The sequence below is a fragment of the Stenotrophomonas sp. Sm6012 genome (assembly GCF_030985895.1).
GTDB lineage: Bacteria > Pseudomonadota > Gammaproteobacteria > Xanthomonadales > Xanthomonadaceae > Stenotrophomonas > Stenotrophomonas forensis.
The window spans coordinates 1-57671 of the sequence record NZ_JAPTFX010000005.1 but is presented as its reverse complement, the minus strand read 5'-3'; the positions used below and the strand labels follow the sequence as shown (position 1 = coordinate 57671).

At 65.3% G+C, this 57671-nt stretch carries 50 protein-coding genes (1 of these 50 running past the window's edge); 15 read left to right on the top strand and 35 right to left on the bottom strand.

Annotated elements, in window-relative coordinates:
• The 5 genes from O0J73_RS02030 to O0J73_RS02010 all read left to right on the top strand — a co-directional run.
• On the top strand, positions 1 to 36 hold the final stretch of the coding sequence (locus O0J73_RS02030) for a type II secretion system F family protein (RefSeq protein ID WP_308307896.1). Its footprint begins 900 nt before the window's first position; only the last 36 of its 936 coding nucleotides appear in the window; its start codon lies beyond the left edge, outside the window; the stop codon is at positions 34 to 36.
• Positions 36 to 917: a Flp pilus assembly protein TadD gene (locus O0J73_RS02025; protein WP_197564219.1), complete on the top strand. Its 882-nt coding sequence runs from the start codon at positions 36 to 38 to the stop codon at positions 915 to 917. Before O0J73_RS02030 ends, O0J73_RS02025 begins: the two co-directional genes overlap by 1 nt.
• The gene (locus tag O0J73_RS02020) at positions 914 to 1384 is read left to right on the top strand and encodes a DUF3613 domain-containing protein (RefSeq protein WP_006450822.1); all 471 of its coding nucleotides are present in this window, start codon (positions 914 to 916) and stop codon (positions 1382 to 1384) included. The genes O0J73_RS02025 and O0J73_RS02020 overlap by 4 nt, the downstream gene beginning before the upstream one ends.
• An 8-nt stretch (positions 1385 to 1392) precedes the next feature.
• On the top strand, positions 1393 to 3546 hold the full coding sequence (locus O0J73_RS02015) for a TadG family pilus assembly protein (protein WP_197564218.1): 2154 nt from the start codon (positions 1393 to 1395) through the stop codon (positions 3544 to 3546).
• Positions 3547 to 3645: 99 nt separating this feature from the next.
• Positions 3646 to 4359, top strand: coding sequence for a DUF2968 domain-containing protein (locus O0J73_RS02010; protein ID WP_040007538.1), 714 nt, complete (start codon positions 3646 to 3648; stop codon positions 4357 to 4359).
• 66 nt (positions 4360 to 4425) lie between these two features.
• On the opposite strand, the gene O0J73_RS02005 is transcribed toward O0J73_RS02010, so the two are convergent.
• Entirely contained in the window at positions 4426 to 4812 is a 387-nt protein-coding gene (locus tag O0J73_RS02005; RefSeq protein ID WP_308307895.1) for a hypothetical protein, read from the bottom strand.
• Positions 4813 to 4998: 186 nt separating this feature from the next.
• Between O0J73_RS02005 and O0J73_RS02000 the strand changes: the two genes are divergently transcribed.
• A complete protein-coding gene (locus tag O0J73_RS02000; RefSeq protein WP_197564216.1) occupies positions 4999 to 5823 on the top strand; it encodes an alpha/beta hydrolase in 825 nt (274 codons plus the stop codon).
• Between the two features lie 86 nt (positions 5824 to 5909).
• On the opposite strand, the gene O0J73_RS01995 is transcribed toward O0J73_RS02000, so the two are convergent.
• The 7 genes from O0J73_RS01995 to O0J73_RS01965 form a co-directional block, all read right to left on the bottom strand.
• Positions 5910 to 7559, bottom strand: a complete 1650-nt coding sequence (locus O0J73_RS01995; protein WP_308307894.1) for an MFS transporter — start codon at positions 7557 to 7559, stop codon at positions 5910 to 5912.
• On the bottom strand, positions 7553 to 8836 hold the full coding sequence (locus O0J73_RS01990) for an alginate export family protein (protein WP_308307893.1): 1284 nt from the start codon (positions 8834 to 8836) through the stop codon (positions 7553 to 7555). The genes O0J73_RS01995 and O0J73_RS01990 overlap by 7 nt, the downstream gene beginning before the upstream one ends.
• Positions 8815 to 10662: an amidohydrolase gene (locus O0J73_RS01985; protein ID WP_308307901.1), complete on the bottom strand. Its 1848-nt coding sequence runs from the start codon at positions 10660 to 10662 to the stop codon at positions 8815 to 8817. Before O0J73_RS01985 ends, O0J73_RS01990 begins: the two co-directional genes overlap by 22 nt.
• Before the next feature lie 119 nt (positions 10663 to 10781).
• Positions 10782 to 11207, bottom strand: a complete 426-nt coding sequence (locus O0J73_RS01980; protein WP_006450894.1) for a DoxX family protein — start codon at positions 11205 to 11207, stop codon at positions 10782 to 10784.
• A gap of 2 nt (positions 11208 to 11209) precedes the next feature.
• Positions 11210 to 11866, bottom strand: a complete 657-nt coding sequence (locus tag O0J73_RS01975) for a hydrolase (protein ID WP_308307892.1) — start codon at positions 11864 to 11866, stop codon at positions 11210 to 11212.
• Entirely contained in the window at positions 11863 to 12279 is a 417-nt protein-coding gene (locus O0J73_RS01970) for an AraC family transcriptional regulator (RefSeq protein WP_049458411.1), read from the bottom strand. The genes O0J73_RS01975 and O0J73_RS01970 overlap by 4 nt, the downstream gene beginning before the upstream one ends.
• A 76-nt stretch (positions 12280 to 12355) precedes the next feature.
• Positions 12356 to 12688 (bottom strand): hypothetical protein, encoded by a 333-nt coding sequence (locus tag O0J73_RS01965; protein ID WP_197564887.1) that lies wholly within the window; start codon positions 12686 to 12688, stop codon positions 12356 to 12358.
• A gap of 96 nt (positions 12689 to 12784) precedes the next feature.
• On the opposite strand from O0J73_RS01965, the gene O0J73_RS01960 reads away from it, so the two are divergent.
• Positions 12785 to 15814, top strand: a complete 3030-nt coding sequence (locus O0J73_RS01960) for a triple tyrosine motif-containing protein (protein WP_308307891.1) — start codon at positions 12785 to 12787, stop codon at positions 15812 to 15814.
• The gene (locus tag O0J73_RS01955) at positions 15807 to 16460 is read left to right on the top strand and encodes a response regulator transcription factor (protein ID WP_006450899.1); all 654 of its coding nucleotides are present in this window, start codon (positions 15807 to 15809) and stop codon (positions 16458 to 16460) included. Before O0J73_RS01960 ends, O0J73_RS01955 begins: the two co-directional genes overlap by 8 nt.
• A gap of 133 nt (positions 16461 to 16593) precedes the next feature.
• Here O0J73_RS01955 and O0J73_RS01950 read toward each other — a convergent pair whose 3' ends face one another.
• Positions 16594 to 18051: an amidohydrolase family protein gene (locus tag O0J73_RS01950; protein WP_308307890.1), complete on the bottom strand. Its 1458-nt coding sequence runs from the start codon at positions 18049 to 18051 to the stop codon at positions 16594 to 16596.
• Between the two features lie 51 nt (positions 18052 to 18102).
• On the bottom strand, positions 18103 to 18804 hold the full coding sequence (locus tag O0J73_RS01945; RefSeq protein ID WP_006450914.1) for an ankyrin repeat domain-containing protein: 702 nt from the start codon (positions 18802 to 18804) through the stop codon (positions 18103 to 18105).
• 122 nt (positions 18805 to 18926) lie between these two features.
• Here O0J73_RS01945 and O0J73_RS01940 point away from each other — a divergent pair, with 122 nt between their 5' ends.
• Positions 18927 to 19808, top strand: a complete 882-nt coding sequence (locus tag O0J73_RS01940) for a LysR substrate-binding domain-containing protein (protein ID WP_308307889.1) — start codon at positions 18927 to 18929, stop codon at positions 19806 to 19808.
• Between the two features lie 132 nt (positions 19809 to 19940).
• Positions 19941 to 20378, top strand: a complete 438-nt coding sequence (locus tag O0J73_RS01935) for a DUF3806 domain-containing protein (protein ID WP_308307888.1) — start codon at positions 19941 to 19943, stop codon at positions 20376 to 20378.
• Positions 20379 to 20422: 44 nt separating this feature from the next.
• On the opposite strand, the gene O0J73_RS01930 is transcribed toward O0J73_RS01935, so the two are convergent.
• The gene (locus O0J73_RS01930; RefSeq protein WP_308307887.1) at positions 20423 to 21583 is read right to left on the bottom strand and encodes an amidohydrolase family protein; all 1161 of its coding nucleotides are present in this window, start codon (positions 21581 to 21583) and stop codon (positions 20423 to 20425) included.
• 185 nt (positions 21584 to 21768) lie between these two features.
• Here O0J73_RS01930 and O0J73_RS01925 point away from each other — a divergent pair, with 185 nt between their 5' ends.
• A complete protein-coding gene (locus tag O0J73_RS01925) occupies positions 21769 to 22413 on the top strand; it encodes a hypothetical protein (protein WP_308307886.1) in 645 nt (214 codons plus the stop codon).
• A gap of 82 nt (positions 22414 to 22495) precedes the next feature.
• Here the strand turns inward: O0J73_RS01925 and O0J73_RS01920 are convergent, their stop codons facing one another.
• The gene (locus tag O0J73_RS01920) at positions 22496 to 25222 is read right to left on the bottom strand and encodes a TonB-dependent receptor (RefSeq protein WP_197564056.1); all 2727 of its coding nucleotides are present in this window, start codon (positions 25220 to 25222) and stop codon (positions 22496 to 22498) included.
• A 211-nt stretch (positions 25223 to 25433) separates the two neighbouring features.
• Between O0J73_RS01920 and O0J73_RS01915 the strand changes: the two genes are divergently transcribed.
• Positions 25434 to 26033 (top strand): GNAT family protein, encoded by a 600-nt coding sequence (locus tag O0J73_RS01915; RefSeq protein WP_197564057.1) that lies wholly within the window; start codon positions 25434 to 25436, stop codon positions 26031 to 26033.
• Here O0J73_RS01915 and O0J73_RS01910 read toward each other — a convergent pair.
• The 9 genes from O0J73_RS01910 to O0J73_RS01870 form a co-directional block, all read right to left on the bottom strand.
• Positions 26030 to 26803: a CDP-diacylglycerol diphosphatase gene (locus O0J73_RS01910; RefSeq protein WP_308307900.1), complete on the bottom strand. Its 774-nt coding sequence runs from the start codon at positions 26801 to 26803 to the stop codon at positions 26030 to 26032. The two genes, O0J73_RS01915 and O0J73_RS01910, sit on opposite strands and share 4 nt — an antisense overlap.
• Before the next feature lie 172 nt (positions 26804 to 26975).
• Positions 26976 to 27593: a decarboxylase gene (locus O0J73_RS01905; protein WP_197564058.1), complete on the bottom strand. Its 618-nt coding sequence runs from the start codon at positions 27591 to 27593 to the stop codon at positions 26976 to 26978.
• Between the two features lie 133 nt (positions 27594 to 27726).
• Positions 27727 to 28320, bottom strand: a complete 594-nt coding sequence (locus O0J73_RS01900) for a hypothetical protein (RefSeq protein WP_308307885.1) — start codon at positions 28318 to 28320, stop codon at positions 27727 to 27729.
• Positions 28321 to 28329: 9 nt separating this feature from the next.
• Positions 28330 to 30162, bottom strand: a complete 1833-nt coding sequence (locus tag O0J73_RS01895; RefSeq protein ID WP_308307884.1) for a DUF2235 domain-containing protein — start codon at positions 30160 to 30162, stop codon at positions 28330 to 28332.
• Between the two features lie 85 nt (positions 30163 to 30247).
• The gene (locus tag O0J73_RS01890) at positions 30248 to 30739 is read right to left on the bottom strand and encodes a DUF3304 domain-containing protein (protein ID WP_308307883.1); all 492 of its coding nucleotides are present in this window, start codon (positions 30737 to 30739) and stop codon (positions 30248 to 30250) included.
• A 112-nt stretch (positions 30740 to 30851) separates the two neighbouring features.
• Positions 30852 to 31403, bottom strand: coding sequence for a DUF3304 domain-containing protein (locus O0J73_RS01885; RefSeq protein WP_308307882.1), 552 nt, complete (start codon positions 31401 to 31403; stop codon positions 30852 to 30854).
• A 59-nt stretch (positions 31404 to 31462) separates the two neighbouring features.
• Positions 31463 to 31942 (bottom strand): DUF3304 domain-containing protein, encoded by a 480-nt coding sequence (locus O0J73_RS01880; protein WP_006451067.1) that lies wholly within the window; start codon positions 31940 to 31942, stop codon positions 31463 to 31465.
• A 10-nt stretch (positions 31943 to 31952) separates the two neighbouring features.
• The gene (locus O0J73_RS01875) at positions 31953 to 32834 is read right to left on the bottom strand and encodes a DUF4123 domain-containing protein (RefSeq protein ID WP_197564060.1); all 882 of its coding nucleotides are present in this window, start codon (positions 32832 to 32834) and stop codon (positions 31953 to 31955) included.
• Entirely contained in the window at positions 32834 to 35617 is a 2784-nt protein-coding gene (locus O0J73_RS01870; RefSeq protein WP_308307881.1) for a type VI secretion system Vgr family protein, read from the bottom strand. Before O0J73_RS01870 ends, O0J73_RS01875 begins: the two co-directional genes overlap by 1 nt.
• 234 nt (positions 35618 to 35851) lie before the next feature.
• Between O0J73_RS01870 and tssA the strand changes: the two genes are divergently transcribed.
• Positions 35852 to 36910, top strand: a complete 1059-nt coding sequence (gene tssA, locus O0J73_RS01865) for a type VI secretion system protein TssA (protein WP_308307880.1) — start codon at positions 35852 to 35854, stop codon at positions 36908 to 36910.
• Positions 36911 to 36955: 45 nt separating this feature from the next.
• Here the strand turns inward: tssA and O0J73_RS01860 are convergent, their stop codons facing one another.
• The 6 genes from O0J73_RS01860 to O0J73_RS01835 form a co-directional block, all read right to left on the bottom strand.
• On the bottom strand, positions 36956 to 37735 hold the full coding sequence (locus O0J73_RS01860) for an OmpA family protein (protein WP_308307879.1): 780 nt from the start codon (positions 37733 to 37735) through the stop codon (positions 36956 to 36958).
• 2 nt (positions 37736 to 37737) lie between these two features.
• Positions 37738 to 38721, bottom strand: a complete 984-nt coding sequence (tagF, locus tag O0J73_RS01855; RefSeq protein ID WP_006451227.1) for a type VI secretion system-associated protein TagF — start codon at positions 38719 to 38721, stop codon at positions 37738 to 37740.
• A complete protein-coding gene (gene tssM / locus O0J73_RS01850) occupies positions 38718 to 42425 on the bottom strand; it encodes a type VI secretion system membrane subunit TssM (protein WP_308307878.1) in 3708 nt (1235 codons plus the stop codon). Before tssM ends, tagF begins: the two co-directional genes overlap by 4 nt.
• Before the next feature lie 15 nt (positions 42426 to 42440).
• A complete protein-coding gene (locus O0J73_RS01845) occupies positions 42441 to 43877 on the bottom strand; it encodes a hypothetical protein (protein ID WP_006451291.1) in 1437 nt (478 codons plus the stop codon).
• Between the two features lie 42 nt (positions 43878 to 43919).
• Entirely contained in the window at positions 43920 to 44180 is a 261-nt protein-coding gene (locus O0J73_RS01840) for a PAAR domain-containing protein (RefSeq protein ID WP_006451293.1), read from the bottom strand.
• A 102-nt stretch (positions 44181 to 44282) separates the two neighbouring features.
• Entirely contained in the window at positions 44283 to 45164 is an 882-nt protein-coding gene (locus O0J73_RS01835; protein ID WP_239510805.1) for a M15 family metallopeptidase, read from the bottom strand.
• Positions 45165 to 45361: 197 nt separating this feature from the next.
• On the opposite strand from O0J73_RS01835, the gene O0J73_RS01830 reads away from it, so the two are divergent.
• Positions 45362 to 46123 (top strand): hypothetical protein, encoded by a 762-nt coding sequence (locus O0J73_RS01830; RefSeq protein ID WP_308307877.1) that lies wholly within the window; start codon positions 45362 to 45364, stop codon positions 46121 to 46123.
• Between the two features lie 285 nt (positions 46124 to 46408).
• On the opposite strand, the gene O0J73_RS01825 is transcribed toward O0J73_RS01830, so the two are convergent.
• The 3 genes from O0J73_RS01825 to O0J73_RS01815 all read right to left on the bottom strand — a co-directional run bounded on the left by O0J73_RS01825 (position 46409) and on the right by O0J73_RS01815 (position 49454).
• Positions 46409 to 47317 (bottom strand): hypothetical protein, encoded by a 909-nt coding sequence (locus tag O0J73_RS01825; protein ID WP_308307876.1) that lies wholly within the window; start codon positions 47315 to 47317, stop codon positions 46409 to 46411.
• 131 nt (positions 47318 to 47448) lie between these two features.
• Positions 47449 to 48495, bottom strand: a complete 1047-nt coding sequence (locus O0J73_RS01820) for a DUF6708 domain-containing protein (protein ID WP_308307875.1) — start codon at positions 48493 to 48495, stop codon at positions 47449 to 47451.
• Positions 48496 to 48503: 8 nt separating this feature from the next.
• A complete protein-coding gene (locus O0J73_RS01815; RefSeq protein ID WP_308307874.1) occupies positions 48504 to 49454 on the bottom strand; it encodes a DUF6708 domain-containing protein in 951 nt (316 codons plus the stop codon).
• Between the two features lie 320 nt (positions 49455 to 49774).
• Between O0J73_RS01815 and O0J73_RS01810 the strand changes: the two genes are divergently transcribed.
• Positions 49775 to 49966 (top strand): hypothetical protein, encoded by a 192-nt coding sequence (locus tag O0J73_RS01810; protein ID WP_308307873.1) that lies wholly within the window; start codon positions 49775 to 49777, stop codon positions 49964 to 49966.
• Between the two features lie 7 nt (positions 49967 to 49973).
• On the opposite strand, the gene O0J73_RS01805 is transcribed toward O0J73_RS01810, so the two are convergent.
• The 5 genes from O0J73_RS01805 to O0J73_RS01785 form a co-directional block, all read right to left on the bottom strand.
• Positions 49974 to 50774 (bottom strand): DUF6708 domain-containing protein, encoded by an 801-nt coding sequence (locus O0J73_RS01805; RefSeq protein ID WP_308307872.1) that lies wholly within the window; start codon positions 50772 to 50774, stop codon positions 49974 to 49976.
• Between the two features lie 650 nt (positions 50775 to 51424).
• Entirely contained in the window at positions 51425 to 52558 is a 1134-nt protein-coding gene (locus O0J73_RS01800) for a hypothetical protein (protein ID WP_308307871.1), read from the bottom strand.
• 354 nt (positions 52559 to 52912) lie between these two features.
• Complete coding sequence (locus tag O0J73_RS01795; RefSeq protein WP_308307870.1) at positions 52913 to 53962, bottom strand: DUF6708 domain-containing protein; 1050 nt, start codon at positions 53960 to 53962, stop codon at positions 52913 to 52915.
• A 3-nt stretch (positions 53963 to 53965) separates the two neighbouring features.
• Complete coding sequence (locus O0J73_RS01790; protein ID WP_308307869.1) at positions 53966 to 56707, bottom strand: T6SS effector BTH_I2691 family protein; 2742 nt, start codon at positions 56705 to 56707, stop codon at positions 53966 to 53968.
• A complete protein-coding gene (locus O0J73_RS01785; protein ID WP_308307868.1) occupies positions 56700 to 57551 on the bottom strand; it encodes a DUF4123 domain-containing protein in 852 nt (283 codons plus the stop codon). The genes O0J73_RS01790 and O0J73_RS01785 overlap by 8 nt, the downstream gene beginning before the upstream one ends.
• Positions 57552 to 57671: the final 120 nt, after the last annotated feature.

Genomic DNA, 57671 nt, shown 5'->3' with positions numbered 1-57671 from the left:
CTGGCCGCCACCATGTCCTCGATGGGAACGACCTGATGCCCGCCCTTCGCACCGCCTGCCTGCTGTTCGCCCTTGCCGCCGTCGCCAGTGGCTGCGCGTCGACCACGCCGAAGTACCTGCGCGCGCCCAGCCTGGCCGCGCCCGAACCGGCACCACAGGACAGCCGCAACGCCTACCTGGAACTGATCGCGCGCATGCAGCAGCAGGGCGCCTGGTATGCCTCGCTGGCCCACGTCGATGCATTCCGCCAGCGCTACGGTGATCGCCCGGCGCTGCGGCTGCTGCAGGCCGACGCCCTGCGCGAAACCGGGCAGACCGACGCTGCCATCGCGCTCTACCGCGAACTGTCCACGGGGCCGCAGGCGGCCGCCGCCGCACATGGGCTGGGCCTGATCGCCGCGCATCGCGATGACGACGCCGGCAGCGAGCAGTCTCTGGCCCGGGCCACCCAACTGGAACCGCTGAACACCGACTACCTCGGCGATCTGGGCTACGCGCGGCTGCGTGCAGGACAGTTCGACCAGGCCCGTGAGCCGCTGGCAAAGGCGCTCGAGCTGTCACCCGGCAATGCCAAGGCGACGGCCAACCTTGCACTGTGGGCGGTGCTGCGTGGGGACACCGCCACGGCCGAGCGCCTGGCCCAGCAGGCCAACCTCAACGAAGACAGCCGCCGCGGCATCCAGCAGCAGGTCGAGCAGATCCGCGCACGCCTGCAGCAGCGCCAGGCTGCAGCAGCGGCACGCGAGGTGGCAGCCCCCCGCGCGGTTGCCGGCTCGCCGGCCCGCCCGCAGGCCGCGGCCCGGCTGGCCGCCGAAGCGCGACGCGACGCTCGCGATGAGCGGAATCCGCAGCGCCTGCCACCTTCGATGCTCGAACGCTTCAGCACCCCAGACCAGCCCACCGGGAACACGCCATGATCAAGCCACACCTGACCCGTCGCCTGTTGCCCGCGCTGAGCGGCCTGCTGCTGGCGACAGCTGCCCAGGCACAGCAACAGCCGCTGACCGGGCAGATGCTCGGCGGCGCCCGTCCCGCTGCAACCGCAGCACAACCGCTGCAGTCCGAAACGCTGGCAACGGTCGACGTGTCCGCGCCCGAGGCACGTGTACCCGTACCGGCACCCGCCCCTCCCCCTGCCTACCACGTCGCCAGCACAGCGGCCGCACCTGCGCCAGCAGTACGCCGCAGCGAGATCGGCGACGCCACGCGCAGCCTGTTCCAGCTGCAGGCCTCGGGGCAGCAGGCCGGCCCGCGCCTGCCGATCCTCGGCGACCAGGCCACCCTGAGCTACGCACGCTACCTGAAGAGCTTCCAGCACGAGATTCCCGATTTCTTTGAAACCGATGTCGGCAAGTCCAAGGGAACATCCTCATCCGGACGTTGAGGTAGGCCATGAAACGCCCACGCCAGTTCAGCTTCAACCGCCCCCGCGGAGGCATGTCGGTCACCATGATGCTGGTCATGCTGGCGCTGCTGGCCATGCTCGGGCTGGTCGAGATCGGCTACCTGTTCTGGGCCAAGCGCGATGCGCAGAAGGTCGCCGACCTGGCGGCACTGGCCGGCGCCCAGCGCCTGGAACTGTGCACGTCGGACAACAGCGACAACAGTGCGGCGCGGCAGAGCGCGCTGACCCAGAACCGGTTTGCCGGCAGCCTGCAGATCAGGTGCGGGAACTGGAGCGCGACACGCGGCACGGCCAATCGTTTCCAGGGGACTGTGGATGCCGCCAATCCACGCAATGCCGTGCAGGTCATCGCGCAGCGCAGCGTGCTGCCCTTCTTCGGGCAGAACACCAGCTTGCCGACCGTCAGCGTGCAGGCGGTGGCGCGCCGCTCCGAGCCCACTGCGGTGTTCGCCGTCGGCTCGCAGCTGCTGCGGACCCGCGGCGATTCGCTGCTGATGTCGACCCTGCGCCTGATCGGCCTGGATGTCACCAACGCCACCGTGCTTTCCTATGACGGCCTGGCGCAGGCCAACGTCACACCCTCCGGCCTGCTGAAGGCGCTCAACATTCCAGTCAGCGCCAACCTCAGCGTGGCGGACTTCAACCGCCTGCTGGCAGTCAACAAGATCTCGCTGGCGCAGCTGGTCGACGCCACCGCCACGGTGGTCGGCCGCGATACCACCGTCGGCGTGCAGCTGCGTGCCCTGTCGGACCTGGTCGCCACCCGGCTGGACATCACCAAGCTCAACATCGCGCTGGGCAGCGAATCCGGCGGCGGTGGCCTGTTCGCCGAAGTCATTTCTCCGGACGGTACCGCCGGCAGCGCGCTGGAATCGAAGATCAGCGTCCTCAACCTGATCAGCACCGCCATTTCCATCGCCAATGAGGGCAATGGCATCGCGATCGGCGGCCTCAACCTGCTGGGCATCAACGTGCAGGCCGGGGTGGTCGAACCGCCGTCGATCGCCATCGGTGGCGTCGGGTCGCGCGCCTACAACGCGCAGGTCCGGCTGATGGCCGATGTCGACAGCAACAACCTGTTTGCGCTCGGCCCACTGCTGCAGCTGCTGGGTACGCGCCTGCATCTGCCCGTACACGTCGATGTCGCCAACGCAATGGGAACGCTGACCGGCATCCAATGCGGCGGCACCTCGCCCCAGGCCACCATCCAGGTCGATTCCTCGGTGCTGCGCGCCTGCGTCGGCAACGTCGATCCCGCACAGCGGTTCTCCAAGAACAATGTCTGTGACAACACCCTGCAGAAGGAACAGCTGCTGACACTGCTGGGCCAGCCCTTGATCAACGACAAGATCACCCTGCCCGCGTTGACCAGTTCGCAGAACCTGACCCTGGCTGCCGGCGAAAGCGGCTCCACCCAGATCAATCCGCTGGCGCTGGGCAATGCCGTTTCCGATCTGGTCAACGAGTTGCTGCGGGTCCTGTCTGGCATGCTCAGCTCACCCAAGCAGGGCATGAGCGCGAACGACACCGCCAAGGCGCTGGCCGACCGCTACCTGCAGGCCACGTTCCCGCCCAACACGCGCTATGACGTCAACAAGCTGATTCCGCTGCTGCGCGATGGCGACCCCAGCCGGCAGCTGGCGCCGCTGAACAGCTGGAATGTGCCCGGCGGCCTGCCCTACGCATGCGGCCTGCTGAACCTGGTCACCTGCCACAAGGACGGGCCGGTCTGGGATGCGTTCAAGGTCACCGTCACCGGCCAGGGCCTGGGCGTGCTCGACGGGCTGCTCGGCTCACTGGTCGGCGGCCTGCTGATCAACCGCTGCGACAGCCTGCTCGGCAACCTGATCGACTACAACGGCTGCGTGCGCAACAACCTGGCGTCGTACATCCAGACCGCGCCGGCCGGCTTCCTCGATGGTGCCGGTGGAACCGGCGTCACCAACCCCGATGGCAGCGTCAGCTGCAGCGGGCTGCTATGCACGCTGCTGAAGCCGATCCTGGCCGCGCTGCGCCCGGTCCTCAACAGCGTTGGCACCCTGCTGACCAACCTGCTGGCCAGTGTGCTGGGGCTGGAACTGGGCCGGACCGATGTCAACGTGCAATCGATCCAGTGCAGCGCCGCGCAGCTGGTCTATTGACCCGTGACGGGCGCCCTTGGCGGCGCCCGCGCCCATGCTAGACTCCCGGCGGGGAACCACCTTCATCTCAACCCACACTCATCCGTGGATGGTCTAGACATGCGAGAAACTTCAGGGGGCGCGGTCTTCGCCCGTCAGGCGCGCGGCGCGGCAATGCTGGCCGTGGCCATGATGCTGGTGGCACCGGCGGCGATGGCCGCCCGTGGCGACCGCGAAGCAGCCGCAGAGCCGGCCGCGCGCACCGCACCGGTAGTGCGCAACACCGTGGACGAACTCAAGCAGCTGATGGATTCGCGCCAGCTGACCGAGCTGCGCACCACCTACAACGGCAACTACGGTGCCAGCCTGCTGTTCAACGCCAACACCCTGACGTATTACGTCGCCCTGTTCCAGGAAAAGAACTTCTGGCGGGTGATCAAGACCGATGCCGTGGACAACGCCGAGCGCGTCTACCGCACGTTTGCGCAGCAGTCCGAACAGCTGGCCCAGGTCTATATCGACACCACCCGGCTGGAAGCCGGCAAGCGCTACACCGAGCGCCTGGTGGCCTACAACGAGGAGCGCCTGCGCACCCTGCAACAGGAAATGGAACAGCAGCAGGCGCAGTCGGCCCAGGTCAGCGCGGCCCTGCAGCAGGCCCAGCAGCAGGCAGTCAGCCTGAGCACCGACGTGCAGAGCACCAACAGCCAGCTGGACGCGCTGCAGCGCCGCATCCAGATCCTGCAGGCCGAACAGGGCAACCCGGAGCTGAGCCTGCCCAAGCCGGACAGCGTGCCCTCGCCGGCACCGGCGGCGGCCAGCGACGGTCGCTGAGCCCGCGCTTCCAGCGTCTCCGCACAACGGCGCCCATGGGCGCCGTTGTCGTTTTCAGCACGAAAATCAGCGACACGCGTCGTGCACCGCGTCATCCAGCTGCCGGCGCTGTACGAAGTCCAGGCGCCTGGCCCTGGCCAACGCCTTCCCGCGTTGCTGCCGCGCACGCTCACAGGCGCGGGGATCGGCGCTGATCGGGATCAGCGCAGCCCGCGCGCGCCCGCGGCGTGACGCCCGCCGGCGGGCCGGCGCGGGTGTGGCCGCGGCAGGCCCAGGGCCACGCGACAATGACTGTTCCGCCGGAACCTCCCAGCGCCATTCCGCACGTCCCTGGCAGGGCGTCTGCTGATAGACCGGATGGGATCCCTCCACGCACTTGTAGACTTGGGTCTGCGCGTGAACGGCGCCTGCCAGCAGCAGACACAACAACGGGCAGCACTGCACTCTCGGCATCACAGGTTCCTCGATGGGACTGCCGCCATCGTCAGCCGGCCATCTGCTCGCTGCCAGAGCGATACACGTCACAGCCCCGGCAATCCAGCACAGGCGTGCAAGGCATTCGACAGCCGTTGCGCTGTACTGCGGGAGGCACCGGCAGGCCTGCAGGTGCCTTTCCTCCCTTCCGCCAAGGAACCTGCAATGAGCAATTACGTCACCGTCGCCGATGGCGCCCGCATCTTCTACAAGGACTGGGGCAGCGGCCAGCCGGTCGTGTTCGCCCACGGTTGGCCGCTGTCTTCCGATGCCTGGGACCCGCAGATGCTGTTCATGGGGCAGAACGGCTATCGCGTGATTGCCCATGACCGTCGCAGCCACGGCCGCTCCAGCCAGACCTGGGACGGCAACAACATGGATACCTACGCCGACGACCTGGCCGCGGTGATCGACGCGCTGGACCTGAAGGACGCGATCCTGGTCGGCCATTCCACCGGCGGCGGCGAAGTGGCCCACTACATCGGCCGCCACGGCAGCAGGCGCGTCGCCAAGGTGGTGCTGGTCGGCGCCGTGCCGCCGTTGATGCTGAAGACCGCCGGCAACCCGGCCGGCACTTCGCTTGAGGTCTTCGACGGCATCCGCAAGGGCACCGGCGGCGACCGCTCGCAGTTCTTCAAGGACCTGGCCACGCCGTTCTTCGGCGCCAACCGCGATGGCAACAGCGTCACCCAGGGCATGCGTGATTCGTTCTGGCTGCAGGGCATGCTCGGCGGCGTCAAGGGCCAGTACGACTGCATCCACGAATTCTCGGAAGTGGACTACACCGGTGACCTGAAGAAGATCGACGTGCCTGCGCTGGTCGTGCATGGCGATGATGACCAGATCGTACCGTTCGATGCTTCGGCCAAACTGTCCTCGCAGATCATCAGCGACGCCGTACTGAAGGTGTATGCCGGTGCCCCGCACGGTCTGACGGTCACCCACGCCGACGCGTTCAACGCCGACCTGCTGGCGTTCGCACGCAAATGATATGCGGCGGGGGGGTGGGCCGGCAACTTTTCCATCCGGATCCAAAGCACGTGCAGCCGGCCAGCGGCCGGCTCTACCAGAGCAGGTCAGATATCGCTGTGGTGGTGCGGAACGGCGGCCTTGGGTAGCGGGTCCTGGCCCCCCACGAAGTGACGTACCACCGGTGCCCGTTCGCCGCGATGCAGTTCGCGCAACACCTCCTGGATCGCCTTGTCATCGGCGGTGATGCGTTCGTGCTGGCGCAGATGCTCCAGCCACGACGGGGTCACGAAATACTCCAGGTGGATGCCCGGCGTCGCCACGTCCTCAACCACGCCCCAGACCACGGCGCCATCACGGCGACGGATCGTTCCCAGCGCGCGCATCTGCGCCTGGAATGCACTGCGATCGGCTTCGTCGATGCGGTATTCGATGGTCACCAGCACCGGGCCGCGATCATTGGATACCGGAACTGAGAGTTCCGGTGCCGGCCAGTGCCCGGCCGGGCGCAGGTTCAGGTCTTCGGTACCGGCGATGCGCACGCGCCAGACCAGCAGCCCGCCGATCACCGCACCGGCGGCAGACACCAGCAGCGCCAGCTCGGGCGAGGTGCGCTGCGCCAGCGCGCCCCAGCTCAGGCCGCCAGCGGCCATGCCGGCAGAGAACACCATGATGTACAGCGCCAACGCGCGCGCACGTACCCACGCCGGTACCGCCGTCTGCGCGGCAATCTGCAGCGAAGAAAGCACGGTGATCCAGGCAAAGCCATTGACCAGCATCACCACGGGAAGCACGTACCAGCTGCGGGTCAGCGCCAGCCCGACCAGGCTCAACGCCAGCGACAGCGTGGCCAGCAGCACCAGCAGGTCGCGGTCCATCTGGGCGCGCAGCTTCGGCAGCAGCAGCGCGCCGCCAACCGCACCGATACCAATGCAGCCCAGCAGCATGCCGTACTGCCCCGCCCCACCCTGCATCTGCCCGCGCACCACCACCGGCAGCAAGGCGTTCATCGCCGCGGCGAAGAAGAAGAAGCCGACCGATTTGATCAGGACCGCCTGCAGCCGCCCGGCGCGGCTGGCGTAGCGCAGGCCTGCCTTCAGGCCGGCACCGAAGCCTTCCGGCGGCAGGCTGGACTGCTTCGGGTCACGCTCCCAGCCCCACACCACGAACAGCATCGCGGCGAAGGTGATGGCGTTGAAACCGAAGGCCCAGACCGCACCAAGCTGCGCCACGATCACGCCGCCGATGGCCGGGCTGATCGAGCGCGCGATGTTGATGCCGATCGAGTTCAGCGCCACCGCCGAGGCCAGCATCGGCTGCGGCACCAGCTCGGACACGATCGCCGCCTGCGCCGGCATCGCCATCGCCGCGCCGCAGCCCATGCAGAAGGTCAGCAGCACCAGCAGCTGCGGGGTCAGCATGTCCATCGCGGTCAGCGCCGCCATCACCGCAGCCACCAGCAGCATCCAGCCCTGGGTGGCCAGCAGGTACCTGCGCCGGTCGACGATGTCGGCCAGCGTGCCGGCGGCCAGCGCCAGCAGCACGATCGGCACCGTGGTGGCCGACTGCACCAGCGCCACCATCAACGGCGAGCCGGTACGCTCGGCCATCACCCAGGCGGCGGCCACGTCGTTGACCCAGGTGCCGATGTTGCTGGCCAGGATCGCCAGCCAGATCGAACGGAACATCCGGATCTTCAACGGTGACCAGGCCCCTGCGGCCTGTGCGGAAGGTTGCGACGCGGTTGCGTTCACCATTGCCATGCTCCAACGATCGAGGCGAACAGCGTGTCCTGGCCCCCGGCCTGCTTCAGTGCAGGACCGGCATCGACCCAGGCCAGCTGCAGCTGCCATTGCCAGTGTTCGCTGGCCTGCCAGCGGGTTTCGGATTTGTACTGAGTGCCGATGCGGCGCGCGCCACCGGCGCTGCCCGGCAACGCCACCAGCGGTGCCGGCGTGGTGTAGACCGCATCGGCGCGACGATGCTTCCAGGCCATCTGTACGCCCAGTTCCGTCGTCACCGCGTCGTGCAGGCGCAGGGTCAGGGTCGGCTGGACGTCCATCAGGTTGGCCGGGGCCAGCAGGCTGGCCTCGCTGAAGTAGGCCGATTTCGGGAATAGTGCATTGAAGGTTCCCAGGCGGCCGTCATGCAGATTGCCATCGCCACTGGCGATGTCCGCCTTCAGCCCCAACCGCGGTTGCAGCGGCAGGTCCGTCCAGCGCCAGCCCGTATCGGTGGCCAGCGTCCAGGCGCGGATGCCGAGGTCACCCGTGGCGGTACGCAGTTCACCGCCCTGCACCACCAGTTCGTTGTTCCAGTCCAGTGCACCGGCCTGGCCGAACCATCGTGCGCCCAGGGTCTGCCGCCGCTCGATACCGCCACCTGCGGCGAACCGCGCGCCTTCGCGGCGGTAGTCCAGCAGGTACAGATCCCACTGGGCCGCCGCCTGACCGCGTGCCGTCGTGGCGTACGCACCCCACAGATGGGCACCGTGTTCACCCCGATCATCGAAGGCACCGGCTCGGTTCTCCACCGGCCGCAGCACCATCAGGTCCAGCATGCCGAGACGGCCTTTCCAGCCTGCACGTGCGCCGTCGAAGGCCAGGCGGATGTTCGGCCCATCGCGTACCGACAACAGCCGCGAGCTGCCGTAGCCGGCCTCCTGCCGCCCCAGCTGCAGATGAAAGACACCGCGCTGCCAGCGCCAGTAGGCCTGCTGCACATCCAGCGCGCTGCGATCGGTACGGCCGGGACCGCCGGCTTTACCATCCTCCCCGTGCACACCCAGCTGCAGCTTCGCCTGCCAGGTCTCTTCCACATAGGTGGCCGAGGCCAGCGCGCGCAGCAGGCCATAGCCATCCTCGCTACCGCCAATGCCGAACCGGCTCGGGTCGTAGTACAGCCCACGCACGCGCAGCGACGCATCCCATTGCAATTGGCCGTCACCAGCCTCGATGCAACGACCGTTTTCGCAGGCCAGCGTCACTGTCGGCGCGACCAGCAGCGCCAGGCTCAGAACGCGAAGCACGAGCATCCCATCGCGCCCCAGAACGCGGTCAGGTCGTCGGTCGGTGCCGCGTGCCGGGCGGCATGACCATGGGCGCCATGCGTGGTGCAGGCCACACCGTGGTGATGGCGGTGGGCCGCGGCCAGGCCGGTCGCGGCGCCACCCACGTGGTAGCCCCCGAACCTGTTCACCGGCGACCAGTTGGGCATCGCCGGCGGCAGCTGCGGGGCCAGGCCGGCGTAGTCACCGTCGGCGTGCACGATGCGGCCACCGACCACGGTCAGCACGCTGGTGATGTCGGCAATCCGCGCGTCATCGACGCGGAAGAAATCAGCCGACAGCAGGATGAAGTCGGCCAGCTGGCCAGCCTTCAGCGTGCCCTTCACCGCTTCATCGCCGGAGAACCAGGCACTGCCCTGGGTCCACAGGCGCAGCGCCTGTTCGCGCTCCAGCAGGTTTTCGTCGCCATACAGGGCCAGGCCGCCGACGGTGCGCCCGGTCACCAGCCAGGACAGCGCCACCCATGGGTTGTAGCTGGCCACGCGGGTGGCATCGGTACCGGCGCCCACCGGCACGCCTTCGGCCAGCATCCGCTTCACCGGCGGCGTGTGCCGCGCCGCCTGCACGCCATAGCGCTCGACGAAGGCCTCGCCCTGGTAGGCCATGCGGTGCTGCACGGCAATGCCGCCTCCCAGCGCGCGGATGCGTTCGATGTTGCGCGGGGTGATGGTCTCGGCATGGTCGATGAACCAGTGCAGGCCATCGAACGGCACCTCGCGGTTGACCTGTTCGTACACGTCCAGGATGCGGGTGATGCTCTCGTCGTAGGTGGCGTGGATGCGGAACGGCCAGCGCTTCTCGACCAGCAGCTTCACCACATCGTGCAGTTCCGGCTCCAGCTCCGGTGGCAGCTCCGGGCGTGGCTCGTTGAACAGCTCGAAGTCGGCCGCGGAAAATACCAGCATCTCGCCGGCCCCGTTGTGGCGCAGCAGATCATCGCCCTGGCGAGGCTGCAGCATCTCGCTCCAGCCGCGGAAGTCATCCACTTCCTTGCCCTTGTTCTGGGTGAACAGGTTGTAGGCGATGCGTACCGTCAGCTGGTCATCACGGTGCAGCTGCTCGATGACCTGGTAGTCCTCTGGATAGTTCTGGAAACCACCGCCGGCGTCGATCACCGAGGTGATGCCCAGCCGGTTCAACTCGCGCATGAAGTGGCGCGTCGAATTGGCCTGGTACTCGATCGGCAGCCGGGGCCCCTTGGCCAGCGTCGCGTACAGGATCAGCGCGTTGGGCTTGGCCAGCAGCAGTCCGGTCGGGTTGCCCAGCGCGTCGCGCACGATCTGCCCGCCCGGAGGATCCGGCGTGTCCTTGGTGTAGCCGCAGGCACGCAGCGCAGCGCGGTTGAGCAGCGCGCGGTCGTACAGGTGCAGCAGGAATACCGGCGTATCCGGCGCGATGTCGTTGAGTTCCTGCAGGGTCGGCAGGCGCTTCTCGTTGAACTGCGCGGCGGTGAAACCTCCCACCACGCGTACCCATTGCGGTGCCGGGGTGCGATCAACCTGTGCCTTCAGCATCGCCATCGCGTCGGCCAGCGAACGCAGGCCATCCCAGCGCAGCTCCAGGTTGTAGTTCAGGCCACCGCGGATCAGGTGCGTGTGGCTGTCGTTGAGGCCGGGCAACAGGCGCCGGCCCTGTGCATCGATCACGGTCGCTTCGTTGCCCCAGTCGCGCATGATCTGCTCGTCACTGCCGACGGCAACGATGCGCCCCTCCTGCACGGCCAGCGCCTGTGCGTGTGGCTGCTGCGGGTCGAGGGTGGTGATGCGGGCATTGCGGATGACCAGCGTGCTCATGCGACGCTCCTTGGAAGTGGAATCGAATGCGGCACCGGCACGGCCGGCCACACCCAGCGCAACAGCGGCACCGCTGGCCAGCACCACGTTGCGACGGCCGTGGTCGAGTGGATCGTGATTCATGCGTGGTCTCCCGGCAGGCGTTGGCCGTCCAGCGCCCAGGCGCCGGGCCCGGCCAGCGCGACGGCCAGCAGTACCGTGGTCCACATCAACGGGTACTCGCTGCCACCGCGCATCCAGAACCAGCCCTTGGGCAGGGCCAGCAGTACGGTGAAGCCGATGAACGCGGCGGCGACCAGTGCGGCGATGCGGACCTGCCAACCCAGCAGCACGGCCAGTCCGCACAGCACCTGCAACAGGGCCAGCAGCAGCGGCAGTGGCGCCGCCGCTGGCAGTCCGAAGCCGCGCAACTCGGTAGCGAAACCGGCCAGCCCGGGGCCGCCGAACCAGCCGAACAGCTTGCCCAGCGCGTGAGGCAGCAGGAATCCCCCAGCTGCCACGCGCAGCATCAGCAGGGCCAGGTCGAGGCCATGCCCAGCCAGCATGCTCAGTGCCCGCCTTCCTGCGCGCCAAACATGCGCTTGGCGTACTGGATACCGATGCCGTAGCCACCGGCATGGTCGCGGGCGATGCCGGTGGTCAGCTCGTAGGTTTCGCCACGCGCCCAGTCACGCTGCAGTTCAAGCAGGTACTGCACGCTGGTCATCGGCACCGCGCCCGCCTGCACCATGCGGGTGATCGCACGCTCGTGGGCCTCTTCGCTGACATCCCCACAGGCATCGGTGATCACGTACACCTCGAACCCCTGCGCCAGCGCCGACAGCGCCGGACCAACGATGCAGACGCTGGTCCACAGGCCGGCAAGCACCAGGCGGCGCTTGCCGATGCGGTTGATCTCCGCGATCACCGCCTGATCTTCCCAGGTGTTCATCGAGGTCCGGTCGAACACCGGCTGGCCCGGGAAGATCTCAGGCAGTTCCGGGAACATCGGGCCGGAGAACGACGTCTCGGCCACCGTGGTCAGCAGCACCGGTACGTTGAAGCCTTTGGCGCCCTTGCTGATCAGCGACACATTGTTGCGCAGCGCCGAGATGTCGATGGTATGGGTGGCAAATGCCATCTGCGACTGGAAGTCGATCAGCACCAGCGCGTGATCGGTGGGCGACAACAGGGATGGGGCGGGAACAGCGGTGGCAAGGCTCATGGATGGACTCCGTTGGAAGCACGTTCTGGGGGAAGCAACAGCGCCGCATCGCCCGCCAGGTACTGGCCTGGGCTGCAGCCGGTCTCGGCGCGGAAGCTGCGGACGAAATGGCTCTGGTCGAAGAAGCCCAGCTGCTGCGCCAGCGATGACATCGGCAGCTTCGCGGCCGGCAACAGCTGGCAGGCGCGCTGGATGCGGCGGCGGCGCACGTAGCGCAGCGGGCTGGCGCCCGTGCCGCTACGGAACAGGCGCACCAGATGGAAGCGACTGACACAGGCAGCCTCCGCCAGCTCGGTCACCCGCAGCGGCTGCGACAGGTGTTCATCGACATAGCGCAGGGCGCGCTGCAACGCCGCCGCCTGGTGCGGGGCCAGCGATGCGGTGGGCGAAGCAGGCAGAGAGACGGTGGCCATGGGGACGCCGCAGAGGGGTGGCTCATGGTCGGTGCCACGCGCCGGAAGCCCTACCCCCGACGGACGAAGCCGGCACCTACCCGAATGGGGGAGGCCGCCGCCCAAGCAGGCGACGGCCGAACAGCCGGGCATCCAGCGAATAGGCGCCCGGCCCAAGCAGCAGCAGCGCCAGCGGCAGTGGTGCCAGTGCCCACGGCTGGGCGAGCAGGTACAGGCCCAACGTTGCCAGCACCGCCGCCAGCGGGGTCAGCGCGCCCAGCACCAGCATCGCGGCCACCACCAGGCCGGGTATCGACCACTCACCGGTGTGCGGCGCCGGCATGCACAGCGCAGCGGCCACGCACAGCCGCAGCCACAACAGGCCGATGCCCGGTGCACGGTCGGGAAACATCACAAACAGGCGCTGCATGGCCGGGCTCCACGGAACATGCCGGGGTGATAGCCGAGTGCCGCGCCACGCACCTACCCCGTTCGGGTCACCCTGGACTGCCCCGTACCTGACAGAATGCCCGCCATGCGTGGCCACCCCTTCCCGTTCCAGCAGCGCCTGCCAGCGATGCTGGCGTGCCTGCTGCTGTTGATCTCCCTGCCTGCGTTCGGCGTGCAGCGTCCTTTGCTGAGCAGCGGCCTGCCCGGCTACGAGCACACCGCCTGGCGGGTTGGCCAGGGCGCGCCGGGTGATATATGGGACATCAGCCAGGACCGCGATGGCCTGTTGTGGCTGGCCACCGGCTCGGGCCTCTACCGCTTCGATGGCCGCCGCTTTGAACGCCAGCCGGCACCGGTCGGCAGCGCCTTTCCCTCCTCCAACATGGTCACGCTGGCGCACCGCAGCGATGGCGCACTCTGGATCGGCTACTTCCAGGCCGGCATCAGCCAGCTCGCGCGCGGCCAGCTGCACAACTACGGCCGCAGCCAGGGCGTTCCGGTCGGCGTGGTTCCGCAGTTCAGCCAGGGCCGCGACGGTCGCTTGTGGGCGGCCATCAATGGTGGCCTGCGCTGGTTCGACGGCCAGAGCTGGCAACCGCTGCCGAGCGGGAGCGGCGTGCCGGAGCATCGCGTGCAATGGGTGCTGCATGACAGCCGCGGCACCTTCTGGGTACTGGCCGACCTGAAGGTCTGGATGCGCGCATCAGGCGATGCCGTGTTCAAGGACACCGGCATCGCCGTATCGCAGATGGCGTCACTGGCGGAAAGCCCGCAGGGCGAAGTGTGGCTGGCCGACCGCGTGCGCGGCACCTCGCCGCTGGCCAACGCGCAGGGCCTGATGGCCGAGAATGAGCGCGAAGCACGGCGATTGCCGGATCTGGTCGCCGCGCGCCTGCAGTTCACCGCCGATGGTGCGCTGTGGGCCACGATGAGCCCACATGGCGGCGTGGCCCGAGTCACCTTCCAGGGCGACCATGCCGTACGCATGGAACGCTTCGATTCACCGCACGGACTGACCGCCACATCGGCCGTGCCGATCATCGTCGATCGCGAGGGCAACCTCTGGGTCGGCACCAATCTCGGCCTCAACCGCTTCCGTGCGCGCAGCGTGCATGCGCTCGCCGCCGGCCCCAGCGACCCCTACCGCTCACTGGTGCGGGCGAGCGATGGACGCGTGTATGGCTACGGCGAGGACCTCCGACTGTACGATCTGCGCCGGCCGTTGCTGGACGGCAACGCCGCTCAGCTGCAGGCGGCCGCACGCCAGGCGCCCACGCCGGTCTGGCAGTTCGACTGGGTCAACCTGGCACGTACGGTGGCTGGCCACACCACCCTGATTCCGCTGCCGGCACCGTTTACCGGGCAACCGCTGCATGCCCTGCTGTTCGCCGACGACGAACAGGCCTGGGTCTGCAGTGGCGAACACGGCGTACTGCATTACCGGCATGGCCAATGGCGGCGCGAAACGCGCTTGCCCGAGCTGTCCTGTTCAACGCTTGCACTGGACCACGAGGGTCAGCTGCTGCTCGGCTATGCCGACGGCCGGCTGCGCCGCATGCGCAGCACGGGCATCGACACCTTCGATGCCACCCAGGGGCTTGCCGTGGGGCCGGTGACCGCGCTGCTGCAGCATCAGGATCTGCTGCTGGTGGCCGGCGAAGCCGGCCTTGCCGCGCGCGTGGGAAATGGCTCATTCGTGCCCGTCCGTACTGACATGGCCGGTGTGCTCGAAGGCATCACCGGCATGGTCGCCGACGCACGCGGGCACCTGTGGCTCAATGGCAGCCGGGGCCTGGTACGGCTGCAGAGCAGCCAGCTGCGCGGCGCCCTGCGCACCGGCATGCAGGTGACGCCACGCCTGTTCGATGCGGTGGACGGCATGCCAGGAATTGCCCTGCAGAGCGGGCCGATCGCCACCGCCGCGCTGGCCGATGACGGACTGCTGTGGCTGGCCACCAACCAGGGCCTGGCCTGGCTGGATACCACGCGCTCGCATGTCAACATGATGGCGCCCAGCGTGCGCATCGGCGAGGTGCTGTACGGCAGTGCACACCAGCCCCTGCGTGACGGCCTGCGCCTGCCGGCAGGCACCAGCCAGCTGCAGATCGACTACGTGGCGCTGTCGCTGGCACGCCCGGAGCGCAACCGCTACCGCTATCGCCTGTCCGGCGTCGACGACGGCTGGCAGGACGCCGGCAGCAGTACCCGTGCGTACTACACCAACCTGGAACCGGGCAATTACCGCTTCGAGGTGGAAGCTGCCAACGAAGACGGCATCTGGAGCACCACGCCGGCCAGCCGCAGCTTCCGCATCGCGCCTACGTTCATGCAGACGGTGTGGTTCAAGCTGTTGTGCGCAGCGGCGATACTGGCACTGCTGGTGATGGCCGTACGCATCCGCAGTGGCCAGCTGGCGGCATTGTTCCGTGCCCGTCTGCAGGAGCGCCACGGTGAACGCGAACGCATCGCCCGCGACCTGCACGACACCCTGCTGCAGGGCAGCCAGGGCCTGATCCTGCGCCTGCATGCGATCAGCCAGTCCGCGCAGACCCCGGCGCCGGTGCGCAGCCAGCTGGAGTCGGCTATGCAGCTGGCCGAGCGCAACCTGGCCGAAGGCCGCGAGCGAGTCAACGCATTGCGTGATGGCCCGTTCGCTGATCGCGACCTTGCGTCGGCGCTGGCCGATGTGCACGCCGAGTACGCCGGCCAGGGCACCAACCCGCTGCGCCTGACCGTGGAGGGGGCCGCGCCACTGCTTCAGGCCGACGCCGCTGAAGAAGTCTTCCTGATCGGGCGCGAGGCGATCCGCAATGCGCTGCGTCACGCCGACGCCAGTGCCATCGAGGTGGAGCTGTCCTACGGCACGCGTTGCTTCCTGCTGCACGTGCGCGATGATGGTGTGGGAATCGCCGACGAGAACGCCGGCCACGGCCACTGGGGCCTGCAGGGCATGCGCGAGCGGGCGCAGCGCCTGGGTGCCGAGCTGCAGCTGTGGACCCGCCCCGGACTGGGTACCGAAATTGCGCTGGCGGTCCCCGCGCGGCGCCTGTATCACCGACTTCCATCGCGTTGGCGCTGGCCCTGGAGCACTTCGAAGCATGACTGAAATCCCTGCCCCGATCCGCGTCCTTGTGGTCGATGACCATCCACTGCTGCGCGACGGCCTGGCGGCGCTGCTGGGCGCACAGGCCGACCTGCAGCTGCTTGGCGAAGCCGCCGACGGCGAAGAGGCCATCGCGTGCTACCAGCGGTTGCACCCCGACGTGGTGCTGATGGATCTGCAGATGCCACGCCTGGACGGTGTGGAAGCAATCGTGCGGATCCGCGCGCTCGACCCGCGCGCGCGGATCATCGTGCTGACCACCTACCGCGGCGACGTGCGTGCGGTGCGCGCACTGCAGGCCGGTGCCAGTGCCTACCTGCTGAAGGACATGCTGCGCCATGAACTGGTCGACACCATCCGCATGGTGGCCGGTGGCCGGCGCGCACCGATCCCACCGGCGGTGGCTGCCAGCATCGCCGCGCACGTGGTGGAAGACCGGTTGTCACCCCGTGAAACCGAGGTGCTGCGGCACGTGGCGGCGGGCCTGTCGAACAAGCGCATCGGCGAACGCATGCAGATTTCCGAGCAGACGGTGAAGGCGCACATGAAGAGCCTGATGGACAAGCTTGGCGTGGGTGATCGCACGCATGCGGTCACCCAGGCGCTGCGGCGCGGCATCATCAGCCTGGATGACAGCGCTCACGATTGACGCACGGATCCCACCATGAGTAGATCCACGCCATGCGTGGATGAATCCCAACCGGATCGAATACTTGGACAGCGGAACAGATTGAGCCGAGCATGGCTCGGCTCTACATGAACGGAGGAGCCCAACGCCGCCGTCAGTTGGCCTTGGCCGCTTCGGCATTCCAGGCGGCGACCTTGGCCTTGGTCTCGGCCAGCATCCTGTCCAGCGCGGCACGGTCATACACATTGCCACGCAGGATCACGCTGTCGATCTTCTCGGTCGCGGCGATGTCCTGCAGCGGATTGGCGGTCAGCAGCACCAGGTCGGCGGCCTTGCCGGTGGCCACGCCACCGTAGCGATCCATCTGGCCGAACCAGGCCGGGCCGGAACGAGTCGCCGCCGACAGCGCCTGCGGTGCGCTCAGGCCCTCCTTCACGAACAGCTGCAGTTCCTGGTGCAGCGCGATACCCGGGAAGTTGTACGAGTTCAGGAAGCCCGCATCGGTGCCGGCGATGATCGTCACGCCGGCTTCCTGCAGCAGCGGCAGCACTGCGGCCACCTGGTGGTACTGCGCGTGGCGCGCTTCGATCTGCGCGGGCGTGGCCTTGGCGGCGCGGTCCACGCGCCACTGGTAGGTGGCACGCAGGCCCGGGCCGATGTAGGCCAGGTACGGGTCGCTGGCGTGGTCATCCTGATCGAGGAAGTCGAGGATGCGACCACCGTTGAGGGTCGGGGTCACGAATACGCCACGCCTGGCGAAATCGCGGTAGGCGTGCATCGCGGTCTCGCGGTCGAAGCTCGCGTCGAGCCGCCGGTTGGCTTCGGCACGGTCGATGCGGCCGGCAGCGAAGTCGGCGGCGATCTGCGCCTCGTCCTTGCTGCCGGCCTTGAACGCATAGTCCAGGTGCTCGATCGACGCCAGCCCGGCGTCGACGGCCTGCTCCACGGTCAGCGCCATCGGGATATGGCCGGATGCCTTGAAACCCGCCTTGCGCGCGGCACTGGCCGAGTACAGGAACAGTTCCGGCTTCAGCGTGCTGTCGGTGATCTTCACGAAATCGACCTTGTCGTGCTGCAGGCGGACGATCGCCTGGTCGACGTCCGCCTCGCTGCCCACTTCGATCGTGCCCTTCCAGACCGGCTTGATGCCTTCGATCTTCGCGCCCGAACTGAGCAGGCGCGGCCCGAACAACGTGCCCTTGGCGATCTCGCCACGCCACTGCAGCACCTGCCCGGGCAGGTCGCCGGAGCAGTCACGCACGGTGGTGATGCCGTGCGCGATGTACAGCGGCAGCAGCGCCTTGTTCTCTTCGATCAGCGCCGGGCCGCCACCAAAGTGCACGTGCATGTCCCACAGCCCCGGGATCAGGTACTTGCCCTTGGCATCGATCTGGCGGGTGGTCTTCCACTGGCTGCGCAGCTGCGCGTCCGGACCAACGGCAACGATGTCCTCGCCGCGGATCACCACGCTCTGCCCAGGCAGCGTGCTGGCGTGTTCGACATCCACCACGGTGGCATTGCGGATCAGCAGGTCGGCACGCTCGGCGGCCGCGGCCGACAGCGGGGCCACTGCAACAAGGACGGCAAGAGACAGCGAATGGAAACGGAACATGGACAGCATCCTGGTGAGCACGCGCAGCGTGCGGGTGGAAGGGGTCAGGCCTCAGCGCACCGCGCCGTACTGGCGCAGCAGTGCTTCGATGTCGGTGTAGCCGCGTTGCCGCGCATGGGCCAGTGGTGTCACGCCATCGCCGTCGGCCCGTTCGGGATCGGCACCGGCATCAAGCAGCAGCTGCACGATCTGCACATGACGCGGCCCTCCATCGCCGAGCAGGATCGCTTCCAGCAATGCGGTCCAGTGCAGGCGGTTGACATGATCCACCGCAACGCCCGCGCGCAGCAGCGTGCGCACGGTGGCGACGTGGCCGCGCTCGGCGGCCGGAATCAGCGCAGTACCGCCATAGCGGTTGGTGCTGTGCAGATCAGCGCCGTGCGCCAGGGTCATCGCCAGGATTTCATCCAGGCCACGCGCACCAGCGTACAGGTACGCACTGTCCTGCAACGCATCCTTGGCATTGACGTCGGCACCGGCTTCGATCAGTTCGCGCGCGGCATCCACGTTGTTTCCATGCGTGGCCAGCAGCAGCGCGGTGCGGCCCTGGCCGTCGCGTGCTTCCAGATCGGCGCCCTGCCCGATTGCCTCGCGCACGGCCTCGGCATCGCCGCGGCTGGCGGCATCGCGCAGGTGGGCATCGGCGTCCACCCGGGAGGTGGCGGTGCAGGCGGGCGTGACCATGGCCAGCAGACACACCAGCAGCGCGCGCACGAACGGTGCAGGCCAGGCACGGCAACGATGGAAGCGCATGTCGGTGTCTCCTCCTGTCGATCACCGCTGCACGGCGCGCGGCGCTCGCAATGGGTGGGCATTGCCGGTGGTTGCTTCGCATGGTAGAAGTCGCCACGTGCATCCAGAAGTGAAATGTTCAAATGCCAGACAGTGCCAACTCGAATAGAACCCTGTTCGAACTGGACCTGCTACGGGCGCTGGTGATGGTGGCCGACTGCGGCAGTTTCACCACCGCCGCCACGCGGCTGCATTCGACCCAGTCCACGGTCAGCCAGAAGGTGCGCCGCCTGGAGGAACTGGCCGGGCACCGCGTGCTCGAACGCGGCCACCGCGACGTGCATCCCACCGATGCCGGCCACACCCTGCTCGGCTACGCGCGGCGCATGCTCGACCTGAACGAGGAAATGGCCCAGGCGCTGGCCGGCGCCACCGTGGAGACTGCCGTACGCATCGGCGTGCCGGAGGACTTCGTCAACGCGCAGACCACCCGCATGCTGGCGGCGTTCAGCCGTCGCCATCCGCAGGTGAAGCTGGAGATCAGCAGCGGACTGAGCCGCGACCTGGCGCACGGCTTCGACCATGGCGAGCTGGACCTGGTGCTGGTCAAACAACGTCGCAACACGCGCCAAGCCGTGCACTGCCGGCGCGAGCCGATGCACTGGATCGACAGCCTGCGCAGCAGTTGCCTGGGGCAGGATCCGCTGCCGCTGGTCACCTTCCCGCCGCGCGGGCTGTACCGCGACGAGATGATTCACGCCGTGGAAGCGCTGGGCCTGCGCTGGCGCATCGCCTTCACCAGCTCGTCGCTCAGCGGCATCCAGGGCGCGGTGGCCGATGGCATCGGCATCAGCCTGCTGCCACGCCGAGCGGTCATGCGTGAGCACCGCATCATCGATGGTGAGCGCGACCTGCCGGTGATCGACAATTACGAAATCGGACTGCTGCATCGCGCCGATGCCGATGATGCCGTGCGCGCGCTGGCCAGCGAGTTGTGGCGGCAGGTGCAGCGCGAACCGGATTGAGTACCGCAGATCCACGCCATGCGTGGATGGCTTTCGCGCATCATGCATCGAAATCTGACCAATCCTGCCGCGCCAGCGCGCTGCATCGCCGGCTACAGTGCCCGCCGTTTCCGTGCCCCACCGCGCCTCGCCATGTCCGACGAAATCCCCACCCGCTTCGACCCCCTACCCGCGGCCCTGCAGACCCATCTGCAGCACCAGCGGTCGTTGATCGCTGCACGCGTGGGGGCCGGTTTCCCCAGCCTCCCGGTGCAATGGCCACTGCCAGCCAGCACGCTGCAGCATGTGGTCGACGCCGAGCTGATCCACCGTGACGACGGCGACGGCTGGGAAGCACTCGGCGTGGCGTTCGGCGACACCCTGGCCCAGCGCGTGCCAGGCCTGGCGTGGATGCAGGTCACCGACGCCTGGGGCATCGACGCGGTGCTGCGCTATGCCGACAGCAGCCTGCAGATCGGTGCCAGCACGCTGCTGCTCAAGCGCGTCGAGCAAGGCGAGGTGATCGACATTGCCCACCTGCTGGCGTGGCTGGAGGAGTTCGTCGCGACCCGCGCCGATGATTACGCGTGAGCCACGCACCGGACTCGATCGCATCATCGGCGCATGGCGTGGATCTACAGCCAGCGGCCGTCCACCACCACGCGGCGTTCCACTGGCACTGCAGCCACCGCCGCCGGGCCATGGTCGGCACGCATCGCGACAAAGGTGGCCGGTAAGCCCTCCGCAAGGCCGTACTGCGGCAGCCCGATCACCTGAGCGGCATGGATGGTGACCATGTCCAGCGCCAGCATCAGGTCGGCGTCCGTGTAGAAGCCGGAGCGGTAGCCCAGCAGCATCGCCCGCTGCAGCAGGTCGCCATTGCCGTACGGCCACCAGCAGTCGCGGATGTTGTCATTGCCGGCGAACACGCGCACCCCGGCATCATGCAGCGGGCGCAGTGGCGGGAACGGATGGTCGCCCGGTGCATTGCTCATGATCGCTACGCCGGCCGTTGCCAACGCCTCGCCGACCTGCAGCGCGCGCGCCAGCGGCACCTCACCCAGCGAATAGGCATGGCTGACCGCCACCCGGCCCTGCAATCCGGCCGCCCGGGTCCGCGCCGCGATGCGCAACAGCTGGGCCAGCCCGGTCTCGCCGGGCTCATGCAGATGGATGTCCAGCCGCACGCCATAGCGCTCGACCAGGCCGAACAACAGCGCCAGCTGCCCTTCGGCATCGCCGTCGAGGGTGGTCGGGTCGATGCCGCCCAGTACCTCCACACCCGCGGCAATGGCCTGCTCCAGCACTGCGGCGGTACCTGGACAGGACATCACCCCGGCCTGCGGGAACGCCACCAGCTGGATGCGCATGATGTCGGCGCAGCGCAGCGCCGCCTCGCGCACCGCGTCCAGATGGCGCAGCCCGGTACTGGCATCGATGTCGACGTGGCAGCGCATCGCCACCGTGCCGAAGCCGCTGCACTGGCGGATCAGCGCCTCGGCCCGGTCGACCATCGGTGCCGCGCCCGCCACCGCCGCCTTCTCCACCGCCAGGCGCTCACGCAGGCTGTTCACCGGTTGGTGCGGATGCCAGCGATCACCCACGAAGCTCTTGTCCAGGTGGATATGGCCGTCCACCAGGCCTGGCAGGACGGCAAAGCCGCTCAGATCGACGCTTTCCGCACCTTCGCGCGGCGTGCCTTCTGCGTTCAGGCCGCTGATGCGTCCGTTGCGGATGTGGAAATGCAACGGTGCACCGTCGCGATCCACGCCGCCATGGACGAACTGAAGCGTCATCGGAAACTCCCGCAAAGCCAGGTCATGGCGCCATCCTGCGCCCCCGGCACCCCCATCGGCCAACGAAATATCTGGATGCCATGCATTCATCAGAACGATGAATGCCGCAACGACGGCCGGCCGCTGCCACGCCGTGCACACGCCTGAACGGGTACCATAGGCACCTGTTTCCGCTGTGATGCCGCATGGGCCCGTCCGACCGCCACGATCGTCTCCGCCGCTGGCAGGCCGCGTCCCTGCTTGCCGCCGCCCCGATCGCCAGCCTGTCCGCCACTGATGCCGCCGCCACTGCACCGCTGCAGGCACCGCCTGGACAGCAGCGCATCGCGCCGGCTGCGCTGGTCGAACGGCTGCACCAGCGCGTGCTGTCCGGGCAGAGCGCTACCGCGACCCTGGAGCACTGGTGCGCCGAGCATGGCCTGGCCGAGCAGGCACGGGTGCGTGCGGTGCGCGTGCGCGGCCAGGACAAGCCGGCACCGGACGACGTGTTGCAGGCGCTGGGCGCGGCGCAATCCGGTACCGCCCTGCGCTACCGCCGCGTGCAGCTGGTCTGTGGCAGCCGCGTGCTGTCCGAGGCCGACAACTGGTACCTGCCCGGCCACCTCAGCCCGGCCATGAACGACGTGCTGGACAGCACCGATGAGCCGTTCGGCCGCGTGGTCGGCCCGCTCGGCTTCCAGCGCCAGACCCTGGCCGACCAGACCTTCTGGCCGCCGCGCGGCGAAGGCGATCATGGCGTGATCCTGGAAGTGCGCGCCCTGCTGCGCGACCGCCAGCAGCAGCCTTTCAGCTACGTCATCGAGTCGTACCTGCAGCAGGCGCTGCCCTGAACCGACGGCGGGCGCAGTGGCACCGCACGATGAGTGAAAAGCAGAAGGCCCGGCAATGCCGGGCCTTTCGCTTGCAGCGGGATCAGCGGAACCGGTAGTCCAGCTGCAACCAGTACTGGCGGCCATACGGGTCGTAGTTGCCGACCGGATAGAACGGCCAGCCGCCTCCGTTCCTGTCCGCCGGCGGGCGGCTGTCGCGCAGGTTGTTGACGATCACGCCCACCGACAGGTTCTCGCCGAACTGGCGGAACACGCTGGCGTTGTAGGTCATGTACGGCCCCATGCGGCCACTGCCATCGCTCTTGGGCAGCGAGCCGAAACGGTTGCCATACAGCGTGGTGGTCCAGTCACCCTGGTTCCAGGTGATGCTGCCGTTGGCCTTGCTGCGCCACTGGTAGTCATCCAGCGAATTGCGGATGTCGCGCTCCGGATCATCGGAGAACTGCTTGTACGTGTGTTCCAGTACCACGGTGTAGGCCAGGCGCGTGGTGAAGCGGCCATAGCGGCCGGCATCGAAGCGCCAGTTGCCCTTCAGGTCCAGGCCGCGCACCGATTCGGACGCCGCGTTGATCGGGTTGATCAGCACGCGGGTCACCTGGTCCGGTTGCACGGTGGCAGTGGACGGGTTGCGGATCACCCGCGACAGCGCGTCCTGGCACAGCGGTGAGCCGATGTCGCGCGCCTCGCCGCCCAGCGTGCGGCCCAGCCGGCAATCGGCCTCATCGCGCAGGATGCGGCTGGTGTCAAGGCTGGTAACCTCGTTGTCGATGCGGATGTCGTAATAGTCAGCGCTGAAATCCAGCCCAGCCAGCGGCGACCAGACCACGCCGAAGCCATAGGACTTGGCGGTTTCCGGCTGCAGCTGAGGGTTCGCGCGGTTGCTGTAGTCGATCGACAGGCCGTTGTAGTCGCAGTTGTCGTAGGACTGGCCTGCGGTGCGGCAACGCCAGTAGTCGGTCATGCCCGGGTTGTAGCCGCGGGTCTCGGTGGCGAACACGTAATTCATGTCCGGCGCACGGAAGCTGGTCGCAGCGGTACCACGGATCAGCAGGCTCTCGATCGGGCGGAACTCCACGCCGAAACTCCAAGTGGCCTTGCCGAGGTGCTCGCCCCCGGCACGGTACTGGTCGTAGCGACCGGCCAGGGTGGTGGTCAGCGATTTCAGCAACGGCAGTTGCAGCTCCACGCCCGCCGCATAGCGGTCGCGCTCGCCCCCGGCACCGATGCCGGCGCTGGTATTCCAGAACTCTCCACTCCCCAGCCGCGGATCGGGGCGGTTGCGGTAACCCTGGCTTCCAGCCTCGACCACCGCCGCCAGCGCTGCATCACCGCCGGGCAGCCCGAACAGGCGGCCGTTGATGCTGGCGCTGAAGGTCTGCAGCCACGCCGCATTGCGGCTTTCCTGGTAATCGGACAGCCCCTTGTACTCGTTCGGCGTCAGCGGCTTGAACAGGCGTGCCGGGTCCGGTGCATAGACCTCCACGCCATCGCGCACGCCCAGCTTCGGGCCGAGCAGGTATTCGTTGATGCCGGCCAGCAGTACCGGGCGACGGGTACGGTTCTCGTAGCGGGAGCGGCTGTAGACCGCCTCGTAGTCCCAGTCGCTGTCGCCGATCCGGCCACGCGCGCCAACGTTGAACGACCACGAGTTTTCCAGGAAACGGTTGGCGTTGCGCGGCAGGCCACCGATTTCTTCCGGTGCGAAGCGGCGGTACCAGCTTTCCAGGTTGCCGGTGGTCTGGTTGTAGAAGTAATTGCGGGCCGACGTCCAGGTAGGCGCGCGGGTGTTGTTGGTGATGCGTGCGCTTCCCACGGCCAGATCGGCGAACAGGTCGGTGGTCTCGTTGACGTGGAAGGTCAGCAGGCCATACCCATTGAGGTTGCGCTTCTCGGTCTGCACGGTCCAGTAGCTGGCGGCGGCCTCGTTGCTGCCGCAGTACCAGCCCTGGCGCGGGTTGAAGGCACGGAACACACTGCCGCCGTAGATGCCCGACGCCGGGTCGCAGCCGTTCGTACCCGGGTCGATGTTGCGGCCGGTGGCGGCGTTGCGCCGGTAAGCGATGGCGGTGGCCTGCGGCGCCTTGCCGGTCGGGTCATCGTCCAGCGAATCCATGAAGTCGCGCTGGCGCGCGTGGATCGCCTTGCGCACATCGAACTCGAAGCCGAACAGGCCGTCCCAGCGCTCGCCGGAACCGCCACCGACCACCTGCACGCGCTGGTTGTCGCCACCGCCCTGCTGGGTACCGCCAGCGCGCACGTTCACGTCCACGCCCTCGAAGTGGTCCTTGAGTATGATGTTGACGACGCCGGCGATGGCATCGGAGCCGTACACCGCCGACGCGCCCGCTGCCAGCACCTCGATGCGCTCGATCAGCGCACTCGGAATGTTGGCCAGGTTGACCACGTTCACCGAGCCTTCGTAGGCCAGCGGGTAGTCGGACTGGCGTCGGCCGTTGACCAGTACCAGCGTGCGGTTCGGGCCCAGCCCCCGCAGATTGATGGTATTGGCGGCCGGGGTGAACGTATTGCCGAAGTCTTCGCCCTGCACGTTGCCGGTGTTCTCGGTCAAGGCACTCAATGCATCGAAGGCATTGCGATAACCCTGCGCATCGATCTGCTCACGGCTGATCACCGTCACCGGCGACGGCCCCTCGACGCTGGCGCGGGGGATGCGCGAGCCGGTGACCTTCACTTCCTGTAGCTGGGTGGGTGCGCTTTCCTGCGCGAAGGCCGGCAACGAGACCAGCATCAGGGACGACAGCGCGAGCACCAGCGGACGCGGGCGCAGCGCCTTGTGAGAGGCGGACATGGGCTTCCTGGAGGAGTGGGTGGTGGCACGGGCGGCGGCCATCGGCGCATAACGTTCCCGTAACGAAAGTGTCCTGAATGGGGAGTTTCAACGGAAATGACCAGCCCTGATGGACTTATGCCTGAACCGAATCAGACCTGCCGCGGCAGCGATCACGCTTTTGCAACGATTTGAATGGTCTGGCGCTGCGGGCCTCGCCATCGTTGCGGGGATGATCAGCCCATATCCGACCCCCGCCCTCCCCCCGCTACGCCCGGTGCTGCGCCGCCATCTGCTGCAGCTGCAGGTGGCGCCGGTCACCCTGCGTCCATTCCAGCGCACCGACCTGCCGCGCTGGCGCCTGTTCGACGACCGCCAGCAGCGCGGCCGCCGTCACCCGACCGGCATCGACGAGGAGGCACGCTTCCTCGCCCACATGCATCGCTCACGCCTGGAACAGGACAACGACCAGCTGCTGCTGGGCGTATTCGACGACGATCACGGCACGGTGCTGGACCAGCTGCATATCCGCCTGCAATCGCTGGAGGCGCGCTGCGCCGAACTGCTGTCGCTGCAGCACTGGCATCCGCACGCCGACGCCATGCTGCAGGCGCTGTGCCCGTTCCTGTTCGACGGCGTCGGCCTGCATCGCCTGTTCGTGATGCTGCCCCCGGACGGCAACACGCCGTTCGCCAACGCGCTGCACGCCTTCGGTTTCAACCTGGAAGGCCTGCTGCGCGACCATCACCTGGACATGGACGGCTGGCAGGATCGCCAGCTGTGGGCACTGACCGCGCCGACGTGGCGCAGCGGCCTGCAGGTGGCGGACTAGCGCACCCGTTCCAGCACATCGCCGGCACCGGTCAGCACCGAGCAGGCGTGGTCCTGCAACTCTTCTCCGCTGGCCTCGTTGCCGGTTTCCGCGTCCACACGGGTGGCCAGCAGGATAAAGCCCGGGCCACCCTGCACCCGGTCACGCCCCGCCACCACCAGACTCCACTGGCCCACGTCGTCCACGCCTGCCAGGCCATAGGCCAGCAGGTTGAGCGGATTGGCGGTCAGCTCCGCGCCCGGCAGCAGGCGTGCCTGGTAGCGATGGCCACGCAGCAGCACCGGCAGTGGCGCCCACTCGGTGCCCACCGCAGCAGCGTGTGCATCGAGGGCCTGCAGCACGTCTGCGCGCAAGCAGTCGACGTGGATATGCAGCTGATGCTGCGAGCGCCCATGCGGTGAATTCAGCGCCAGACTGGCCACGCTGCGCGGCAGCGGTTGGCCCAGGGCCCGCTCGGTATGGCGGCGGGCCTGCCAGGCGGCGGCGAAGTAATTCGGTGCGCCACGCTGGTACAGGCTGCGGTTCTCGATGCCACTCAGCTTGTCCAGCGGCATCAGCAGGAACTGGTAGTCGCCGTGCGCATCCTTGACCAGCACATCGCGCCGATTCACCGCCGCCTCCACCTGCAGGCAGTCACCACGCGGGCCTTCGGCCCCGCGGCAGTCACGCTCGATCAACCGCCACAACGCATCGGAGTGGGCCGGCGGTGGCGGAGCGCTGGCACAACCAGCCAGCGCGGACAGGGACAACAGCAGCAACAGGCGGGGCACGGCACTCACGTCAATGGCTCGGCCAACGGCCGCGGCCCGTAGTGTAGCCGCCCTCCCAGCCACGCACCGCGCCGGCGGCATGGAAGGTTTCCTTTGCCTTGCCCGGGGTATGCGGGGTCGCGCCGAATCGCTTCGATGGCGGTCCCGGCGTTCCGCGGATCAATGTCCTGGGTCAGTAGGTCCCGTACGACACTTCCACCACGACCGGCTTGCCCGCGTCCTGGGCCGGCTGCAGGGTGAAGCGGTCCAGCGCGCTGCTGTCATCGCCCAGCGGCGTGCTGCGGAACTGCAGGCGGTAGGTCGACCCGGCCTGCACGCTGCCATCGGGCAGCAGCCGTGCGTTGGCCGGAACGAGCAGCCCACCCAGATCGCTGTAGGCTTCGGGCGCATCACTGAAGCCGTAGTCGACCAGTTCATCGGTACGCCGCATCTCGTAGACCCGGGTCGGCCACGGCCGCGCCGTACTGCGGCCGTTGCGCAGATCGGTCACCCACTGTTCGGGCAGCTGGTAGACCTTGCGCAGCGCCGTATCGTCCAGCTCGGCGCTGGCCACCTGCAGGCAGCACACCAGCCGCTTGCTCTCGCGGTCGTAGATCGCGAAACGGGCGTCACGGCTCGCCGGCACCGGCAGCAGCGCGAACGGCACATCCCGCAACGCCGGCTCGGCGCCATCGCGCGAGCCCAGGTTGCGCCAGCCACCGAAGGTCGGCTCGGCCGCCTGTGCCGCCGGGGCGGCCAGGCAAAGCGCCACCATCAGCGCGCCGGCCGCGGGTGCGATCCAGTTGTGCATGTTGTTCATCCGTCGATGGCACCAGGCCAATCAGTTTCGTGAGGATGCCATGAAGATGCAGCGGCTGCCATGTGGGGCCGTGCAAGGGCGCGGCGGCACCGGTCCCAGCCAGGCAACGAAGCAGGCATGCCCGCTAATAGGTTCCGAAAGGCACCTCGACCCTCAGGGCTGCACCGCCCCTGGCCGGTTTCAAGGTGTAGGTGTGTACGCCACCATCGCCATCGGCCAGCGAGGTTTCATCGCGCTGCACCGTATAGCGCTCCCCGGCAATCTCCAGCGCATCCGCCCCCACCACCCGCGCATCTGGCGGCAGCAACAGGCCACCCGCTGCGTCGCCCTCTTCCCTGAAGGTATGGCTGCCCATCGCATCCTGCGCCTTCAGCAGCTGGACATGCGGACGATAGGGTGCCGCATCCAGATTCCAGCCATTGGTCAGATCGGTCACCCACGGCCCCGGAATGTGGAAGCGGTCCTGGAGCTCGCTTTCACTCACCTCGGCGCCTTGCACCGACAGGCAACACACCACCTTGCCTGCCCTGTCGTCGTAGATCGCCCAGCGACTTCCCACCGGTGCAGCATGGGGAAGCATGGAGAAATGGAAGTGCCGCGCGTAACCACTGTCGGAGACCCGGCGCCACCCGCCCACGTCGGGCGGCTGCGCATGGCAACTCGCCGAAAGCAGTACGCCGGCTGCCGCAAGCGCCGCTCGACTCACGAACCCGGCCATCTTCACCGGTCAGCCGCCCATTGCGGTTCCCAGCTGCTGGAACGCCCCACCGATGGAGGGGATATTCGCGGGCGGCAGCGTGGCGGGATCGCGGCACTCCTGTGCCCTCCTGCCGGCGACGCTGAAGACCTCGCGATAGCGCAGGTAGCCGTAGGTACTGACCGCAGGAATGTTCAGCTCCGTCCACTTCCCGATGTAGAAGCCGGCCAGCGAGTCGTGCATGTAATTGTCGAACAGGTTGGTGCTGACATCAGGGACCGGCGTGGCATTGAGCACTAGGTCCAGCAGGGTGCTGGTTTCGGCAGGGATGCCTGCGTAGGTGTAGGCCGCAGCGGACGCTCGTGGAGTCGGCTCGAACACCGGACGTCCGGCCTTGCGTCCGGCGTCCATGCGCTTCTGGCTTTCATCCAGCTGGCGGCGGTAAGCCGCCATGTCGCTCTTGCCTTGGGCCAGCTCGGTGACCAGATTGGCAAAGTCGCGTTGCGCATTGGCCAGATCCACCTGATCCTCTGCATCGGACTGTTTGAAGAACGGCTGCTGCAGCAAGCTCTGTGGGCCGTTGGGCAGGCGCTTGCCCTTCCAGGCTACGTACTGCCGACAATGTCCTGCAATCTGCTGCGCATGGCCGCCTCCGGGGACACCATGACCGGTCAGCCAGGCGTTGTAATCGCGGATCAACTGCGGGTGGCAGCCAAAGTGCATGGCGAGCGTTGGCCGCGTACCGATTTCGTCGATCGTCTTCATTATCACGCCCGCCTTGACCGCCTCATGATGCATGTCGATCAACGGGATCTGCGACAACTTGGCTTTGCCATCCGCACTACCAGAGACAAAATCCTTGCCTTGCCCGCCGGGTGAATAACCGCCGCCGACATCCGAATGCATGCCCGGGTAAAGCACTTCCTTCCCACTGGTCGCCAGATCCAGCGGGAAGTTGATGCGCTGCTCGTGCAGGGCCGCGAAATGAACGCACTGCCTGGCCTCGGGATGAATGCTCATCATGTCACCCGCTGCCCAGTCCCATTTGCCCTTGGACACCCGGCTCATGGCGGCGACGCCCACCGATGCCACGGTGTCGAAAATACCCATGAAGTTGAGGTAAAGCGGAATACCGGCGATGTTGTAGCCGCAGCCGCTCCCCCACGCTTCGGCGGTTTCGTACAGTCGATGCACGAAGGCCCGGGCCTGCGCCGCACCGCGCGAGAAGCCGAAGACGGAAACGTGTACCGATTTCACCCGGCGCTGGTGCCCATTGACTACGCGCTCCAGCCTCTGTGCGATCGCCGTGAGCATCGAGCGACGTGCCATGCCTTCCAGCAGGCGCGTCTCGCTCATTGAGCCGACCAGCACTTTCATTTCGTTGGGCTGGATCAGATCACTGGCGTTCAGATATTGATGGACCGAGTTGATGATCTGCAGGATGGCCCAATGGATGCGGTCAGCACCGTAACGAGCGGCGCCACCTCCCAGCGTATCGCCATCCTGGTTGGTATCGCCGACATCCGCGAAGGGTGTACCGACGCCGGGAACGTAAATGCTGAAGAAGCCGTTCTCGCGTTCCTTCAGGGCGGCATCGTACAAGCGCGCCACGTTGCTGTGACCGTTGCGAGCCAGCTGGGTCTTGGGGGAGCGCGTCTTGCCGGTTACAAAGGTTCCTTCCCACTCGCGGTTGTTGCCAGTGCCATCGAAATAGATGCTTACGTGCACCTGGCCCTGGCATTCCGAACCCTTTTCGCGCAGGCACGCCATGGCGCGCGCCCGCTGTTGTGCTTCCGCACCACTCAATGCCCTTTGTCCATTGGCCGGCATTGGTTGAGCACCGGTCGTCGTGCGTTCACTCATTTCCTTGTCTCCTGGATTCGATGCTGGTCCCAGCCGGGATCATTGTCCTTGTCAATCGCGCCAAGCCCTCGGATCGGATACCCCACTAGCGGCGAAGATGCTCCGCCACAGGGTTTTCGCCCTCACGTAACGGCGCCTCGGGTCCCGTCAACGGATAGTCGGGGTGCCCCAGTATCAGATTGGTCACGAACACCTTGACCTGGCCATTGCGCAGGAAGTGAACAGCGAGACTGCCAACCTCGTTGTACCTGGGGATTGATTCCGTCGCCTTCTGGTAGGTTTCAAGGTCAGTCGTCCACTCGATCTCCACCTTCTGATCCGGTGCCCAGTGATCCGGTAGCACTACGCAGCAGACGGTTCCACCTGCGGAGTGTGGCCACGCCGATCCACCACTCCCGCCGTTCACAAGGAACTGCGCAACATGGCTGTCGGTGTGGTTGTAGCCCCGCACTCCCACAGGTGTAGACGCGGACTGGCCCTTGCAGGCGGCCAGTACCGGCAGCACAAGCAGTACAACCAAAGTGGACAGCAGCGGAACACGCATCCTGTTCTGTGTACGAACGAATCGTGGGATCATTTCTTCTTGTCCTTGAGAGTGCAGCAGCGACCCGAGCGGCACGTCATGACTGTTGCCTTCTGGTTTCCAGCATCGCAGTTGCTGACGTCATCACTCGCGCCTGGCCCTCTGATCAGCTTTCGAGAGGGCGCCGAAGGTGCTCCCACACCGGATTCCCGCCTTCGCGCAACGGCGCCTCAGGTCCCGTCAACGGATAGTCCGGGTGCCCCAGTATCAGATTGGTCACGAACACCTTGACCTGGCCATTGCGGAGGAAGTGAACAGCGAGACTGCCAACCTCGTTGTACCTGGGGATTGATACGATCGCCTTCTGGTAGGTCTCCAGATTGGTTGTCCATTCGATCTCCGCCTTCAGATCCGGAGTCCATCGGTCAGGAACCACAGCGCAGCAGACCGTGCCGCCTGCCGAGTGACGTCGGGCCGACCCTCCGCTTCCACCATTCACCTGGAACTGCGCAATGGACTGGCCGGTGTGGTTGTAGCCCCGCACTCCCACAGGTGTCGACGCGGGCTGGCCTTTGCAGGCGGCCAAGGCCGGCAGCAGGAGCAGCAGCACCAGAGTCGCCAGCAGATGTGTGCGCAGGAGTCGCGGGATCATCTTTTCATGTCCTTGAGGCTGCAGCATCGGCCTGGACGGTACGTCATGGCTGTTGCCCTGCGGCATTCCAGCTCGTTCGGTCCCGATGCAGTTGCTGAAGTCATCACTCGGGGCGGGGCCTCCAATCATTTTTCAGCCGGGCGCCGAAGGTGCTCCCACACCGGATTCTCGCCTTCGCGCAAGGGCGCTTCAGGGCCGGTCAACGGATAATCGGGATGACCCAGCACGAGACCGGTGACAAAGACCTTGACCTGTCCGTTGCGCAGGAAATGGACCGCCAGGTTTCCGGGCTGGTCGTACTTTGGAACTGCAACGGTCGTCTTCTGGAACGTTTCGAGATCCGTCGTCCATTCGATCTCCACCTTCATATCCGGTGTCCATCGATCAGGCAGCGTCGCGCAGCACACCGTTCCGCCTTCCGAGTGGGAATCGGCCGACCCGCCACTGCCGCCGTTCACAAGGAACTGCGCGATGTAGGCATCGGTGTGGTTGTAGCCCAGCACAGCCACCGGTGTGGAGGCTGTCCGCCCCTTGCACGCGGCCAGGGCTGGCACCAGGAGCAGCAATACCAAGACCGCCAGCAATTGAGTGCGCATCAAACGCATGGTTGTTCCTCTAGTTCAATGGTGTTGCTGCATCCGCCTGCGAAGCCGTGGGGGCATCCCACAATGGAACGCCCATCAACCAGATATCGTCAGGCAAGGCCGACGCCCAATCCGGGAACGGAGCCTCAAAGGCACTGGCCCCCTGCGAAAACCGGGCCCGCACGGCGGAATGTTCCCGGCATGCGCCTGAGGTGTACAGCGCCAGCAACAGGTACTGCACGTGATCGTCCACCTGGTCCACGCCGTGCGCGATCGTGTCCTGCATATGCTTGACGACGAACGGGTACAGCGAGCGATAAGGCACCCGCTTCATCTCATCGGGAATGACCCGGCGGAGCTGGGCGATGGCCACATCCGGCTCGCACGCGTCCAGCAGACGCATGTACTGCTGCTGGTCCAGGCGCAATGGCGGAAGCGCAGGCAGACCGGCATCGTCCTCCTTGGCCAGCGACCATTCCTGCAGATCGCCATAGCGGTCGAAGTACTGCAGGCGCTGCACGCCCTCCAGCAACGCGGCACGCTGCGCGGGCAACAGCAGTTCCAGCAGCGCAGGCAGGATGCGGGTGTCGTACCAGCGCAACAGCATTTCGCGACCGCCCTTCTCGGGCACCTTGACCAGATGGAAGGTCCTCAGCCGCTTGGCGAGCTCGTCCAGTTCCAGCGCACTCCACAGCAGGGTCACACCCGGCCGCTGCGTCCCCATTTGCAGGATCTCCGCTTCCAGCCTGGCGTGCATGGCCGTGTCCGGCCAAGCCACCAGCAAGGGAGCGATATCCAGCAGGCTCGCCTCGGCCGTGCCCTCGAACAGCGAGCGATAGTGCGCGCCCAGGCGCTCCAGCCGCTCATGGAAATGCGGCCGCTGCGCGCTGTCGATCACCGCATAACGATTCATCACACCAGCACTCCCGGCGTGCCCTGGCGCATCGCGTCGAGAATGCAGCTCTTGCAGCTGCTGCGCGGGAACTGGGGAAGCGGATAGCCCTGTTGGGCCGGCCCAACAAATGACTTGCTGCCGGCATGCACGGTGATCGTGCCGGGGCAAGCGATGGTAATGCTGCCGCCAGCGATGGTCAGGCTGGCCCCTCCGGACGTCGCGACGTGGATCGTGTTGGCCGCGGCGAGCTCCACCGGTGCCTGCGCGCTGGCGCCACGCAGCGCACCACGCGACTGGATGCGCACCAGGTCTGCATGCGCCTGGATGTCCAGCGCTTCGCTGCCGGCCACCACGTCAAGTGCCGTCGGAGCGGCGGCTGCCCCTTCAACGACGGACGCAAGCACTCCGATTGCTTGCCCGGCATGAAGCCGCGCCTGCCCCATCGTGATCGCTTCACTGTGACTGCCACTGGCCAGCAGCAGGCCTTCACCGCTGCTCCAGTGCATGGCTTGGCCCGCCACCTGCACAACGCCCTGCGGAGCAGCCATCCCCAGGAGCGGGTCGCCGGAATGCGGCACCCTGCCCTCGCCCGCCTCGGACGCGCGCTCGGCCGCACTGCCCTTTCCTGCGCCGAAATCATCGCCACCGGTGGTGGTACGCACGCTCGCCAGCAAGCCGGGGACCGGCGACTTGTCGGCCACCATCCTGGAGCGCGCCGCGGCCTTGGCACCCTCCTGCATCGCCAACGGACTGGTTACATGCGTGCGCGCGGCCTGGGTGAAGCGCTCGCCCAGGGCCTGCAGCTGGGCCAGCAGCGCGGCGGGCTGCACCGCCTCGCCTGCAGGTGCGGTCGATCGATGACCATAGGCGGTGAACCACACGCCCGCCGTCGCCCGTACCGCCCCCCAGGCATCGCTGCGCAGCTCGAAGCCGGTGCCGCGCACGCTGCCTACATAGTTGTCAGCCTGGTGCCGCAGGTGACCCAGCGACAGCTGCGAAACCTGCTGGCTGCTGGCCAGCTGTGCACGCAGCTGCTGGTTCGAATCGTCGAACAACAGGTGGTTGCTGCCTTCACCGCCGTCCCATTCACGCGAGCGGATACCCCAGAGCGCTCCGCCCTGCCGATGCGCCTGGTCGCCCGCGCCTGCTGCGTGCCATGCCGGCGCCTGGCCGCCACTGAGGTTGGCCTGTGCGCTGTGGCGCGCATCACCGGCCTGGCCGTAGGCAGAGACATCGCCCTCGCTGCTGGCACCTGCGGGCGTCGGCGCCACGCCGGCCTCGCCGCGCCCGTTGTACAGCGCCCCCAGCACCAGCGGCCGATCGATGTCACCGTCCAGGAAGCCGACCAGCACCTCCTGACCGATCCGCGGCAGGAACTGGCTGCCAACACCGGGGCCGGCGTAGCGCTGTGCCACGCGCAACCAGGCACTGTCATGAGCGCCCTCGCCCTGCCCCTGCTGGAAATGGAAGCGCACGCGCACGCGGCCGTGGCTGTCGGCGTGCAGGTCCTTGCTGTCACTTCCCTGGCCGGCCACCACGACCGCCGTCTGGTACCCGGGCACCGTCGGGCGAGGATTCAGGCGGGCCCCGGTGCCATCCAGCAGCTGGGGTCGCCACGGGGTGGCGCGCGGCACCGCCTCAAATCGATTGCCATAGCCAATCGCCTCAGCCTGCTGCCACAGTGCGGCGTCTGCGCTGTCGCCGGGGGCGACGCCGAGTGCGTCGTCAAGGCTGCGACGCAGGTCGGTGGGCAGGTTGTTGATGCCGGCATGGTCGACCGCGACCAGCAGCAGCTCCGGCGGTGTACCGCCCGGGGCCTGCTGCAACCGCAGCCAGCTTCCCGACTGCAGGCCGCGCACGGTGCCGTGCCCTTGCCAGCGTCGACTGCGTGCTTCGCGCGCCTGCGCCTGCAGGCGGGCCTGGCGCGATGCGGCCGCGCCATCGCTGAAGGCATAGGCGCCCACCGCATCGAAATCCTCGCGGGTGGACCTGCTGCCGCCGCCTTCCATCGGCGACTGGCCCGACAGTGCACGCACCTGGCGATAATCATCGCTCTGCAGGCTGACCGTCGTGCTGGCCAGGCTGCGGTGCAGGCCGATGGCCTGCACGCTGTCGCTGGTTTCAGTGGCATCGCTGCGATGGAAGCGCACGCCGGCCCCGGCGCTGGTGGCATCCTCGGGCAGCGCAACGCTGTCGGCAAAGATCTCCAGGCCATTGCCACAGGGCGCTTCCTCGTCCGGATACAAGCGCCAGCCCAGTCCTTCCTCAGCCAGCAAGCGCTGCAGGAAGTCCAGATCGCTCTCGCGGTACTGCACGCAGTAGCTGCGTACACGCTCACCCAGGAAGGCGTCGACGCCTTCGGCCCAGCGCCAGCGTGCGATGTCGGCGTGTGCGGAAAGCACCGCATCGACAATGGCGCGGATGCCTTGTTCCTGGAACACGCGGCTGTGGCGCGCATGCTGCAGCCACCAGGTCCACGACACCAGGTGCAACCGGTAACGCACCAGCCCACCGTCGCCCCCGACCCGCGCGGCGTCGGCCACCAGACCGCTGCGCTGCCACTGCCCGCCGTCGGCGAGCTGCGTGATCAACGTTGCGCGGGTGGCAGGCAATGCCCCCAGTTCGAGGCCAGCATCAGTGCAGAGCACCTCGACCTCGGTCCATGCGTGTTCGCCCAGCGCGTCACGTCCACGCCAGCGCTCCACGGTGCATCCCGTGAATGCTTCCGACTGCAGACGATACAGGCGCTGCGCATCGCCAAGACCTGCAACCTGCGTCATCAGGTAATTCAGCTGATCCATGCCATTTCCAGAGTGAAGACGCCAGATCCATGCGGAATGGCGTCGGTTTCCAGTTCCCGAATCTACCAGAACAGCGTGTTCGTCAAAATCACGGCGCGCCATTGCGCGACGAACTGCGCTTTGCGTCACATAACCGACGGAATAACGCATTCAGCTACAGGCACTTGCCCGGATCCCGTAATCGCGTTCACATTCAAAGGCTAGAATCGTCCGCAGTCCCCAACGAGACCTGCCATGCTGGATCAGGAAGCCCTGCTGGCCCCGATTTCGGAAAACGCCCCGACCGGTGAAGACCTGTCGTTCTCGGCGGAATTCGATCGGATCATCGAAAACCGTCGTGCCGACGACCCGACCCTGGACCAGGGTGCGTGGCAGACCGACATCAAGTACGCCGACTGGAGCAGTGTGCTGCGCGAGGCCGACAGCCTGCTGCAGACCCGCACCAAGGACCTGCGACTGGCCGGCTGGCTCAGCGAGGCGGCCACTCAGCTGGAAGGCTTCCAGGGCCTGGCTGCTGGCTACCGGGTCACCGCCGGGCTGTGCGATCGCTTCTGGGATGAGGTCCATCCTCAGGCTCCGGACGGCGACTTCGAAGAACGCATCGGCAACCTCAGCTGGCTGCTGACCAATTCGCTGCAGTGGCTGCGGGCGGTGCCGATCATCGTCGCCCCGCAGGGGCGCTTCAGCCTGACCGATTTCGAGCATGCCCATGCCCGCGCCAACAGTGGCGAGGACGATGATGGCCGGCCCGGCCTGGACATCCTCACTGCCGCCCGCCGCGACACCCAGCACGGGTTCTACCGCCAGCTGGCGGATGACCTGCCCGACTGCAGCCAGGCCCTGGCCGAACTACAGGCGGCAGTGGACAACCGGCTGGGGCTGGACGGCCCCAGCTTCAGCGCCGTACGCGAACAGCTGGAGCATCTGCAGCGCACCGTGCTGCGCTTTGCCCGCGAGGCCGGAGTGTTGCTTGATGGCGAGACCGGGGCGGTGGAAGACCCGTTCAGTAACAGCCATTTCGCCGAAGACGCCCCCACGTTCGAGGCGACGCCGGCTGCGCCCTCGCGCGGCCCCGCCGGTGCGCCGAGTTCGCGCAAGGAAGCCTTGCAGCAGCTTCGCCAGGTCGCCGAGTTCTTCCGCCGTACCGAGCCGCACAGCCCGGTCGCCTATCTGGCGGAAAAGGCAGCGCGCTGGGGCGAGATGCCGCTGCACGTCTGGCTCAAGCGGGTCATCAAGGACCACGGCACGCTGGAACAGATGGAAGAAATGCTGGACGTCAATCCAGAAGACTGAGCTGCGCGCCGCGGCAGGGGAGCCTGACCGGCTCCCCGGGCGCAGTTACTGGATCTTGAACTCGATCCGGCGGTTGCGCGCACGGCCGTCGTTGCTGGTGTTGTCCGCCACCGGCTCATCCGGGCCCTTGCCCAGCACGTCCATGTGACTGCCAGGGATGCCCTTGGACATCATGTAGTTCTTCACCGCCAGCGCACGTGCATGGCTGAGCGTGAGATTGGACTCACGCTGGCCGACATTGTCGGTGTGGCCGATGATGAGGAACCGGCTGTCCGGCATCTGCGCCATCTTCGCCACCATCTCGTCGAGGATGCTCATGCCGAACGGCGTAAGGCGCGCGCTGCCGCTCTGGAATTCAATGATGCGGTTGGCCAGGGTCTGGTCCAGCACGTTCTGCTGCGAGCCCACCTTCAGCGCGTTGGTCACCGTGTAACTGGTGTTGCTGGCCAGGCTCAGGTCACTGGCGACCTGCTGGCGCAGGGCTTCGTTGCCGACTTCACCGGTAATGCGCACCGCCTGGCCATTGACCTCCAGCTTTCCGGGCGACACCCGCTTCAGGCCCGGATTGATCATGCCGGAAACATAGTCGCCCCAGTTCGGCGGCGTGGCGATGGTTTCCACCTGGATGCGGTCGACCACCCGCTCGGCGCCATAGACCGCGCGCAGGTTGTTGAGCAGCTTGGCCTTGGTCGCCTGGTCAGGCACCACGCCTTCGATGACCACCGGACGCTCGCCGGCGGCCGCTGCCGGCGCGTTCTGCGCGGCCAGCGGCACGGCCACCAGCAGCAGCGGCAGCATGAGATGGAGAGGTTTGCACAGGCGCATCGTCAGGTTCCCAGGAAAGTCTCGCCGAACAGCTTGCGTGCGGTGGCCAGAGCCAGGTCGTCACGATCGAGGAAGCTGCCGAAGCGGTTGAGGTTGTAGTCGCCGCGCAGGTAGTCGTCCACCCACTCCGAATGCTGGATGCGGATCAGGAAGTCGCCCGCCTCGGCCGGATCCAGCACGGCGCGCAGCACCTGGCGATCAGCGCCGTTGAAGCCGACGATCATGCTTGGCGCAGCGTCGTTGCGGATCAATACGGCAAGTTCGAAATCGCCACGGGCGACGAAACTTGACAGCAGGTCCAGCCAGAACGCTGCCACCAGCGGGCGATAGGCCGGATCGCGCACCAGCGGGAACACCAGCGCCTTGTCGATGTTGACATCGCCACCACTGAGCACCGGCTGCAGCAGCAGGCCCAGCGCGGGCAGCACCTGGCGCAGTGCCACGTCACCGTGGCCGGACTCGCGCAGGCGCTGCTCCAGATCGGCCACCGTGGTGTTCTCGAGGAAATCCTGGAAGCTGCCGTTGTAGTCACCCGGGTCGGTGCTGATGCTGAAACGGGCGTCGGCCAGCTGTGCCAGCGCCTGCGCTGCGTCGCTGTCCTGGTAGGCCTGGCGTGCGAGCCTGGCCAGGCCCGACCAGGCGTTGGACATGGCCAACGGACTGCGGCCGATGAACGGCAATGGCTCAGGCGCATCCAGGCGCAACGCCGACAGCAGCGGGAAGCGCCGCTCGGACGCGTCGCGGCTGGCCAGGAAGTGGCCGCACAACACCATCTTGCTGCGCGAGCCCAGGAAGGCGTAGTGGATTTCCGGCGCTTCGTCGTAGCGCTGCTTCCAGTCCGGGCTCTGGCTCAGCAGTTCCAGGCTCTCGCCGGCCCAGCGGTCGAGCCAGCCCAGCAGCTGGTGGTTGTCGGCCGCGCGGACGAAATCGCCGCGCGAGGGCACCTTGCCGAAATAGGACACGCCCGCGCTGACCACCCGGCTCATCGGGCACCTCCAGCGGCCGGAGCCGGCGTCGCTGCCGGCGCAGCAGCGGGTGCCGCCTGCGCAGCGGGCTCGCCCCCGGCAACGCGTTCGGGCAACTGCAGCCCGCGCTGCCAGTCGCCTCCGCCCTGTGCGGCCTCACCGGCACGACGGACGATGCGCATCTCCACCGGTACCGACACACCGTTGCCCGTCCAGGTAATGCGGCTGGAGTCATCCAGGCGCTCGACCTGACCGGCCGACATCAGGCGGTTGACGCCGTTCGAACCCGGCGCACTGAACACTTCCACCGTCCTGCCATCGCCGGTCACCGCGGTGATCTTCACGCCCGGCACCTGGCCGACGTTCGGGTACTGCATGGTCGTCCACTGCGGTGGCGTGTTGCGATAGCGCAGCACCTGGCCATCGATCTCGATGGTGTATTCCAGCGCGCCGGCCGCCGGTGCCGGCAGGATCTCGAAGATCGTGGTGTCCTGCGCCGCACCGGCCGCCGAACCACTCACCCAGTTGCCGTAGTTGGCCACCAGTTCGGCCGACAGGTTCACGCCCTGCCCCGCCCAGCGGCGGGTCTCCAGCAGCGGGCCACGCTGGATCACCAGCGTGCCCAGTGCCTCCTTGTTGAAGGCCGCGATGCTGCCGCTGGCGCCGAAGATGCCAGCAATGTCGCTCGGCGCCGCGTCGACGTCGGAGTTCAGGTTGAACGGGTACTGCTGGCCGATGCGTGCCTTGAAGGGATCATAGACCTGCGCCTTCCAGGTCTTGTTGACTTCATTCTCGGTCGGCGCGATCAACGTGCCGAAGGTCTGGGTCAGCGGGCGCAGCAGTAGCGGACGCAGCGCTTCACGCTGCTTCTCGTCCAGACCGGTCAGCACCTGCTCATCGACCAGCGCCAGGCCCACGCTCAGTTCGGAACCTTCGTTGCTGAAGGTGTCCTGCATCAGCTTGCGGGTAGCGACCCCGATTTCGCCCTGGCTCTTGATCGCGTTCAGACGCGCGCGCAGCTTGGCCAGCGTGTCGAAGTAGGCCGTGATCACGGCCGGCTGGTCACCGCGCTCGCTGGTCAAGCGGGCAATGCCCTCGAACGCCTTGCCGATCGGGCCCACCGGCGGCGCCGCAGCCGCGGCGGCCGGGTCCTTGCGCAGGATGGTGCGCTGGAACCAGGCGACGAAGCCCTTGCGCGCCTTGCTGGAGCGGGCCAGCGCCTGCGGGTTGTCCCACACGGTCTCTTCGTTGATGCGCTCCAGCAGAACGCGCAGCGGCGAATTGCTGGCATCGCCCAGCTTGTTGATGCGTGCGACCGCCTCGTCGAAGGTGCTGAACTCCGCCACGCTCAGGCCCTGCAGGAACCGGGTCCACTCGCGGGCATAGTCGTTCTTGTACAGGTTCACCAGCTCGCGCGAGACATGCTCCGGGCTGCCGGCCAGCGACAGATCGCTCTGCTCGGTGGTCCCCAGCACCCAGTCGGTGGTGCTCAGCTGCGTGTTGGCCGCTTCCTTGATTGCATCCTGCACGTACTCTTCCCACGCCTTGCGCGAGAACGCACCGGAAATGGCGTAGTTGCCGTTGATCATGCGGCCGTTGCGCTCGACGCCGATCAGGCTGTCGACCGTGGTGGTGGTGAAGCGTGCACCGGCACGGGCCTTGATCTGCGCGTACACGCGCTCCATCGCCGGCTGGCCCTTCATCACCTGGCCCAGTGCCTGGCGCGTGTCGGACACCAGGGTGACCTTGTTCTGCACCTGCGGCCAGCTCGGCTGGCCCGCCTGCGCCACGTAGAAGGTCATCAGCTTCTCAGCCGCGCGGACCATTTCCTCGCGGCTCATCTGCCCGCGGTTGGCTTCCAGCCAGGTGCGCCAGAACAGGGTCAGCTGCTGCGACAGGTGCGCACCCTCCACATACTTGGGGTTGCCCAGCATCAGGTAGGTCTTGAGCGCGTTGTAGGCATCGTTGGTGCTGGTCGGCGACGCGTTCTGGTACAGCACCTCGCTCTCGGCAGCGCTGCTGGTGCCCTGCCCCAGCTTGTCGCGCTCGGCGACCACCTGGCCCAGATAGTTCTCCAGGTTCGATACGGTCGGCGCCAGCATCACCTGCTGCATGCCGTGGTTGTACTCGCGCAGCAGCTTCTCGCGGATGGCCGTGCCCTGGTACAGGCCCAGATGGGTGGTGATGCCCCCTTCCTTGCCATAGCGGTCCAGCTGCTCCATGCGATCCTGCAGCAGCAGCAACGCATCGATACGTGACTTCAGGTCCATGCGGTCCTTCTGCACGCGCACGGCCTGGTCCAGATCCTTGGTCGCATTGGCAACCAGCTGCGCATTGGTGGTGTACGACCACGTCCACAGGCCCAGCGCGAGGGCCAGCACGCCCACCGCGCCCAGGAACACGCCATAGCGCAGGCGGTTCTGGTGCGGGCTGGAATACTGCCGCACCAGTTCCTTGTCGGCAAAGATGACCTTGCGGAACAGGTCCTTCAGGAAGAACGCGGTATGCCCGGTCGGCGCCTCGTCCACGTTCGAGCCGCGCTCCAGGTTGAACTGGCGGCCGACGCGCTCGGAGGCGTGGTGCACCGAGCGCCCTTCCTGCAGCGCGCTGGAGAAGTAGAAGCCGCGGAACACCGGCTTGAACTGGTAGGGGTTGTCTTCGAACAGGGTGGCGATGAAGGTGCGCAGCGCCGGCTTGATGCCGACAAACTCCAGCGGCAGCGACAGCAGGCCCGGCGAGACCTCACGGCCACGCTGCATCGCCATGTGGGTCAGGCTCATTTCCTTGATGCCTTCGGCCAGTTCATCGAAATGACTGTCGAAGGCGGCCAGCGCGTCACCCTGCTGCTGCACGTCGAACGGCAGCGTCGCGCCCCACACATGCTCGCGCTCGCCCGGGTCGAGATTGCGGAAGAATTCACTGAACCCGGCGATCAGGTCGGCCTTGGTGAACAGCACGTACACCGGCGCGAATACTTCCAGGCGCTCGGTGATTTCCTGCACGCGCTGGCGCAGGTTCTTGGCCAGTTCGATGGCGAACTCCGGCTTGCTGCCGGACAGCTCGGCCAGGCTGGCGGCGATGATCACGCCATTGATCGGTGCACGCGGGCGGTTCTTCTTCAGCAGGCCGAGGAAGGTCAGCCACTCCAGCCGGTCCTCGACGCTGACCGAGTAACGGCCGGCGGTGTCGAGCACGATGCCGTTGGTGGTGAAGTACCAGTCGCAGTTGCGGGTACCGCCGATGCCCTGCACGACGTTGCCGCGGTTGTCCTCGAACGGGAACTGCAGGCCCGAATTGAGGATCGCGGTGCTCTTGCCGGCCGCCGGGTTGCCGATGATCACGTACCAGGGCAGTTCGTACAGCGCGGCGTTGCCCTTCAGCACCCCCATCCGCGAGGACTTGATCTGCTTGACCGCATCCATCATGCGCGTACGCAGCGCTTCGGTATCGGCGCGCTGTGCCGGCTGCGCGCTGGCTACCGCCTTGTCCGCCTCGTCCTTGACCATCGCCTCCACGCGCTTGGCGGCGCGCCGGGCAAGCATCCGCTTGACGACCCAGACCAGCAGCGCCAGCACCAGCAGGCCGGCCAGCACGATGGCGACCCAGATGCCGATCTGCCGTGCCTCGGCCTCGCCGTAGTGGGCCAGCGCAGCGGCACCGACCAGGCCGATCACCATCCACAGACGGTAGTCGCGCAGGTAGTAGCTGAAATTGCTCAAACTCATGCAGGGATCCAGGGGTCAGGGAGCGGACGGCGCCTCGGCCGTCAGCGTCGGGGAAGGAAGAGGATCGACCAGCCCGAACAGGCGCTGCTGGTTGTCGGCGACACCGAGCAGCAGCACAGGTTCGCTCTGGCGCTGAAGCTGCGCGTGGGCCAGCGCCAGCTGGGCCAGCGGCAGCGCCGGGCCCAGTTCGCCGGCGCTGATGGCCAGCGCCAGGCTCTGCGGACTGAAATCGAGATCGGGTGCCAGGGTGGCAGCGATGGCAGCGGCATCCACCATCAGGTCGCCCCGGTGGTCAGCGTCGTGCAGTACGAACTGGGCCTGGGCGCCATCGGTCGCCAGTGATGCATGCCACTGGGTGGCGAGCGCCGCCAGCTGCCGACGCTGTTCTGCCGGGCGCTGCCCCTCGACCTGCTCGGCACTGACCAGCTGGGGTCGCCACAGCCGGGCGTCGCCTTCACGTGCAGCAGCCTGGCTGGCCAGCAACACGCCCGCTGCGCCTTCACCGGGTACGTGGCCATCGGTGCGCTGCGCCGTCGCCAGCACCCCGGCCGACTGCCAGGCCGAGACGATGCCGGCATCGATGCTGGACGCGGCCGCCAACAGCAGGTGCCAGCGTGGCGTCGGCGACGACGCCAGCGCATCGATGACCCGTTGCACATGCGGCCACACCTCGCGCGCGCCATCCAGCACGGCAATGCGCACGTCGAAGCGGCGCGCATCGAGGCCGGCATTACGCGCCTGTTGCTGCAGCCACTCCTGTACCCACGGGCGCAAACCATCGGACCAGCTGCCCGGCACCAGCAATTCAAGGGTGAGGATATTCTCAACGCGCTGCTCATCGCGGCGGCGCAGGCCGGCCACCACCACCTCTTCGGAGGCTTCGATCTCCGGCAGGGCCGTGAAGACGGCCTCCAGCAGGCGTTCCAGCACCGGCCGCAGCAGCGCCAGTGCACGCCGTTCGTGCGCAGCGGTATCGATACCGTCCTGGCGCACCTGCAGGACTTCGAATTCGTCCAGATCCGGTGCTGCGCTCATCCGCACCGGCAGGTTGTAGTTGTCGCGGAAACGCCCGTCGAGCACCGGGCGCGGTGGCGCCGCCGCAGCCGCCAGCAGGGCCTGCGCATCGAGGTCCATGCCCAGGCGCAGGTGGCCGGCCAGCAACGCAACGGCAGGCACGCCCGACGGGGCGCCAGCGACACTCTCGCGTTCGGCCGGGGCCGGGCCGGAACGATCCTCACCGGCTTTCTGCAACGCCACATCGGCGCCGCGCCGCGCGGCGTTGCGCAGCATGAAGCCGGCACCACTCAGCCCCACCGGCAGCAGCCCCAGATAGGCCAGCATCTGCATGCCGGTCGGTACCGTGCCGCTGTTGCGCCAGTAAAGAATCGTCGCGCCCCAGGTGGCGATGAAGACCATCACCACCGACGCTGCCTTGCCCAGCCATCCCGCCATCAGTTGCCGTGCTCCATGCGCTGCTCCCGTCGACCGCGTCGTTCAGCGCAGGCCAGTGGTGGCCTGTGACGCCATCAGCGTCGCTCCGCACGCCGTGCGGTCGCCATCGCGCGCCACCGGCTGACCATCGATCACGACGGTTGCGTCACCACTGACGATCGAGGTTGCGCCATGCACGGCGCAGACTGCACGGTCGCCCACCCGGGCCACCGCCTTGCCATTGATATCGGTCTGGCCGGTGCCTGCCACCACGCTGCCTCCGTGGCTGAGCTTGTCACCGACGACGATAAACGGTCGTGCCATCCATCATGCTCCTTGATCCTGTGTGACCTGGCGCTCCATCGCCCCCTGTTCCCCGGCGACCCAGATCATCGCGGTAACCATACCAGCACCGCCATGCGGTTATCACCCTTGGCGTGACAGTTCTTCACGCTTGGCCGCACGGGCCGCGCGGCAACGCGCTGTCATTTCCACGTGAACATAATCCTTGATGCTGCGCCAGTTTCCACCCCAGTCCAGGCCTGCCTGTTCAGCCAGCTCGCCGTACAGGAAGTAACCACGCTTGGTCCACTCGTCGTTCATGTCCCACTGCAGCTTGCCATCCCGGATCGGTGCGCTGTCCACGCCCAGCCCATATTGATGGCAGCTCTGCCAGGCGCCGGCACGTGTCGCCTTGCCTCCGGCCATCAACTCGGCCTGCCGCTGCGGACTGCGGTAACCCTCGATCAGCACCATCTCGTAACCGTACTGGCGGCGCATCACCTCATAGATGGCCAGCACGCGCTGCTGCAGATCGGCATCGATCTGATCCCACTTGCGGTCTGCCGTCACGATTTCAGGCCGCAGGCGGCGCACCTCGGCGGTGGTGAAGACTTCCGGCGGCGGCGGCGGCGGCGGGGTCAGGCGCTCCCCCCGCAGCAGCTGGGCGACCATCGAACTCGACTCCGCCAGATCATCGCCGCGAAAATCTTCGAGCACCACCGTCTGACGTGTGATCAATATCACAGTTGGAGGAATCAGCAGCGCCGCTGCCGCAATCGCCATAATCGGCCAATGCCGCCGAAGGGCACTGTGTGCAGCGCCGGCTTCTTCACGAACCCCACTGCGCACCCGGGTAACCCCATGACCGACTTTGTCGCCCACCCGACCCGCCTTGCGACGGAATCCGCCCAAGCGGCGCGACAGTGCCTGGCGCAGCGATTCCACGGTCTCGGGAAACAGCAACACCCAGCACACCGCCGCCACAAGTGCGACAACGGCAATGGCAGCAACCACGATTGGCAACACCGGTCCTCCTTGACTCGTAATCTGGTTGACGCCCCACCGCCTTTCACTAAGAATGCGGAAATTCGCTTCGGCAGATGCCGAGTCAAACCAAGGGCTGGATGCACTTGAATAATGGCGGAATCAATCGGCCAAGTCTGCTCTCAGGGGGAGCGCAGGCGAAGGGCCAGGCCCCGAATTCGGGCCGTATTCTGGCAGACATGGAGGGCCGGCAGGCAACCGCGTCCCCTCGTGCTGCGCGCGCGTCGGCCGGTGGCAATCGACGCCTGGGGCTATGGCTGGGCATCGGCGCCGTTGTCGTCGCCCTTGCCGGGCTGGCCGTCTGGGGCTTCTCCGGCAGCAGCGATTATCCGGAACCGAGCGAGTATTCGCTCACACCGGATCCGGCCCATGCCACCGGGCACCCGGACATTCCGGCGGGCGCCCCGCGTGACGGCGCTGCCATGATCGTCGATGCGCCGGCCACCGCCGGTGAGCCGGCCCTGCCTGCACCTGCCGCAGACACAGCGCCTGCATCCGCTGATGCCGCTTCGGTCGCTGCGGCCCCATCGGCGGCGACTGCAGCGAGCGGGGCGGCCGCACGCAGTCCTGCGCCTGCGGCACGCACTTCGCGTGCTGCAACGCAGAGCGACGCAAAGAGCAACGGCGATGAAAACCTGCTCGGCACCCTGCTCGGCATCATCAAGGAAGAGGACAAGGCCAAGGCCAAAACGAAGGCCAATGCCCAACCGCAAAGCATGGACGACCTGATCGCACAGATCGAGGCCGACCAACGGAAACGCACTGAAGACGAGCGCGCCGCCTTCGAGCGCGTGGCCAGCAAGAAGTCCGCATCGACCGAGTCGAACATCCAGGCTCAGCTGCGCGCCTGCCCCAGCCCGACCTCGCTGAAGGGCGTGGACTGCCGCCGCCGCATCTGCGCGGCGGTGAGCGGGAAAGATCCGGCCTGCCCGGCGATGTGACGCGTTTTTGTAGAGTCGAGCCATGCTCGACTCTGCGGGAACGGATGCCCGTGAAGATCGAACCGATCAGACTTGTCTACATTGCGCTGGTGCTTGGCGTGTTCTACCTGGCCTCGCACTCGATGTACCACTACCTCGCACGCTTTTCAGCCTGGCAGTCGAAGGCCAAGCGCTGGTTCGCCATCAGCCCGCTACTGGGCTCCATGGCGCCGCTCTTTTTGCCGTGTACTACGTCACGACACATTAGCTGGGCGAGAGCACGATCAGGTTTCCACCTGCTGGGCTTCATGAGCTGCCGGTGGTCCATGGCAGAAGCGTCAGCAGAACCATCGGCGCGAGCACGATCACTGCATTAAGCAGTGCCGGCAGCAACCAGCGAGCCCATAGCGCGCCACCTGTCCGCTGTTGTGGGTGCGCGCTCGGGCTGAGCAATGCCTTCGTCGCCAGGGAGTCCAACTCCTCGGCCAGCGCATCGGGCCAAGCAACACGAGGGGCACGACGCAGCAGCCAGAATCCCGCCAGTTCGAACCAGAAGATGAGGCTGCCCAGGAACAGGATAGGCAACCAGGCAGATAGCCCTTTGACACGATGGTCACGATCAATCCAGGGACCGACGAGCCGCTCCATTCGTGCCAGATCCGCCTGCACCCCAGCCGGCGACAGAGCGAAGGCAACCGGAGGAAGCGTTCGCAAGTCCCCGTTCATATAGTGCCGAAGGAATTCCCAAAGCTCTTCGGGACCTGCGTCGTTGAGCTCCGGCTCCGACAGGGGCAGGAATTTGTCGATCTGGCGACTGCCTGGCGTCAACTCAACAACAGCGAGCACCTGGACTGGCGCGGAGACATACTTGCCACGGACGAGGTCCCACCTACTGATGGGTACCGCAGCATCGTAATCCAGACTTACCCAGCCACTTTTTTTGTCCACCCAGTAAAAGAACTTTCTAAGCCGGCGGCTGAGTACCATCGGCGGCTCAGCAGGCTTGCGATACAGATGAAACACCGATGCCAGGCAGCCGATCATGCCGGCAACAAACAGCGCGACCAGCAGCAACAAATGCGGCCAGCCGTGCGTCCAGCTTCTGATCTTCAGCGCGACATCCATCGCCATGCTAAACAGCGGTAGCAGGGCCACCAGTGACAGCACGAACAGAAAGCCGCGATTCGAGGGTCGCTTCCAGGCTGCGAACGCCAAGCAGCTCTCGCCAATCCATTGAACCGCGCGACCCGGGCCCGTGGATGCGCGTCCCGGCAGACCCACCTCCTGCAGGAAATGCCCCCAAGACCCGTTCTGTTCTGGAAGTACCTTGAATCCGGACACCTTCGTCACCTCCCCTCAGCCGCACGTTCCTTCAACTGCTGCCGCACTTCATCGTTGCGGGCCTTCGCAGCAGCGATCGATTCCTTCCAGAATCGCTCCATCTGATCCGCCCGGCCGCCCGCATGATCCACTCGCCCGTATACGGCCGGCGCACGCAGCGGCGGCGTACCGGAAGGCTCGGATGTTCCGCGTCGGGTCACGGCCGCCGGCCAGACCGGCTTGCGGCACAGCTTCATCGCAAGGAAGCGGAACAGCGCCCAGGGCAAGGTGAGCGGCAGTGCAATCCACATCAGCCCTGCGCCCGCAGAAGAGACATGAATGATGAACGCATTGCGGAAGCTCGGCACCACTGAGGTGTAGAGCTGCAACGGCGGGAACGGAAGCGCGGAACGCCCCTGCTCCATGAAGCGCCGGATCATTTCCCAGTGCGCGAGCACGACGGCAGGGTTCGAACCGCAATCCGAGCCTACCGCAAAGGTGTGCACGACCTGATCGCCGCGCATCACCAGGCCCCTGAGATCGTAGGTGTAGTCCTCACCGGGCCCAGCGGGCTTGTCCCTGCCAATGATGAAGCGGACATCCGACCAGGCCGCTGAAATCACCTTGTTGCGTCCGCCTGTGAAGACATGCACCTGGTGCGTTGTTCGGTCAAAGCGGATGGGGTAGTACTGGTAGCGGAAGATGTCCCGCAGTATCAGCATCCAGAAGACAAATCCGACAAACGCGAGAGCCAGGGTGCTAACGCCGACGGCAGCATAGATGGCATCAAGTGACTGAGCTTTGTTCTCGGTGGAGATAGCCGCGTGCAGCATCGCAATGATGAAGATTGCACCCAGCACCACAAAGACGCTGCCACCCATCAGAGCCCATCCGCGGTATAAGAAATGCCGATCCACATACTCCATGGAGTCAGCATCCAATCCGATGACGCCCTTGTTGATCGGCGTAAACGCCGAAGAGTCGAACTGGCGCACATCGGCACCTTCTTCATATTGGGAGAGGGGGCGGTTGTTGCGATAGCGCTGGGCAAGCCAGCCGGCGAACTGACTCATCTGCGGCATTATCCTGATCGAGTTGAACGACGATCCCACTCCGACTGCGCCATGACCTCAGGCTCGGCCAGCCTCAGAGGGTCATTCGCGTCGATCTCGCACTCATCCTGCACCCATTGCGGCCACACTGGCACACGGCAGGACTTCAGAACCAGCCACCGGCAGAGCACCAAGGGCAGCAGCAGTGGCATAAGCATGAACCGGGCACTCAGCATGGCGGGTCCAAGGCTGGCGACCACGAACAGATAGCAGTTGCGCAGAGAAGGCTTGACCGAAAGGTTCATCTGCCTGCCGTCGATGGTGTCGACCACCTCGGCAGGCCCTTCTTCCATGTAGCGGCGGACAAACTCCCAGATGCCACGTATTTTCAACTCGTCATCGAAGTAGTGACCGACAGCGAAGGTCCGCTTGACGACATGATCCTCAACGACACTGCACCGCAGGTCACGCAGGAACTCCTCGCTGGTTCCTCGCCCGATGTAGAAGACGGCCTCATCCCATGGGACGGATACCGCGCCCTCCTTCCCGCCCATGAAGAAGTAGACCTTCCGGTTGCGCCGGTTGAATCTCGTCGGGTACCAGACGTAGGTGAAGAACTCGTATCGGAGGGTGATATGCCAGAACAGTGCGGGGGCACCGACCACGCACGCGCCCACCATGCCGTACATCACCCAGTCCCATATGTCCCCCTCCAGGTTGGGGATGACCAGAGTGAAGAGCAGGAAGAAGCCGAGCAGGAACAGCCCCAGCGCGCCAAGCAGGACTACCGTGGTCGACACCATTCCCCGCAGACGGAAGCGGCGATCGATCAGCTCGATGCAGGTCGAATTGAAGCGGACCAGGCAGGCGTGTTCGGCAGGCGTCACGGATTGGGGGGCATGGGTATCGAAACGCGAGGCGTCCTCATGTGGAGAAAGCCCACGCCCCAGGGGAAACTCACGCATCCATCCGGTGAACATCGATTCTCCTTTCAGCGCCCCCGGTGAGCATGACACGGGATTGAGTTACTGGGTGGCTTCGTGGCGTCATCGCGAGGGCTGCACAAGTGCGCACCGTGCCCGGTCTGGATGAGCTGGCTGGGCAGGCGCGCCAGCGTGCGGGACTGGGTCAATGAAATCTCTCATGTTCACGCTCTCGCTCCAGACCGCAGCTCTGTTGGCCATCCTACCGTTCACTGCATCCGCATCCGCCAGAGGGGAAGCACTCTCATCCGCGGCGAAGCGCGGCGCCGGTGCAACTACGCAGCAGAAGATCGTGGCGGACCCGTGGTTCGTTCCTCATGGACGACTTTGTCCCCGTGCACAACGAAGACAAGCTGCCCTACTGCGGTGCAATGAATGATGACGTCCTCCGGAGGATCACGCTGGACAGCTTCTCGATCATGGCCCACAAAGTGTCGATTGAGGATTTTGATGCCTTCACAGAGGCTACTGGCCGATCGTGGGGTGCGCACGTCGAAAATCGACGCTGAATTTCGTTCAGAAGCGTTCACCTTCATGGAACTGGCCGACATAGTCAGGCTCTCGCCAAATGTTCGGGTCATCTGCGTCAATCATTGATTCCTTCCTGACATACGCTGGCCAGGTGGGCGCTTTGCTACTTTTTAGTACAAGCCAGCGGCACGCTACCAGAGGAATGAGGAAAGGCATAAGCAGCCATCTCAACTGAAGCAGGGACTCACCAAGACTTATAACCACGGTCAAATAGCAATTCTTCCAGGAATCTGCCACGGAGAGGTTCAATCGCCGCGGTGCCACTGGGTCAATCAAATGCTCCGGCCCCTCATCCATATAACGCCGGATGAACTCCCATATCTCCCTCACCTTCTTCTCATCATCAAAGTAGTGACCAACGGCGAAAGTGCGGCGCACCACATCACCGTCCATTACGTGCACCCGAATATCACGCAAGTACTTCTCACGATCCCCGTGACCCAAGTGAAAGTACGCCTCTTCCCAGGGGACGCTGACTACGCCTCCGTCACCACCTCCAACGAAGGCATGCACCATCCGCGTTCGTCTATTAAACCTGACTGGATAGTACTTGCAGGAAAAAAAATCTTGCCCAAAGGTGAGCCAACAAACCAGGGGCCACTGACCAACAAAGATCAAAAGAAACACAGCGGCGACCCGCCAATCATAGACGCCATCCGGCCGAGCGTTTGGCACCCAGAAAGAAAGCATCCAAAGACCAAACAGCGCCATCGCACTACATACCAACGTTGCAACCGTTGTACCAACCATGCCTCTCAGACGATAGCGGCGATCGATTACATCCATGTAAGTGGAATTAAGACTGATTACACAGTGCCGCTCGGAGCAACGTTCATCTCGCTCCCGCGGCAGCCTCTCCAGTCGCTCAATCGCATCAATCGGCCTGTTTGTCCTGAATTTCGTCAGCCAACCTGTATACACGTCAATCCTCATCGCCGGGCGATCTTCAGCCGTGTTCTAGCAACTTCCTTTGCCTGGATGATACCTGCGCCCGCGCGTGCCACCATAGGCGCATCGGCACCCACCTTGGACACACCGCTGCCAGCCACGGTGCCGACCGCGTAGCTACCACTGATTGCCACTGTTGAGCCGTAGATTGAAGCACGCGCAATAGCTCTTCACTCTGGTTGGTCCACAGATGCTGCCACACTCGCATATCGCCCCGCCCCGCGGGGAACCAGCCAGCCTGAGAATAGCTTCCGCTTCCGACCATCAGGCGCTTCACGCCATTCTGCTTGAGTGAAAGCCCTTGATGCCCCCTCCCTGTACGCACGATCTTCCATACGCAGAAAGGCATCAACGATCAGATGGGTAGTCTGCAGGGCAACTCACTTGAGTGACCTGACCCACCCCCAAAATAGCAGGGCCATCAGCCGGTAAAGATTTCGCCGGTCAGGCACTCTTTTGAGTGAGGGCGCGAATAATAAATCAATGCCTCAACCGCGCACCGCAACGCACAGAAGCAAGAAGAGTGGCACCCATACCAACGCTCCAAACACCAGCGAGATGATGATTATTCTCTTTGCCATGGGCGTCACCTCCCCATAGTGTTCGGCCTTCGATTTCAGGATCGAGTCGTTCTTCAACGCTTCAAAGCGCCCGGGCCAAGGGCCACACTCCTTCAAACCGTATGGCCCCCTGGAGATCCAGGCGCCGATCAGCTCGGGCACTTGAAACGGCGCCAACAGAGCGATCCAAGACACGCTCAAGAGCGTAGTAAGTAGCGTCCAAGATCGTTCACCCAGCAGCCGCTTGCGGGTCGCCTCCAACATCCAGATGCTTACCGCCATGCGCTTGAACCAATCCATGCGAAGCGCAGCCAACTGAAACGCAGGCAGGCCCGAAAGGGGACCCTCCATGAAACGCTGATAGAAACCATAGCGATTTGCGCCAGCGCCAATCAGATCGCCTTTACCAGCAACGAATTCCGAGCGGACCACGCCGGTCTCATCGTCCACCTCCGCCAGGATCAATTGATACGTAACCGAGCCACCCGCAGTGTGCACGATCTGAATGATGCGAATGAATGGCCTCAGTGACTGCCACCTGTACGAAGCAGCACCTTCTTGACTGTAGCGAGTGACCGTCTGATCAGTCCTATTGAAAACTACAGGCTCCAATCGATTACCACTGCGCACGGCCCTAAATACGTTGACGCTCACCGCTACGCCGAGGATGACAGTGAGAAAGATCAGAACCAATGGAAACTTGAGCTCGGATGCATGCTCTAGAAATTTCGGCAGAAACCCTATCAGGACACCGATGACCAAAGCAATCGCAAACAGCAGGATCACGGCGACACCCTTTCCTGCAGAAATTGCGTTGACATCAGGTGCGGCGACCAGAACCTCCTCATTGATGTCAAGAACAAAGTCAGGACCACCATTTTCGGCACGACGGAGGAGCAGTGGGTACATCTTTCCGCCGCGGCCGAGCACTGGCCTCTCCATATCCATTACTTCGATATTCATTCGGTCATCAACCAGATGGGCAACTTCCAGACCAGCTTCCTTGAAAATGCGGCTCAATGAGGACATCACTCGACAGCGCAGACGTGGCGAGAGCGTCATCTTCGCGCTCCCTGTGCCTAAAGCCGCGACGCCCACCATCGCGATCAGCGGCTCGCATTCGCAACTGCAGGTCCCTGCAACGTGCCAACTTCCTTTCGCGGCATACTAGCTGTCAGACCGCGCAGGCGGAAACAGCGGTCGATCACGTCGACATACGTCGAAGTGGATGCACCAGTGGGACACATTATCCAGACGCTACACCCTGGGCAACATGAGGATCGACGCACGAGACGCTCTCCTGCGGCTAGGAAATCCGACCTGCAGAGAATCCGCACATCCAGACCGTATACATTTGGGTTGCCGTGCGGGTTCCTACCCCGACCATGCCACGGCTTTGCCGTGGCATGCATCTCATCAAGCGCTGATTGACGCCTGCTGGAGTTGCCTCCGCACCTCGTCATTGCGGGCCTTCGCGGCCGCAATCGACTCTTTCCAGAAGCGCTCCATCTCATCCGCCCGCCCCCCTTCTCGATTCACGCGCCCATAGACAGCAGGTGCGCGGAGCGGGGGCATTCCGGAAGTCGCAGATGCTCCACGTCCGAGCACAGAGGCGGGCCAGACCGGCTTCCTGCACAGCTTCATCGCCAGGAAGCGGAACAGCGCCCAGGGCAACGTCAGCGGCAGTGCAATCCACATCAGCCCTGCGCCCGCAGAAGAGACATGAATGATGAAGGCGTTGCGGAAGCTCGGCACCACTGAGGTGTAGAGTTGCAACGGCGGGAACGGAAGCGCGGAGCGCCCTTCCTCCATAAAGCGCCTGATCATCTCCCAATGTGCGAGAGTGATGCCGGGGTTGCTGCCGTTATCCGAGCCGACTGCAAAGGTGTTAACGACATTGTCTCCATCCATGACCAGGCCTCGAAGGTCATACGTTGCCGCATCATCAGGCCCCGCGGACTTGTCCCTCCCGATGACGAAGCGGACATCTGACCATGGCGCTGAAACGATACCTTCCCTCCCGCCAGTAAAGATGTGGACCTTCATCTCACGGCGATCGAATCGGACCGGGTAGTACTGATATCTGAAGATATCTCTGCCGAGAAGCATCCAATAAGTAAAGATGACGAAACCGAGCATCAGTACACCGAGCACACCGACCGTGATCGTCATCTCCTGACTTACGGACTTCCCTTCGGCATGCATTTCCAAGGTTGCATACACAATCGCCAGAACGAATGCGAGTACAAGACCGAGAATTACCCCGCCCCACATTGCAGCCCAGCCGCGATACAGGAAATGGCGATCCACGTACTCAATACACTCATCATCAAGGTAAATGATACCTTGGTCCAGCGGCATCATTATTGACGAATCGAATCTACGAACGTCTGCGGCGATCTCGTACTCCGTCAATGGACGATTGTTGCGATATCGCTGCGCAAGCCAACCTGCGAACTGACTCATCCGTCAAGCTCCAGCGGGAAGCATTGCATTGTACGCCTCATCTTGTGTATCGACCGAATCAAATGAGCCATGGTTATGAACGCCGAACGGCGTCATATCAAGCCAACGCTCGATCTTGTCATCTCGAATCAAATTAATAAGCCACTCGCCAAGCATGCTGATAAGCCCTAGAACCAGAAGCACAATAAATCCTACACCAGCCGTCATCACGCCAGCCAGCATCAATATAGCCACGACAGCCCCGGATATCGCAGTTACGGTATAGAACGCAACCATCGGAACGTCATTTCGTTTGTACGCATCATAGGCTTTCCATCCATCAATCACTGCACCCAGCAGCCCCCCCACAGCCCCTAGCAGCTTTCCAAAGAACCCTACCATTCCCGCCCGCGTGGACACTTGCAACGCACCAAATCGAATCTCGGAGGATAGCGCTGTTCGCCCCCACATCGACTTCCCCAGAGCTAATCCGGTCAATTCAACGCTGGTTCCAGCAAATCCTGCAAGCGCGGCTCCCAGACTCAGATGGCGACGTCCGGCCGGCCCTTCCTTTTCCTCATCCAACTTCCCGTAGGAATCTGCAACGTTCCAAGCGTCCAGGACCAGCCCAACTACGCCTAATCGCACGTCCAAGCTGACATGTGGGGCGGTATACTGCGCGGCGCGATTTCTCACCAGTGCCCTCACCTGCTCCTCGCTCATCAGCATGTTTGTCATAGCGCCCGGCTGCCCATTCCGAACAGCTGCCATCGCTTCCTTGTCCCAGAACACGGCCCACTCAAAGACCTTCCTGCCCCGCGCATTGCGATCTCCTGTCGCGACTCTTGCGCCACTGCGCTCGCTGAGCTCCTGTCGAAGGTGCTGATCCACACGTGCCCTCAGCTCCCGCTTGTTGACTCCAGCTTGCCCCTCGCTCAGTGCCTCCACCAGAAAGTGCGCCATCTCGCGCTCGGAGGCACGTATGCCGACTCTCTGGATTCGCTTCCCCGAAAGGACTCCAAGCAGGCCAACCAGATTGTTCCTCGTCGCGGTAGAAATGGCGACGCTGATGCCAGCCTTTGCGACCGTCGATCCCGCCTTGGTCAGGGCTGTCACAAACATTCCAGATGTTTTAAACACCAGACCTGCAACCAGCCCCAACCCCTGCTGTAGTTCGCGGGGCTTGTTAGCTCCCCTATCGAGAACATGACCATACGCCTTGAAGAGATTGGACCAGGCTCCGGGATTGTCTGCATTGCTCAAGAATGTCTTTGACTGCTTCTCGATGACCTCCGCCGCAATTTTGTCATTAAGAGTCAGGGCCCGAACGGTGCAGTTCTTGATGTCCTGAAAACGTCCGGCGAGGTCCTCCAGCACCGCAGCCTGTACGCACTCGAATCCCTCGACCCCTTCAAGCGAACTGTCGACAATCTCCGTCAGTCTCATTGAACTGTATGACAGCTCGTCAATGTGATTGCATGCCAGCCACGTCCTGAAGTCGTCATTCTTATACCAGCGAACGAAGCTCTGGGCGATCGGCGTCAAGTGCGAAGACGTGTAGCGCTCCATTTCTGGCGCGAGGTTCGTGTCGAACTGATCAACCGCTTGCTGACTATAGTCATCACGGTAACGATCCCATGCTGAGTCTCTTGCCTTCTTGTCCTCCTCAGGCGTTAGTTCCTCGCGCATCTTGGTGATTCCCGCCGCGTACAGCTCAATAGCGGCACGTCCGGTGTATGCGCTTGCACGTACGGAACTCAGCTTTTCCGCGGCAGCCTGATCCTCAATTGCCTGCCGGATGCCCCGGATTGCCACCGACGTTGCATGCTTCCATCCGCGATCATCTTCCTCTTCGAAGTCACGGGTCTTCTGCCGAACAAGTGCGGAAAGCTCCTGCGTTATGCCCGCGGGATCATTCAGCGCCACCATCATCGGACGAACGGCCGGGGAGCTCTTCTGAAGCCATGCCTCCATTCCGGGCACATCCTGCTTGCACCTTGAAAAAGGCGCGAAGGAGAACGAAAAGCCAGGATTCGCATACACCTCAACGACATCGAGGAGCTTCTCAACTGCACCGTCCACGATCTGGGGCTTTCCAGGTTCCGCAGCTGGCGCCGGATTCGAGGGAAGCAGAGGGATCTTCACCTCAGGCTCGGATTTCACCCTCTTGCCAAACTTGAACTCGCTGACCATGAGTGGGGCGTCAGTCGCACTTCCTACGTGATCCAGCGACTTGCCCTTGAGCCACGCTTGAACATCAATACAGCGCATATGCATCTTGCGCTCACTTGACCTGCGGTTCCGCTCAATGATCTCCTTCGTCCACGGAGCCTCTGAGAAGCCAAACCAAACTTTCCCTGCGCGCTTGGGATCTGGAATGGTGACGAAGCGAGCCACCTGCGAATCCGCCATTCGTGCGCATGTGGGTTGAAATTCTTCCTGGGGCGGAGGGGGGGCATGCGGATCAAACTCCAGAAGGTAGGAGTCGCTGGTGATCTGATATCCCTTCCATTCGCCACGGATCTCATTGAATACATAGAGGTAGCCTTGGCGAGCAAGGCGTAGCGTGTAGTGCGCCTCACTTCCCGGAAGGGCAACACTGGCCACATCCTTTCCAAAGCCTCCGCCCAGCCTGGGCCCTTGCCACATTTCCTTCACGTCGGAACGGCAAATGGCGTACCTGATCGGAAGAATCGGCAAGCCGACCTGATCGCAGACATCACACTTCTTCGCGGGGTCACACGACTGTGTCGGCTTCTTATCCATGCTGCCTGGCTCCTTGTTCTTCCTGCTCCAATGAAGGTTCATCCGCCTCTTCGTCGGAGGGGTCACTGATGGCGCTACGGAACGCGCCAGGCTCTAGTCGGGCAATCCGAAGAGCCTCTTGATACCTATGTGTACTGTGAATTTCGGGTGATTGATGTACTGAGGCGAACGCATAGGCTTCTTTGTCGTCAGGATCCGTCAGACCGTGCTCACGAGCCCTCTCAATCTCATCAAAGACACGCTTCGAAAGCGCGGTGTCGTCGGTTCCCTCGCCCTCTTGGCGCAACCTTTCGATCACCCTGTTGACAGATGCCAATGAGGAGATCGCGTGCAGCTGATCGGAGGTAGGTTGCAGCCCATCCTTGTTGTGGCCCTTGCTTTCATACGATTGCCATCGCCCGCCCTGGCCCGCGAGTGCGGTCCAGGACTTGACAGGCCCGAGCAGCGCATCCAGTTGCGATGGCGAAAGTATCCACTTCAGCGCATTCCAGACACGAGGATCGTAGTATCTGAACAGCATCTGCTCACCTTCAAATTTTCTCACCATCATACGGGCCAGATGATTTCGCACTTGATCGCTTCCGGCATCGCACTTCAACAGAGCCGAAAAAGGTGATCGGCCATGGTCGCGCGCGTATTGCACTGTTTCATCAAGTGCCGCCAGTCGCGCATCGGGCGTGATTTCTCCTGGTTTGAGCAGGTAGGGAAGGAGATGCTCCTGCCCGAGGAGCTCCTTGGGCACGATAGGTTCGCATGGCCACAACAGGGCAATTCGCTTATCGATCTGGAGCGGATTGATCAATGCGTACTGATGGGCTTCGAATAGCCGATGATCGAGTTGCATGTGTCAGGCTCCCAGTGGAACCAAGCCAGCGCCCGATTTTTCGGCTGCTCGCACTCGGAATTCGCAGGCCTTGTGTGAGCCCTCCGGCATCTTCGCCTCCCCCCCCACACTCGCCGGCCC

Bases quoted from the DNA above. Each gene is read 5' to 3' on its own strand.
- O0J73_RS01995 (WP_308307894.1), bottom strand. From the start codon at position 7,559: ATGGTGAACGCAACCGCGTCGCAACCTTCCGCACAGGCCGCAGGGGCC.
- O0J73_RS01915 (WP_197564057.1), top strand. From the start codon at position 25,434: ATGATCAGCCCATATCCGACCCCCGCCCTCCCCCCGCTACGCCCGGTG.
- O0J73_RS01795 (WP_308307870.1), bottom strand. From the start codon at position 53,962: ATGAGTCAGTTCGCAGGTTGGCTTGCGCAGCGATATCGCAACAATCGT.
- O0J73_RS01830 (WP_308307877.1), top strand. From the start codon at position 45,362: ATGGAGGGCCGGCAGGCAACCGCGTCCCCTCGTGCTGCGCGCGCGTCG.
- O0J73_RS01905 (WP_197564058.1), bottom strand. From the start codon at position 27,593: ATGCACAACTGGATCGCACCCGCGGCCGGCGCGCTGATGGTGGCGCTT.
- O0J73_RS01950 (WP_308307890.1), bottom strand. From the start codon at position 18,051: ATGTTCCGTTTCCATTCGCTGTCTCTTGCCGTCCTTGTTGCAGTGGCC.
- O0J73_RS01935 (WP_308307888.1), top strand. From the start codon at position 19,941: ATGTCCGACGAAATCCCCACCCGCTTCGACCCCCTACCCGCGGCCCTG.
- tagF (WP_006451227.1), bottom strand. From the start codon at position 38,721: ATGAGCCGGGTGGTCAGCGCGGGCGTGTCCTATTTCGGCAAGGTGCCC.
- O0J73_RS01930 (WP_308307887.1), bottom strand. From the start codon at position 21,583: ATGACGCTTCAGTTCGTCCATGGCGGCGTGGATCGCGACGGTGCACCG.
- O0J73_RS01955 (WP_006450899.1), top strand. From the start codon at position 15,807: ATGACTGAAATCCCTGCCCCGATCCGCGTCCTTGTGGTCGATGACCAT.
- O0J73_RS02025 (WP_197564219.1), top strand. From the start codon at position 36: ATGCCCGCCCTTCGCACCGCCTGCCTGCTGTTCGCCCTTGCCGCCGTC.
- O0J73_RS02015 (WP_197564218.1), top strand. From the start codon at position 1,393: ATGAAACGCCCACGCCAGTTCAGCTTCAACCGCCCCCGCGGAGGCATG.
- O0J73_RS01895 (WP_308307884.1), bottom strand. From the start codon at position 30,162: ATGAGTGAACGCACGACGACCGGTGCTCAACCAATGCCGGCCAATGGA.
- O0J73_RS01790 (WP_308307869.1), bottom strand. From the start codon at position 56,707: ATGGATAAGAAGCCGACACAGTCGTGTGACCCCGCGAAGAAGTGTGAT.
- O0J73_RS02005 (WP_308307895.1), bottom strand. From the start codon at position 4,812: ATGCCGAGAGTGCAGTGCTGCCCGTTGTTGTGTCTGCTGCTGGCAGGC.
- O0J73_RS01965 (WP_197564887.1), bottom strand. From the start codon at position 12,688: ATGCAGCGCCTGTTTGTGATGTTTCCCGACCGTGCACCGGGCATCGGC.
- O0J73_RS01980 (WP_006450894.1), bottom strand. From the start codon at position 11,207: ATGCTGGCTGGGCATGGCCTCGACCTGGCCCTGCTGATGCTGCGCGTG.
- O0J73_RS01840 (WP_006451293.1), bottom strand. From the start codon at position 44,180: ATGGCACGACCGTTTATCGTCGTCGGTGACAAGCTCAGCCACGGAGGC.
- O0J73_RS01920 (WP_197564056.1), bottom strand. From the start codon at position 25,222: ATGTCCGCCTCTCACAAGGCGCTGCGCCCGCGTCCGCTGGTGCTCGCG.
- tssM (WP_308307878.1), bottom strand. From the start codon at position 42,425: ATGAGTTTGAGCAATTTCAGCTACTACCTGCGCGACTACCGTCTGTGG.
- O0J73_RS01875 (WP_197564060.1), bottom strand. From the start codon at position 32,834: ATGAATCGTTATGCGGTGATCGACAGCGCGCAGCGGCCGCATTTCCAT.
- O0J73_RS01990 (WP_308307893.1), bottom strand. From the start codon at position 8,836: ATGCTCGTGCTTCGCGTTCTGAGCCTGGCGCTGCTGGTCGCGCCGACA.
- O0J73_RS01860 (WP_308307879.1), bottom strand. From the start codon at position 37,735: ATGCGCCTGTGCAAACCTCTCCATCTCATGCTGCCGCTGCTGCTGGTG.
- O0J73_RS02020 (WP_006450822.1), top strand. From the start codon at position 914: ATGATCAAGCCACACCTGACCCGTCGCCTGTTGCCCGCGCTGAGCGGC.
- O0J73_RS01900 (WP_308307885.1), bottom strand. From the start codon at position 28,320: ATGGCCGGGTTCGTGAGTCGAGCGGCGCTTGCGGCAGCCGGCGTACTG.
- O0J73_RS01925 (WP_308307886.1), top strand. From the start codon at position 21,769: ATGGGCCCGTCCGACCGCCACGATCGTCTCCGCCGCTGGCAGGCCGCG.
- O0J73_RS01985 (WP_308307901.1), bottom strand. From the start codon at position 10,662: ATGAGCACGCTGGTCATCCGCAATGCCCGCATCACCACCCTCGACCCG.
- O0J73_RS01810 (WP_308307873.1), top strand. From the start codon at position 49,775: ATGGACGACTTTGTCCCCGTGCACAACGAAGACAAGCTGCCCTACTGC.
- O0J73_RS01940 (WP_308307889.1), top strand. From the start codon at position 18,927: ATGCCAGACAGTGCCAACTCGAATAGAACCCTGTTCGAACTGGACCTG.
- O0J73_RS01845 (WP_006451291.1), bottom strand. From the start codon at position 43,877: ATGGCGGGATGGCTGGGCAAGGCAGCGTCGGTGGTGATGGTCTTCATC.
- O0J73_RS01890 (WP_308307883.1), bottom strand. From the start codon at position 30,739: ATGATCCCACGATTCGTTCGTACACAGAACAGGATGCGTGTTCCGCTG.
- O0J73_RS01785 (WP_308307868.1), bottom strand. From the start codon at position 57,551: ATGCAACTCGATCATCGGCTATTCGAAGCCCATCAGTACGCATTGATC.
- O0J73_RS01880 (WP_006451067.1), bottom strand. From the start codon at position 31,942: ATGCGTTTGATGCGCACTCAATTGCTGGCGGTCTTGGTATTGCTGCTC.
- O0J73_RS01960 (WP_308307891.1), top strand. From the start codon at position 12,785: ATGCCCGCCATGCGTGGCCACCCCTTCCCGTTCCAGCAGCGCCTGCCA.
- O0J73_RS01820 (WP_308307875.1), bottom strand. From the start codon at position 48,495: ATGAGTCAGTTCGCCGGCTGGCTTGCCCAGCGCTATCGCAACAACCGC.
- O0J73_RS01800 (WP_308307871.1), bottom strand. From the start codon at position 52,558: ATGACGCTCTCGCCACGTCTGCGCTGTCGAGTGATGTCCTCATTGAGC.
- O0J73_RS01975 (WP_308307892.1), bottom strand. From the start codon at position 11,866: ATGAGCCTTGCCACCGCTGTTCCCGCCCCATCCCTGTTGTCGCCCACC.
- O0J73_RS01870 (WP_308307881.1), bottom strand. From the start codon at position 35,617: ATGGATCAGCTGAATTACCTGATGACGCAGGTTGCAGGTCTTGGCGAT.
- O0J73_RS01805 (WP_308307872.1), bottom strand. From the start codon at position 50,774: ATGGATGTAATCGATCGCCGCTATCGTCTGAGAGGCATGGTTGGTACA.
- O0J73_RS01970 (WP_049458411.1), bottom strand. From the start codon at position 12,279: ATGGCCACCGTCTCTCTGCCTGCTTCGCCCACCGCATCGCTGGCCCCG.
- O0J73_RS01945 (WP_006450914.1), bottom strand. From the start codon at position 18,804: ATGCGCTTCCATCGTTGCCGTGCCTGGCCTGCACCGTTCGTGCGCGCG.
- tssA (WP_308307880.1), top strand. From the start codon at position 35,852: ATGCTGGATCAGGAAGCCCTGCTGGCCCCGATTTCGGAAAACGCCCCG.
- O0J73_RS01885 (WP_308307882.1), bottom strand. From the start codon at position 31,403: ATGCCGCAGGGCAACAGCCATGACGTACCGTCCAGGCCGATGCTGCAG.
- O0J73_RS02010 (WP_040007538.1), top strand. From the start codon at position 3,646: ATGCGAGAAACTTCAGGGGGCGCGGTCTTCGCCCGTCAGGCGCGCGGC.
- O0J73_RS02000 (WP_197564216.1), top strand. From the start codon at position 4,999: ATGAGCAATTACGTCACCGTCGCCGATGGCGCCCGCATCTTCTACAAG.
- O0J73_RS01815 (WP_308307874.1), bottom strand. From the start codon at position 49,454: ATGTTCACCGGATGGATGCGTGAGTTTCCCCTGGGGCGTGGGCTTTCT.